Annotated in this window: 61 protein-coding genes, 2 tRNA genes and 1 riboswitch (1 of these 64 only partly in view); of the genes, 40 read left to right on the forward strand and 23 right to left on the reverse strand. The window is 70.0% G+C overall.

All coding sequences use genetic code 11. The features are described 5' to 3' along the window. The first annotated feature begins 231 nt into the window (after positions 1-231). Both DDF62_RS00015 and DDF62_RS00020 read left to right on the forward strand, forming a co-directional pair. A complete protein-coding gene (locus DDF62_RS00015) occupies positions 232-1128 on the forward strand; it encodes a TauD/TfdA dioxygenase family protein (protein WP_116487201.1) in 897 nt (298 codons plus the stop codon). Positions 1129-1213: 85 nt separating this feature from the next. Continuing rightward, positions 1214-2548, forward strand: coding sequence for an LLM class flavin-dependent oxidoreductase (locus DDF62_RS00020; RefSeq protein WP_116487202.1), 1335 nt, complete (start codon positions 1214-1216; stop codon positions 2546-2548). A gap of 1 nt (position 2549) precedes the next feature. On the opposite strand, the gene DDF62_RS00025 is transcribed toward DDF62_RS00020, so the two are convergent. Further along, complete coding sequence (locus DDF62_RS00025) at positions 2550-3149, reverse strand: CopG family ribbon-helix-helix protein (protein WP_116487203.1); 600 nt, start codon at positions 3147-3149, stop codon at positions 2550-2552. Positions 3150-3460: 311 nt separating this feature from the next. Between DDF62_RS00025 and DDF62_RS00030 the strand changes: the two genes are divergently transcribed. From DDF62_RS00030 to gspN, 14 genes are all read left to right on the forward strand, one after another. After that, positions 3461-4897 (forward strand): hypothetical protein, encoded by a 1437-nt coding sequence (locus DDF62_RS00030; RefSeq protein WP_244286649.1) that lies wholly within the window; start codon positions 3461-3463, stop codon positions 4895-4897. Then, positions 4852-7626, forward strand: a complete 2775-nt coding sequence (locus DDF62_RS00035) for a TonB-dependent receptor domain-containing protein (RefSeq protein WP_244286650.1) — start codon at positions 4852-4854, stop codon at positions 7624-7626. Before DDF62_RS00030 ends, DDF62_RS00035 begins: the two co-directional genes overlap by 46 nt. A 159-nt stretch (positions 7627-7785) precedes the next feature. Continuing rightward, positions 7786-8169, forward strand: coding sequence for a type II secretion system protein N (locus DDF62_RS00040; RefSeq protein WP_244286651.1), 384 nt, complete (start codon positions 7786-7788; stop codon positions 8167-8169). Next, on the forward strand, positions 8166-10199 hold the full coding sequence (gene gspD / locus DDF62_RS00045) for a type II secretion system secretin GspD (protein WP_116487206.1): 2034 nt from the start codon (positions 8166-8168) through the stop codon (positions 10197-10199). Before DDF62_RS00040 ends, gspD begins: the two co-directional genes overlap by 4 nt. Further along, a complete protein-coding gene (gene gspE, locus DDF62_RS00050) occupies positions 10196-11656 on the forward strand; it encodes a type II secretion system ATPase GspE (protein WP_116487207.1) in 1461 nt (486 codons plus the stop codon). The genes gspD and gspE overlap by 4 nt, the downstream gene beginning before the upstream one ends. Further along, a complete protein-coding gene (gene gspF, locus DDF62_RS00055) occupies positions 11643-12854 on the forward strand; it encodes a type II secretion system inner membrane protein GspF (protein WP_116487208.1) in 1212 nt (403 codons plus the stop codon). The genes gspE and gspF overlap by 14 nt, the downstream gene beginning before the upstream one ends. 12 nt (positions 12855-12866) lie before the next feature. Beyond that, positions 12867-13316 carry a type II secretion system major pseudopilin GspG gene (gene gspG, locus DDF62_RS00060; protein ID WP_101716211.1) on the forward strand — a complete coding sequence of 150 codons (450 nt, stop codon included), beginning with the start codon at positions 12867-12869 and terminating at the stop codon, positions 13314-13316. After that, positions 13300-13776 (forward strand): GspH/FimT family pseudopilin, encoded by a 477-nt coding sequence (locus tag DDF62_RS00065; protein ID WP_116487209.1) that lies wholly within the window; start codon positions 13300-13302, stop codon positions 13774-13776. Before gspG ends, DDF62_RS00065 begins: the two co-directional genes overlap by 17 nt. Continuing rightward, positions 13709-14128 carry a type II secretion system minor pseudopilin GspI gene (gspI, locus tag DDF62_RS00070; protein ID WP_244286652.1) on the forward strand — a complete coding sequence of 140 codons (420 nt, stop codon included), beginning with the start codon at positions 13709-13711 and terminating at the stop codon, positions 14126-14128. Before DDF62_RS00065 ends, gspI begins: the two co-directional genes overlap by 68 nt. Then, positions 14125-14715: a type II secretion system minor pseudopilin GspJ gene (gene gspJ / locus DDF62_RS00075; protein WP_116487211.1), complete on the forward strand. Its 591-nt coding sequence runs from the start codon at positions 14125-14127 to the stop codon at positions 14713-14715. The genes gspI and gspJ overlap by 4 nt, the downstream gene beginning before the upstream one ends. Further along, the gene (gene gspK / locus DDF62_RS00080; RefSeq protein ID WP_116487212.1) at positions 14712-15686 is read left to right on the forward strand and encodes a type II secretion system minor pseudopilin GspK; all 975 of its coding nucleotides are present in this window, start codon (positions 14712-14714) and stop codon (positions 15684-15686) included. The genes gspJ and gspK overlap by 4 nt, the downstream gene beginning before the upstream one ends. Further along, entirely contained in the window at positions 15683-16759 is a 1077-nt protein-coding gene (gspL, locus tag DDF62_RS00085) for a type II secretion system protein GspL (protein WP_244286653.1), read from the forward strand. The genes gspK and gspL overlap by 4 nt, the downstream gene beginning before the upstream one ends. Beyond that, positions 16756-17232, forward strand: a complete 477-nt coding sequence (locus DDF62_RS00090) for a type II secretion system protein M (RefSeq protein WP_116487213.1) — start codon at positions 16756-16758, stop codon at positions 17230-17232. The genes gspL and DDF62_RS00090 overlap by 4 nt, the downstream gene beginning before the upstream one ends. Beyond that, entirely contained in the window at positions 17229-17945 is a 717-nt protein-coding gene (gspN, locus tag DDF62_RS00095; RefSeq protein ID WP_165832130.1) for a type II secretion system protein N, read from the forward strand. The genes DDF62_RS00090 and gspN overlap by 4 nt, the downstream gene beginning before the upstream one ends. Here gspN and DDF62_RS00100 read toward each other — a convergent pair. The 3 genes from DDF62_RS00100 to gph form a co-directional block, all read right to left on the reverse strand. Further along, positions 17916-18680, reverse strand: coding sequence for a prepilin peptidase (locus DDF62_RS00100; protein WP_116487215.1), 765 nt, complete (start codon positions 18678-18680; stop codon positions 17916-17918). The genes gspN and DDF62_RS00100 overlap by 30 nt on opposite strands. Before the next feature lie 43 nt (positions 18681-18723). After that, a tRNA-Val gene (locus tag DDF62_RS00105) sits at positions 18724-18798 on the reverse strand. A 51-nt stretch (positions 18799-18849) separates the two neighbouring features. Then, complete coding sequence (gene gph, locus DDF62_RS00110) at positions 18850-19575, reverse strand: phosphoglycolate phosphatase (RefSeq protein WP_116487216.1); 726 nt, start codon at positions 19573-19575, stop codon at positions 18850-18852. Between the two features lie 65 nt (positions 19576-19640). Between gph and glmU the strand changes: the two genes are divergently transcribed. The 9 genes from glmU (at position 19641) to DDF62_RS00155 (ending at position 29651) form a co-directional block, all read left to right on the forward strand. Then, entirely contained in the window at positions 19641-21023 is a 1383-nt protein-coding gene (gene glmU / locus DDF62_RS00115; RefSeq protein ID WP_116487298.1) for a bifunctional UDP-N-acetylglucosamine diphosphorylase/glucosamine-1-phosphate N-acetyltransferase GlmU, read from the forward strand. Beyond that, on the forward strand, positions 21020-21700 hold the full coding sequence (gene rpiA / locus DDF62_RS00120; protein ID WP_116487217.1) for a ribose-5-phosphate isomerase RpiA: 681 nt from the start codon (positions 21020-21022) through the stop codon (positions 21698-21700). The genes glmU and rpiA overlap by 4 nt, the downstream gene beginning before the upstream one ends. 51 nt (positions 21701-21751) lie before the next feature. Then, positions 21752-23149: a glutathione-disulfide reductase gene (gor, locus tag DDF62_RS00125; protein WP_116487299.1), complete on the forward strand. Its 1398-nt coding sequence runs from the start codon at positions 21752-21754 to the stop codon at positions 23147-23149. Then, on the forward strand, positions 23146-24396 hold the full coding sequence (locus DDF62_RS00130) for an O-antigen ligase family protein (protein WP_133244860.1): 1251 nt from the start codon (positions 23146-23148) through the stop codon (positions 24394-24396). Before gor ends, DDF62_RS00130 begins: the two co-directional genes overlap by 4 nt. An 83-nt stretch (positions 24397-24479) precedes the next feature. Further along, complete coding sequence (locus DDF62_RS00135) at positions 24480-25859, forward strand: class II 3-deoxy-7-phosphoheptulonate synthase (protein ID WP_116487219.1); 1380 nt, start codon at positions 24480-24482, stop codon at positions 25857-25859. 212 nt (positions 25860-26071) lie between these two features. Continuing rightward, entirely contained in the window at positions 26072-27862 is a 1791-nt protein-coding gene (locus DDF62_RS00140) for a long-chain-acyl-CoA synthetase (protein ID WP_116487220.1), read from the forward strand. Between the two features lie 71 nt (positions 27863-27933). Next, positions 27934-28680 (forward strand): alpha/beta hydrolase, encoded by a 747-nt coding sequence (locus tag DDF62_RS00145; RefSeq protein ID WP_244286654.1) that lies wholly within the window; start codon positions 27934-27936, stop codon positions 28678-28680. A 147-nt stretch (positions 28681-28827) separates the two neighbouring features. Beyond that, on the forward strand, positions 28828-29184 hold the full coding sequence (gene panD, locus DDF62_RS00150) for an aspartate 1-decarboxylase (RefSeq protein WP_116487221.1): 357 nt from the start codon (positions 28828-28830) through the stop codon (positions 29182-29184). Further along, positions 29184-29651 (forward strand): hypothetical protein, encoded by a 468-nt coding sequence (locus DDF62_RS00155; RefSeq protein WP_116487222.1) that lies wholly within the window; start codon positions 29184-29186, stop codon positions 29649-29651. Before panD ends, DDF62_RS00155 begins: the two co-directional genes overlap by 1 nt. A 62-nt stretch (positions 29652-29713) precedes the next feature. Here DDF62_RS00155 and DDF62_RS00160 read toward each other — a convergent pair whose 3' ends face one another. Beyond that, positions 29714-30451, reverse strand: coding sequence for an SIMPL domain-containing protein (locus tag DDF62_RS00160; RefSeq protein WP_116487223.1), 738 nt, complete (start codon positions 30449-30451; stop codon positions 29714-29716). A 157-nt stretch (positions 30452-30608) separates the two neighbouring features. On the opposite strand from DDF62_RS00160, the gene DDF62_RS00165 reads away from it, so the two are divergent. Beyond that, a tRNA-Ile gene (locus tag DDF62_RS00165) sits at positions 30609-30684 on the forward strand. A gap of 6 nt (positions 30685-30690) precedes the next feature. On the opposite strand, the gene DDF62_RS00170 is transcribed toward DDF62_RS00165, so the two are convergent. Then, positions 30691-30885 carry a DUF3606 domain-containing protein gene (locus tag DDF62_RS00170; RefSeq protein ID WP_116487224.1) on the reverse strand — a complete coding sequence of 65 codons (195 nt, stop codon included), beginning with the start codon at positions 30883-30885 and terminating at the stop codon, positions 30691-30693. A gap of 534 nt (positions 30886-31419) precedes the next feature. Beyond that, positions 31420-31545: a hypothetical protein gene (locus DDF62_RS26435; RefSeq protein WP_276310639.1), complete on the reverse strand. Its 126-nt coding sequence runs from the start codon at positions 31543-31545 to the stop codon at positions 31420-31422. Between DDF62_RS26435 and DDF62_RS00175 the strand changes: the two genes are divergently transcribed. The 4 genes from DDF62_RS00175 to DDF62_RS00190 are packed head-to-tail and all read left to right on the forward strand — an operon-like array spanning position 31544 to position 36052. Further along, positions 31544-31996 (forward strand): Csu type fimbrial protein, encoded by a 453-nt coding sequence (locus DDF62_RS00175; RefSeq protein ID WP_243410587.1) that lies wholly within the window; start codon positions 31544-31546, stop codon positions 31994-31996. The two genes, DDF62_RS26435 and DDF62_RS00175, sit on opposite strands and share 2 nt — an antisense overlap. Position 31997: 1 nt before the next feature. Continuing rightward, a complete protein-coding gene (locus DDF62_RS00180) occupies positions 31998-32705 on the forward strand; it encodes a fimbrial biogenesis chaperone (protein ID WP_116487225.1) in 708 nt (235 codons plus the stop codon). Then, positions 32683-35082 carry a fimbria/pilus outer membrane usher protein gene (locus DDF62_RS00185; RefSeq protein ID WP_116487226.1) on the forward strand — a complete coding sequence of 800 codons (2400 nt, stop codon included), beginning with the start codon at positions 32683-32685 and terminating at the stop codon, positions 35080-35082. The genes DDF62_RS00180 and DDF62_RS00185 overlap by 23 nt, the downstream gene beginning before the upstream one ends. Continuing rightward, complete coding sequence (locus DDF62_RS00190) at positions 35057-36052, forward strand: Csu type fimbrial protein (protein ID WP_116487227.1); 996 nt, start codon at positions 35057-35059, stop codon at positions 36050-36052. Before DDF62_RS00185 ends, DDF62_RS00190 begins: the two co-directional genes overlap by 26 nt. Here DDF62_RS00190 and DDF62_RS00195 read toward each other — a convergent pair. From DDF62_RS00195 to DDF62_RS00240, 10 genes are read right to left on the reverse strand one after another with little or no spacing between them, the layout of a single operon-like run. Then, positions 36046-36549, reverse strand: a complete 504-nt coding sequence (locus tag DDF62_RS00195) for a tyrosine phosphatase family protein (protein ID WP_116487228.1) — start codon at positions 36547-36549, stop codon at positions 36046-36048. The genes DDF62_RS00190 and DDF62_RS00195 overlap by 7 nt on opposite strands. Further along, positions 36546-37304: an adenosylcobinamide-GDP ribazoletransferase gene (cobS, locus tag DDF62_RS00200; RefSeq protein ID WP_244286655.1), complete on the reverse strand. Its 759-nt coding sequence runs from the start codon at positions 37302-37304 to the stop codon at positions 36546-36548. The genes DDF62_RS00195 and cobS overlap by 4 nt, the downstream gene beginning before the upstream one ends. Further along, a complete protein-coding gene (cobT, locus tag DDF62_RS00205; RefSeq protein ID WP_208866793.1) occupies positions 37301-38326 on the reverse strand; it encodes a nicotinate-nucleotide--dimethylbenzimidazole phosphoribosyltransferase in 1026 nt (341 codons plus the stop codon). The genes cobS and cobT overlap by 4 nt, the downstream gene beginning before the upstream one ends. Then, positions 38323-39279 carry an adenosylcobinamide-phosphate synthase CbiB gene (gene cbiB, locus DDF62_RS00210; RefSeq protein WP_116487229.1) on the reverse strand — a complete coding sequence of 319 codons (957 nt, stop codon included), beginning with the start codon at positions 39277-39279 and terminating at the stop codon, positions 38323-38325. The genes cobT and cbiB overlap by 4 nt, the downstream gene beginning before the upstream one ends. Further along, positions 39272-40069, reverse strand: a complete 798-nt coding sequence (locus DDF62_RS00215) for an ABC transporter ATP-binding protein (protein ID WP_116487230.1) — start codon at positions 40067-40069, stop codon at positions 39272-39274. The genes cbiB and DDF62_RS00215 overlap by 8 nt, the downstream gene beginning before the upstream one ends. Beyond that, complete coding sequence (locus DDF62_RS00220; protein WP_116487231.1) at positions 40066-41052, reverse strand: FecCD family ABC transporter permease; 987 nt, start codon at positions 41050-41052, stop codon at positions 40066-40068. The genes DDF62_RS00215 and DDF62_RS00220 overlap by 4 nt, the downstream gene beginning before the upstream one ends. Next, positions 41049-41906: an ABC transporter substrate-binding protein gene (locus tag DDF62_RS00225; RefSeq protein WP_165832132.1), complete on the reverse strand. Its 858-nt coding sequence runs from the start codon at positions 41904-41906 to the stop codon at positions 41049-41051. Before DDF62_RS00225 ends, DDF62_RS00220 begins: the two co-directional genes overlap by 4 nt. Further along, positions 41903-42505 carry a cob(I)yrinic acid a,c-diamide adenosyltransferase gene (gene cobO, locus DDF62_RS00230; protein ID WP_116487232.1) on the reverse strand — a complete coding sequence of 201 codons (603 nt, stop codon included), beginning with the start codon at positions 42503-42505 and terminating at the stop codon, positions 41903-41905. Before cobO ends, DDF62_RS00225 begins: the two co-directional genes overlap by 4 nt. Continuing rightward, positions 42502-43488 (reverse strand): threonine-phosphate decarboxylase CobD, encoded by a 987-nt coding sequence (cobD, locus tag DDF62_RS00235; RefSeq protein ID WP_116487233.1) that lies wholly within the window; start codon positions 43486-43488, stop codon positions 42502-42504. The genes cobO and cobD overlap by 4 nt, the downstream gene beginning before the upstream one ends. After that, the gene (locus DDF62_RS00240; RefSeq protein WP_116487234.1) at positions 43488-45398 is read right to left on the reverse strand and encodes a TonB-dependent receptor plug domain-containing protein; all 1911 of its coding nucleotides are present in this window, start codon (positions 45396-45398) and stop codon (positions 43488-43490) included. Before DDF62_RS00240 ends, cobD begins: the two co-directional genes overlap by 1 nt. Before the next feature lie 108 nt (positions 45399-45506). After that, positions 45507-45707, reverse strand: a riboswitch (cobalamin riboswitch). Positions 45708-45747: 40 nt separating this feature from the next. Between DDF62_RS00240 and cobU the strand changes: the two genes are divergently transcribed. Both cobU and DDF62_RS00250 read left to right on the forward strand, forming a co-directional pair. Beyond that, positions 45748-46263, forward strand: a complete 516-nt coding sequence (gene cobU, locus DDF62_RS00245; RefSeq protein ID WP_116487235.1) for a bifunctional adenosylcobinamide kinase/adenosylcobinamide-phosphate guanylyltransferase — start codon at positions 45748-45750, stop codon at positions 46261-46263. Between the two features lie 120 nt (positions 46264-46383). Beyond that, entirely contained in the window at positions 46384-46740 is a 357-nt protein-coding gene (locus tag DDF62_RS00250) for a response regulator transcription factor (RefSeq protein ID WP_116487236.1), read from the forward strand. Here DDF62_RS00250 and DDF62_RS25440 read toward each other — a convergent pair. From DDF62_RS25440 to DDF62_RS00265, 4 genes are read right to left on the reverse strand one after another with little or no spacing between them, the layout of a single operon-like run. Beyond that, the gene (locus DDF62_RS25440; protein WP_165832134.1) at positions 46725-46865 is read right to left on the reverse strand and encodes a hypothetical protein; all 141 of its coding nucleotides are present in this window, start codon (positions 46863-46865) and stop codon (positions 46725-46727) included. The two genes, DDF62_RS00250 and DDF62_RS25440, sit on opposite strands and share 16 nt — an antisense overlap. Positions 46866-46924: 59 nt before the next feature. Next, entirely contained in the window at positions 46925-47575 is a 651-nt protein-coding gene (locus tag DDF62_RS00255) for a DUF1190 domain-containing protein (RefSeq protein WP_116487237.1), read from the reverse strand. Positions 47576-47583: 8 nt separating this feature from the next. Beyond that, positions 47584-47997 (reverse strand): DUF350 domain-containing protein, encoded by a 414-nt coding sequence (locus tag DDF62_RS00260; RefSeq protein WP_116487238.1) that lies wholly within the window; start codon positions 47995-47997, stop codon positions 47584-47586. Between the two features lie 25 nt (positions 47998-48022). Continuing rightward, positions 48023-48661, reverse strand: a complete 639-nt coding sequence (locus tag DDF62_RS00265) for a DUF2491 family protein (protein WP_101716180.1) — start codon at positions 48659-48661, stop codon at positions 48023-48025. A gap of 145 nt (positions 48662-48806) precedes the next feature. Between DDF62_RS00265 and DDF62_RS00270 the strand changes: the two genes are divergently transcribed. Genes DDF62_RS00270 through DDF62_RS00290 form a run of 6 tightly spaced genes read left to right on the forward strand, consistent with a single transcriptional unit; the run spans position 48807 to position 52064 of the window. Beyond that, on the forward strand, positions 48807-49247 hold the full coding sequence (locus DDF62_RS00270) for a YjfI family protein (RefSeq protein WP_116487239.1): 441 nt from the start codon (positions 48807-48809) through the stop codon (positions 49245-49247). Positions 49248-49277: 30 nt separating this feature from the next. Beyond that, entirely contained in the window at positions 49278-50012 is a 735-nt protein-coding gene (locus tag DDF62_RS00275; RefSeq protein ID WP_109102186.1) for a PspA/IM30 family protein, read from the forward strand. Positions 50013-50021: 9 nt separating this feature from the next. Then, positions 50022-51182, forward strand: coding sequence for a glutathionylspermidine synthase family protein (locus tag DDF62_RS00280; RefSeq protein WP_116487240.1), 1161 nt, complete (start codon positions 50022-50024; stop codon positions 51180-51182). 47 nt (positions 51183-51229) lie between these two features. Continuing rightward, on the forward strand, positions 51230-51715 hold the full coding sequence (locus DDF62_RS00285) for a hypothetical protein (RefSeq protein ID WP_116487241.1): 486 nt from the start codon (positions 51230-51232) through the stop codon (positions 51713-51715). Then, a complete protein-coding gene (locus tag DDF62_RS25445; RefSeq protein WP_165832135.1) occupies positions 51712-51882 on the forward strand; it encodes a hypothetical protein in 171 nt (56 codons plus the stop codon). The genes DDF62_RS00285 and DDF62_RS25445 overlap by 4 nt, the downstream gene beginning before the upstream one ends. Continuing rightward, positions 51882-52064 carry a DUF3606 domain-containing protein gene (locus DDF62_RS00290; protein ID WP_101716176.1) on the forward strand — a complete coding sequence of 61 codons (183 nt, stop codon included), beginning with the start codon at positions 51882-51884 and terminating at the stop codon, positions 52062-52064. The genes DDF62_RS25445 and DDF62_RS00290 overlap by 1 nt, the downstream gene beginning before the upstream one ends. A gap of 10 nt (positions 52065-52074) precedes the next feature. Here DDF62_RS00290 and DDF62_RS00295 read toward each other — a convergent pair whose 3' ends face one another. Next, positions 52075-52662: a hypothetical protein gene (locus DDF62_RS00295; protein WP_116487242.1), complete on the reverse strand. Its 588-nt coding sequence runs from the start codon at positions 52660-52662 to the stop codon at positions 52075-52077. Further along, positions 52659-53183 (reverse strand): RNA polymerase sigma factor, encoded by a 525-nt coding sequence (locus DDF62_RS00300; RefSeq protein ID WP_341871553.1) that lies wholly within the window; start codon positions 53181-53183, stop codon positions 52659-52661. Before DDF62_RS00300 ends, DDF62_RS00295 begins: the two co-directional genes overlap by 4 nt. A gap of 74 nt (positions 53184-53257) precedes the next feature. On the opposite strand from DDF62_RS00300, the gene DDF62_RS00305 reads away from it, so the two are divergent. Together DDF62_RS00305 and ppdK are read left to right on the forward strand one after the other, a co-directional pair. Next, positions 53258-53554 carry a hypothetical protein gene (locus tag DDF62_RS00305; RefSeq protein WP_116487244.1) on the forward strand — a complete coding sequence of 99 codons (297 nt, stop codon included), beginning with the start codon at positions 53258-53260 and terminating at the stop codon, positions 53552-53554. A gap of 308 nt (positions 53555-53862) precedes the next feature. Further along, a protein-coding gene (gene ppdK, locus DDF62_RS00310; protein WP_116487245.1) for a pyruvate, phosphate dikinase crosses the window boundary here: on the forward strand, positions 53863-53940 show its 5' end (the start). 2607 nt of this gene lie beyond the right edge of the window; only the first 78 of its 2685 coding nucleotides appear in the window; the start codon lies at positions 53863-53865; the stop codon falls past the right edge of the window.

The following is a 53940-nucleotide window of genomic DNA, read 5'->3' on the forward strand; positions in this document are numbered from 1 at the left end:
GGGGAAGTACCTGATGAGACAGCGACCGCACCAAACCCAGCAATCCCTTCCCCCTCAGTCGGCGGAGTTTATCCTCGGGCCGGCCTTTGGCCGGACCCGGGGGCGACAGCTTCCCCTTCAGGGGGAGCGTCTGGGCTCTGCCTAAGCCCCCGCACTTGAGCCCATTCAATTCCCATGCCTACAGTAGGATAACGTCGTTCTCGAAGCGGCGACGCCCCCGGGAGGACGCCAATGAACGCCTTGACCCCGATCTCAGCGGGCGACGCGCCCGACTATGCCGGCCTGACGGTCACGCCCGCCGGCCCGGTGCTGGGCGCCGAGATCTCCGGGCTCGACCTGACGAAACCGCTTGAACCCGAGATCGTCGCGGCCATCCGCGCGGCGTTGCTGCGCCACAAGGTGGTGTTCTTCCGCGACCAGGACATCAGCCACGAGGACCATGTCCGCTTCGGCCGCTATTTCGGCGACCTGGAGGGCCATCCGGTCACCGCCCACGTGCCGGGCTATCCCGAGATCCTGCACATCGAGGCCGCCGACGGCATGAAGCTGCGCGAGGCCATCGTCCCGATCGTGCGGGCGGCCAACAAGTGGCACACCGACGTCACCTTCCGTCCCGCGCCGTCGATGGGCGGGGTGCTGCGCGCCCGCACCTTGCCGCCGTCGGGCGGCGACACCCTGTTCGCCGACACCGCCGCCATCTATGCCGACCTGCCGCAGGCCCTGAAGGACAAGCTGGCGGGCCTTACGGCCGAGCACGACATTCTGCAGAGCTACGGCTACCGCATCGACGAGGCCAAGCGGCAGGAACTGCGGGCGGCCTATCCGCCCCAGGCCCATCCGGTGGTGCGCACCCACCCCGAAACCGGGCAGCCGCACCTTTTCGTCAACAAGGTCTTCACGACGCGGATCCTGGGCCTGCCCGAGGACGAGGCCGCCGGCTTGCTTGCCGAACTGCTCGACCGGGTGAAGGCGCCCGAATACCAGGTCCGCTTCCGCTGGAGCCCCAACGCCATCGTCTTCTGGGACAACCGCGCCACCCAGCACTACGCGGTGCTCGACTACTGGCCGGTGGAGCGCGTCGTCGAGCGGGTGACGATCAAGGGCGATGCGCCTTATTTCCGAGCCTGATCAGGGGCTTGAGACCATCTCGTTGGATCGCGGGCAGGGGGCTTCGTAAGCAGGCTCCTTCACTTTCAGCCAACGGAACGGCCCGATGTCCCAGCCTCGCCAACTCAAGCTCGGCTTCATCCTGCACGGGGTCGGCCCCGGCTGGGGCGACTGGCGCCATCGCGACGCCCATCCCGGCGCCAGCACAGACTTCTCGTTCTACAAGCGCCAGGCCCAGGTCGCCGAAGCCGGCAAGTTCGACTTCCTGTTCGTCGCCGACAGCGTCTACATCACCGAGAAATCGAGCCCGCACTATCTCAACCGCTTCGAGCCGCTGACCATCCTGTCGGCCCTGGCCGGCGCCACCAGCAACATCGGCCTCGTGGGCACCCTGACGGTCAGCTACAGCGAGCCGTTCAACGTCGCCCGCCAGTTCTCCTCGCTGGACCACATCAGCGGCGGCCGCGCCGGCTGGAACGTCGTCACCTCGTGGCTCGAAGGCAGCGCCGCCAACTACAGCCGCGAGAAGCACTACGCCCACGACGTCCGCTACCGCCTGGCCGGCGAATATCTCGACGTCGTCCAGGGGCTTTGGGACAGCTGGGAGGACGACGCCCTGACCTTCGACAAGGCCGGCGGCCAGTTCTTCGATCCTGACAAGCTGCATACGCTGGACCACAAGGGCGAGTTCTTCTCGGTGAAGGGGCCGCTGAACATCAGCCGCTCGCCCCAGGGCCAGCCGGTGATCTTCCAGGCGGGCGCGTCCGAGGATGGCAAGGCCTTCGCCGCCCGGCGCGCCGACGCGATCTTCGTCTCGCACGAGGATCTCGACGCCGCCCAGGCCTACTACAAGGACATCAAGGCCCGCGCCGCCGGCTTCGGCCGCGACGCCGACCAGTTGCAGGTCCTGCCCGCCGCCCGGCCGGTGGTCGGCCGCACCGCCGAGGAGGCCGAGGCCCTCTACAAGGAGCTGACCGAACTGGTGTCGCTCGACAACGCCCTGTCGATGCTGGCGCGGCCGTTCAACGAGTACGACTTCTCCCAGCACGATCCCGACGGCCCGTTCCCGCTGGAGGCGGCCGCGTTCGGGGCCAATTCCAACCAGAGCTCGGTCAACCGCATCGTCGCCGCCGTGAAGGCCGAGAACCTGACCCTGCGCGAGACGGCCCTGCGCTTCGCCACCCCGCGCGGCCACTTCGTCGGCGCGCCGGAAGCGGTGGCCGACAGTCTGCAAGCCTGGTTCGACGGCCGCGCCGCCGATGGCTTCGTGCTGTTCGAAAGCCTGCCGGGCCAGCTGGAAGCCTTCGTCGAGCTGGTCGTGCCGATCCTGCAGGCGAGGGGGATCTATCGCACCGACTACGAGGGGACGACCTTCCGCGAGAACCTGGGCCTCGACTTCCCGGTCAATCGCTACGCCGGGGCGCTGGCCGCCGCCGAATAGGCTAGAGCGACGCCTCCGCCGCCGACGCGGCGGGGGCGATGCGCCGATCCTCGGTCGGGCGAGGCTCGGCGGGCTTGCCGCTCCAGTAGTGGTCGTTACCGCGGAAAGCGCCTTCGATGGCGCGCAGGCCGCGTTCGACCTGGGCCGACAGGTGGCCGATCAGGCTCTGGTGCTTCTCGACGACCGCCAGGTCGCGTGGGGCGCGCTGGATGGCGCTGGCGTAGCGGTGAAGGCTGGACTTCATCTCGCGCATCTCGCGGGCGATCCGCGCGATCCGGTCCCTGTCGACCTGGCCGAAATGGCGGGTGCCGTGCAGCCGGTTGCGGGCGCAGGCCACGAGCCACTGGCCGCGCGTCATGCCGGTGACCTGGCATTCCTCGTCGAGGCGCAGCCGGTCGTCCCTGGTCAGCAGCACCGCCACAGAGCTGGTCTGGGCCTGGCTGACCGGTTCGGGCGTCGGTCGCGGCGGCGCGCTGGCCCCCTCCGACAGGCATTGCGAGACGAGGGCCCGCAGGGCCGCCGAACGTCCGCCGCGCGTTTCGGCGTAGGCATCGAATTGTTCGGCGAGTTCATCGGGTAACTGGAAGCCGAAATGCGTCATCGGTCTGCCGCTTCAAGGTCAGGCGTCGCGATGATTTCCGCTTCGCGCAGATGTCTGAAGAAGAGCGCATGGTTCGCTCTATTTTAGACATAAGACCAATTTCTGGATTCTGATCATTACGGCTTTGTATCAAATTATTGCTCAGAAAATGTGTCACAAAACTTTGGGCTAACTGTCTTCGCGGCTCTGTAGCCCGCCGATCCAGGGCGGGAAGGGCGAGGCTTTTCCATTGGTGGGGACCGGGGGTCTCCGCCGCCCTGTTTGCGGCTGCCCAATGGAGAACCGTCATGAACCGCGTTGGAAACGTTAGCTTGATCGCGCTCGCGCTGAGCGCCTCCCTGGCGCTTGCGGGCTGCGGCGGCGCCGACGGCGTCGCGTCTCCGGGTGAAGGCGGCTTCGGCAACGGCGGCGGCACGAACCCGACCAATCCGACCACCCCGCCTCCGGGCACGCCGGCCGCCGACTGCCCGACCGGCTTCGCCAATGTCGGCACCGTAGCCAACGGCACGCTGCGCAACTGCCAGCTGCCGCAACTGATCACCGGCAACCTCGTCGTGCCGCTGCGCGCCGGCACCGTCTATTCGGTCAGCGGCCGTGTCGACGTCGGCCAGGACCAGGGCGGCGACCCCAACGCGCCGATCGCCGGCCGCGCCAAGGGCGTGATCACCGTCGAAGCCGGCGTGAAGGTCTTCGGCTCGGCCGGTCTCGACTACATCGTCGTCAACCGCGGCTCGCAGATCTTCGCCGAGGGCACGGCCACCAACCCGATCGTCTTCACCAGCAAGCAGAGCATCGAAGGCCAGACGGGCGTCGACTCGATCGGCCAGTGGGGCGGTCTCGTCATTCTCGGCCGCGCGCCGATCAGCAACTGCTCGGGCGCCGGCGCCACGCCGGGCACGGCCGGCTGCGAAGCCCAGGTCGAAGGCACCAACGCCTTCTACGGCGGCAGCGGCCTGCAGGATAACAGCGGCGTCATGCGCTATCTGCGCGTCCAGCACTCGGGCTTCGTCATCGTCGCCAACAACGAGCTGAACGGCATCACCCTGGCCGGCGTCGGCTCGGGCACCACCTTCGACCATATCCAGGTGCACAACAGCAGCGACGACGGCATCGAGTTCTTCGGCGGCAACGTCAACGGCAAGTACCTGGTCCTGACCGGCAACGACGACGACAGCATCGACACCGACACCGGCTACAACGGCGCCTTGCAGTTCGGCATCATCGTCCAGCGCGCCAACGGCGGTAACCGCGCCTTCGAAACCAGCAGCGCCGGCACCGCGCCGCGCTCGAACCCCAAGTTCGCCAACTGGACCGTCATCGGTCGCGGCGGCTCGGGCAACGACCTGCTGGTGGCCAACACCTCGACCAACAACGTGTGGGTCAACTCGGTCGTGCAGATGACCGCCAGCACCGCCGGCTGCGTCGACATCGACGACGCCACCACCCAGGTCGCCTTCCACTCGGTGGCCCTGGCCTGCGCCACGCCGTTCACCAACGACACCAACGTCGACGCCACCGCCGTGGCGGCGCTGTTCAACGCCGGCACCAACAACACGTCGAGCCACACCTCGACGCTGACGGGCACCTTCATCAACGGCGCCAACGAGGCGGCCCGCACGCCCTACGCCAACATCACCAGCCTCAGCAGCTTCCTCGTGAACCCCGGCTACATCGGGGCGGTCAAGGACGGCAACGACACCTGGTGGCAGGGCTGGACCTGCGGCCTGACCAGCGGCTCGACCTGCTGATCCGGTTGGGGGCGGCCGTGCGCCGCCCCCGCTTCCCGACGCCCGACAATTCCAAGGTTCCTCCGATGAACATGCTGTTCCGGCCCCTGAGCGGCCTCCTGCTCGCGACGTCGGCGCTGGTCGCGCCGCAGATCGCCATGGCGCAGACGACCCCCGCCGCCCAGCCGCAGCCGGGCGCAGCCGAAACCCCCGCGCCGCGCCAGTTCGCGGCGCTCGATCCCGAAGACGCGCCCGTCGCCGTCGAGGAAGTCCTGGTCCTGGGACGCAACATCCCCGAGCCGATGCGCACGACCTCGGAAGTCGCCAGCTTCCTGACGCAAGAAGACCTCAAGCGCGCCGGCGACGGCACCGCCGCCGAAGCCCTGACGCGGGTCAGCGGTCTCAGCCTGGTGTCGGGCCGCTTCGTCTATGTGCGCGGCCTTGGCGAGCGCTATTCTTCGGCCCTGCTGAACGGCTCGCCGCTGCCCAGCCCCGAGCCGCTGCAGCGCGTCGTGCCGCTCGACCTCTTCCCCTCGGCCATCCTGGCCGGCGCCACGGTGCAGAAGAGCTTCTCGCCGAACTATCCGGGCGAGTTCGGCGGCGGCGTCATCGACCTGCAGACCGTGGCCATTCCCGACGAGGCCTTCTTCGAGGTCGAGATCGGCGGCGGCGGCAACACCGAGACCACGCTGAACAAGGGCCTGACCTACTACGGCTCGGACACCGACTTCCTCGGCTACGACGACGGCACGCGCAAGAAGCCGCCGGAACTGCGCGAGGCGCTGGCCACGGGCAAGCGCATCAATTCCAGCAACTTCACGAGCGCTCAACTGGTCCGCATCGGTTCCAGCCTGGTCAATGCGCCGCTGAACCTGATCCAGACCAAGAACAAGATCCCCGGCAACTTCTCGGCCGACGTCAGCGCCGGCCGCTCGTTCGAGCTTCCTTCGGGCGCGCGCCTGGGCGTCGTCGCCATCGGCGGCTTCGAGAACAGCTGGCGCTCGCGCGAAGGGATCCAGCAGCAGGGTCTCGAGCAGAACGGCGTGCTGGAGCCGCGCACCAGCTACAACTTCAACAACACCAGCAACAACGTCACCGTGAACGGCCTGGTGGGCCTGGGCCTGGAGTGGGGCGACCACCAGGTGCGCTGGACCAACCTCTACGTCCACAACACCACCAAGTCGGCCCGCCAGCGCGCCGGCGAGGACTACGCCGCCGGCCAGGAAGTGCTCGACTCCTACACCGAGTGGTTCGAGCGGAACCTCTACGACACCCAGCTTTCGGGCAAGCACGAGTTCGGCGCCTGGAACTTCGATTGGCGCGGCTCCTACGCCAAGTCCGAGCGCGACGCGCCGTACGAGAAGTTCATCCGCTACCGCCTGGAAAACGGCGTCTACTACCACTCCGCCTCGCAGGAGCAGAACTCGACGAGCTTCAGCACGCTCGACGACACCATGGCCAGCGCCGGCTTCGACGTCGGCTACACCCTGCCGCTGAGCAGCGGTCGCGACGCCAAGTTCAGCGGCGGCTACGCCTATCTGGACAACGAGCGGGACGCCGAACGCCGCGACTTCCGCTACCAGGGCGGCGCCATCCCGCTGGCCATCCAGCGCGAGCGGGTCGACTTCCTGCTGTCGGACTACAACCTGGCCCAGGGCTACCTGACCTTCACCGAGATCACCGGTGGCGACGGCGCGGCGGCCTACGAGGCCGGCCTCAAGGTTCACGCCGGTTACGTGCAGGTGGATGCGGAGTTCCTGCCGCGACTGCGCACCTCCTTCGGCCTGCGGGTCGAGGACGCCGAACAGACCGTCCAGGTCGTCGACCTGTTCGGCGGGGCCGCGGCCACGCCGACCGCGCTGGAAGAGACCTACGTCCTGCCGGCCGCGACGCTGACCTACAACTTCGCCGAGGACATGCAGCTGCGTCTGGGGGCCTCGAAGACCATCGCTCGTCCGCAGTTCCGTGAGCTGGCGCCGCAGCAATACTTCGACCCCGACACCGACCGCCTGTTCATCGGCAACCCGTACCTCACCGACACCGAGCTCCTGAACCTGGACGCCCGCGTCGAGTGGTACTTCGCCGCCAACCAGTACCTGTCGGGCGGCCTGTTCTACAAAGACCTGGATCGTCCGGTGGAGTCGGTGGTCAGCGAGCAGGGCTCGACGATCGTCCAGACCTACGTCAATGCGCCGAAGGCCTCGCTCTACGGCTTCGAGCTGGACTTCAAGAAGCTGTTCGACAGCCCGTTCGAAGGCGCGTTCTTTGGCAGCAAGCGCTGGCTGGTGGGCGCCAACTACACCTTCTCGGACTCGCAGGTGAAGGTGGGCGAGGACGACCTCGTCTACCCGCTGGCCGGGGCCGGCGCGCCGCGCCGCGCGCTCGACTACGTCAAGGACGGCAGCCAGCTTCAGGGCCTCTCCAAGCACCTGGCCAACATCCAGTTCGGCTGGGAGGACGAGGAGAACCGCTCGCAGGCGACGATCCTGGCCACCTATGTCAGCAAGCGGATCTCGGCCCGCGGCCGGCCCGACCAGCCCGACCTCGTGCAGGAACCGGGCGTGACGGTCGACTTCACCTACCGCAAGGCCTTCGACGTCCGGGACCGCGAGCTGGAGTTCACCTTCAAGGCTCGCAACCTGCTCGGCGAAGACTTCGAGGAGTACCAGGTGCTGGGCGGCGGCCGGGTGGACGCCAACACCTACGACCTGGGCCAGACCTTCTCGGTTTCGCTCTCCACGCGGTTCTAGGTCTCCGAAAGACCAACCGCGGCCGATCGACGGCGCTCTTCGCCCTGGCGGGCGGGGAGCGCTCGTCGCCGTTGAACCACCAAGCCGATCCTGATGCTCTCAAAGCTGACCGAAACAATCCGGACCCATGGGGCGCGAGCGTTCGTCGCGCTCGAGCTCATGGTGCTGCTCGTCCTGGCGACACAGATCGCGCGACTGGTCTGGATCGTCGCCGCGCCGCCGCCGCCAGTGGCGGTCAGGGCCGCGCCGGTTCAGAGAGCGGTCGATCCCGGGATCCTCGCCACCTTCGACGCCTTCGGCTCAGCCGGGGCGTCTTCGCGCGTCGGGGGAGCGGTCAGCGTCGAGGGCTTCCGGCTGTTTGGCGTGCGCCAGACCGACGGAGGCGGTTCGGCGATCATCGCTGGCCCGGACGGCGTCCAGAAGTCCTACGCCGTGGGCGAGAGCATCGCCGACGGCGTCACCCTCGCGTCCGTCGCCGCCGACCATGTCGAACTCTCGCGGGCCGGCGCCCGCATGACCCTCTCGTTTCCGGAACGTCCATGACCAAGGCCCCCACGCTGCGCATCCTGGCCGCGGCCGCCTCGATCGCGCTGGCCCTGCCGTCGGCCGCGCCCGCGCTCGCCCAGACCCAGGTGCTGAACGTCCAGGACGCCGACATCCGCGCCTTCATCCAGGACGTGGCCAAGACGACCAACACCACCTTCGTCATCGATCCGCGGGTCAAGGGCACGGTGTCGGTGACCAGCAACGGGCCGCTGGACCGCCGCGAGCTGTTCGAGCTGTTCCTGGCCACGCTGCGGGCCAACAACCTGGTCGCCACCCCGGCCGGCGGCGGGGTCTACCGCATCGAGCCGTCCGAGAACGCCGCCCGCCAGCCGAGCGCGGCCGGGGGGCAGTTCGCCACCGAGGTGTTCCGTCTACGGACTCTCGACCCCGCCACGGCGGCCGACATGCTGAAACCCCTGGTGGGACCGCAGGGCCAGGTCGTGGCCAACGCCCGGGGCGGGGCGGTGGTGGTGGCCGACTACGCCGACAACGTCCGGCGCATCCGGGCGCTGCTGGCCCAGGTCGACCAGGACCGCGCCGCCGTCCACACCGTCACCCTGACCAACAGCTCGGCGCGCGAGATCGCCCAGGTGATCAACGACCTGATCGCCGGGCCCGGCGCCGACGGCAAGGCGGGCAGGGGCGCGGTCACCGTCGTGGCCGTCGAGAGCAGCAACTCGGTGCTGCTGCGCGGCGATCCCGACGCCGTCCAGAAGCTCTTGCCGCTGATCGCCGACCTCGATCGCCGCGCCGAGTCCAGCGACGACGTCCGCGTCGTCTTCCTGCGCCACGCAAACGCCGAGCAGATGCTGCCGGTGCTGCAACAGCTGGTGGGCCAGTCGCCTTCGGCCGTCATGCCGAGCGCCGGCCGCCCGGCCGGCGGCGCGGCGGGATCGGTCAACGCGACCCCCGCCGCGACCTCCGCCGTCGCGGCTGCTCCGGGCAGCGCCCGGGCCAATGTCGCCCGCTATCCCGGCGCCAACGCCCTGATCATCAACGCCCCGCCGGAGCTCCAGCGCACGCTCTCCGAGGTGATCCGCCAGCTCGACGTGCGCCGCGAGCAGGTGCTGGTCGAGGCCATCGTCGTCGAGGTCTCCGACGACGCCGCCAAGCAGTTGGGCGTGCAGCTGCTGCTGGGCGGAACGAACGGAACCATTCCGTTCATGGCCACCAACTTCACCAACGCCTCGCCGAGCCTCCTGCCGCTGGCCGGGGCGATCGCGGCGGGCGATCCGAGGGACGGCGAGTCCGAGGCCGTGACCTCCATGCGGCAGGCGGGGATCAACTCGCTGCTCAACGCCTCGGGCATCACCGGCGGCGTGGCCGGGCGCAGCGGCGACGTGCTGTTCGGCGCGATCATCAATGCGGTCAAGAAGGACAGCGGCTCCAACCTGCTGTCGACGCCGTCGATCATGACGCTCGACAACGAGGAGGCTCGTATCCTGGTCGGCCAGGAAGTGCCGATCACCACCGGCGAGGTGCTGGGCGACGCCAACTCCAACCCGTTCCGCACCATCCAGCGCCAGAACGTCGGCGTGCAGCTGGAGGTCAAGCCGCAGATCAACGCCGGCGGCGGCATCACCCTGTTCCTGCGCCAGGAAGTCTCGGCCGTGGCCGGTCCGGTCAGCGTCGGCTCCAGCGAACTGGTCATCAACAAGCGCGAGATCGAGACCACGGCCCTCGTGGACGACGGCGACATCGTCGTGCTGGGCGGCCTGCTGGACCAGACCGAGACCTCGTCGGTGCAGAAGGTGCCCGGCCTGGGCAATCTGCCGGGGATCGGGGGCCTGTTCCGCAGCACCGCCCGCGAGCGCGGCAAGACCAACCTGATGGTCTTCATCCGCCCTCGGATCATCAAGACGGTCGACGACGCCCGCGCCGTCACCGGCCCGCGCCTGGATCGCATGCGCCGCGAGAGCGCCCTGACCACTCCCGAGGGCGACAGCTCGCTCGACGCCGTGATCCGCGACTTCCAGCGCACCTCGCCCGCGGCCCCGCCGGCTCCGCCCCAGGCCCAGCCGCAATGACCGCGCTCGACTACGGCTTCGCAAAGCGCCATGGCCTCGTTCTGCTGTCGCTGGACGGCGAGGCGACGATCGGCCTGCGCGAGGGCTTCGATCCCCTGGCCCTGATCGAGGCGCGGCGGGCGCTTGGCGTCCCCCTGAAGTTGCAGCCTTTGGCCACCGCCGCCTTCGACCGCAAGTTCTCCGAGGTCTATGCCGGCGCGGGCCTGGCCTCGGCTTCGGGCGACGACTTCGACGGTTCGCTGGGTCATCTGCTGGAGGACATGCCCACCGCCGCCGACCTGCTGGATCCGCAGGACGACGCCCCGGTGATCCGCCTGATCAACGGCCTGATCGCCGAGGCCGTGCGCTCGGGCGCCTCCGACATCCACGTCGAGCCCTACGAGCAGGCGCTGGTCGTGCGCCTGCGGGTCGACGGCGTGCTGCGCGAGATCCTCAGCCTGTCGCCGCGCATCGCCGCCATGCTGGTCTCGCGGGTCAAGGTGATGGCCAAGCTGGACATCGCCGAAAAGCGCATTCCCCAGGACGGGCGCATCTCTCTGGCCCTGGGCGGCAAGAGCCTGGACGTCCGCGTCTCGACCCTGCCGGCCCGCATGGGCGAGCGGGTGGTGATGCGGATCCTCGACAAGGAGCAGGCGGGCCTGGGCCTTGCCGATCTCGGCATGTCGCCCCGCATGCTGGCGGCGCTGGAGACGGCGCTGCGCGAGCCCAACGGCATCGTGCTGGTCACCGGTCCCACCGGCTCGGGCAAGACCACCACGCTCTATGCCGGGCTTGGCCTTCTGAACGACAAGAGCCGCAACATCCTGACCATCGAGGACCCTGTCGAGTACGCCGTCCACGGCGTCGGCCAGACCCAGGTCAACACCAAGGTCGGCATGACCTTCGCCGCGGGCCTGCGCGCCATCCTGCGCCAGGATCCGGACGTGGTGATGGTGGGCGAGATCCGCGACGCCGAGACCGCTCAGATCGCCGTCCAGGCCAGCCTGACCGGCCATCTGGTGCTGTCGACCGTGCACACCAACGACGCCGCCGGGGCCGTGGTCCGCCTGCGCGACATGGGCGTCGAGCCGTTCCTGCTGGCCTCGACCATGCGCCTGATCATCGCCCAGCGGCTGGTGCGCCGGCTTTGCCGCTCGTGCTCGGTGGAGGAGCCCGCCGATGCGGCGGCCGCCGCCCTGGTCGACCTTCCCGCCGGAACGCCGCTGCGCCGTCCCGTCGGTTGCGCCGAGTGCGGCCACACCGGTTTCCAGGGCCGTATCGGCGTCTACGAGGCCTTGCGCGTCGACGACGCCGTGCGGCGCCTGATCGGCCAGAACGCCGCCGAGGACGAGATCGCCGCCGCCGGCGTCGAGGTCGCCCTGAAGGACGAGGCCCGCCGCTACGTGCTGGAGGGCCTGACCACGGTCGAGGAGGTGCTGCGCATCACCGGGGCGGGAGCGCGCGATGGCGAGCTTTGACTACGTCGCCCTCGACCTCGCCGGCGCCACGCGCTCGGGCCGCATCAAGGCCGCCGACGAGGGCGACGCCCGCACGCAGCTGGAGCGCCGCCGCCTGGCGCCGGTGAAGGTTTCGCCCCATGCTCCCGTCGCGGCCAAGAGCGGGCAGGGGATGTTCGGCGACCGCCTGGGCGGGCGCGACCGCTCGCTGTTCACGCGCCAGCTGGCCACCCTGGTCGCCGTTTCGACCCTGGAAGAGGCCCTGCGCACCATCGCGCTTCAGGCCGACCGGCCCAAGCTCAAGCGCGTGGTCGAGCAGGTTCACGCCGCCGTGCTGGAAGGCTATCGCCTGTCCGACGCGCTGGCCCGGCCGGCCGGAGCCTTTCCGCCGCTTTATCGCGCCATGGTCGCCGCCGGCGAGGCCTCGGGCGCGCTGCCGACCATCCTCGACCGCTTGGCCGATCTCCTGGACCAGCAGCAGAAGGTCGCCGCCAAGATCACCACGGCGCTCGTTTATCCGGCCGTGCTGGCCGGCGTCGCTTGCCTGGTCGTCACCGTGCTGATGGTCTTCGTCATTCCCAAGGTCGTCGAGCAGTTCGACAGCATGGGCCAGACCCTGCCGCTCCTGACCCGCATCATCATCGGCCTGTCCGACTTCCTCCAGCACTTCGGCTGGCTGCTTGTCCTCGTGACCGCGGGCCTGGCCTTCACCCACTGGCGGGCCCTGCGCAACCCGGCCTTCAAGCTGCGCGCCGACAGCTTCTTTCTGAGCTTGCCGTTCGTCGGCCAGCTGATCCGCAACGTCCACGCCGCGCGGCTGGCCCGCACGCTTGCGACCATGATCGCCAGCGGCCTGCCGATGCTGGAGGGCCTGATCCTCACGGCCGGCACGGTCCGCAACGCCGCCCTGCGCGGCGGCATGGACGCCATGATCGCCGGCATCCGCGAGGGCGGTTCGCTGTCGACCGCCATGCGCCGCACCGGCGTCTTCCCGCCGGTGCTGGTCTACATGACCGCCAGCGGCGAGAGCAGCGGCCGTGTCGACGCCATGCTGACCCGCGCCGCCGAGTATCTCGAACGTGAGTTCGACACCTTCACGGCCACCCTTCTGAGCCTGCTGGAACCGGCGATCATCGTCGTGCTCGGCGGCGTGGTGGCGACCATCGTCCTCTCGATCCTGCTGCCCATCCTGCAGATCAACACCCTGGCCATGAACTAGGAGGCCAAGACCATGCGCGCCCCTGACAAGACCCGCCGCCGCCGCGCCCGCGAAGCCGGCTTCACCCTCGTGGAGATGATGGTCGTCATCGTCATTCTGGGTCTTCTGGCCACCGTCGTGGCCATCAACGTCCTGCCCAGCCAGGACAAGGCCATGAAGGAAAAGGCCCGCGCCGACGTGGCGGTGCTGGAGCAGGCGCTGGAGGGCTACCGCCTCGACACCTTCGCCTTCCCGCGCACCGAGGACGGCCTTGCGGCCCTGGTGACGCCGCCGGCCAGCCTGGCCCAGCCTGACCGCTATCGCGAGGGCGGCTATGTGCGCCGCCTGCCCAAGGACCCTTGGGGCAACGACTACCAGTACCGCTCGCCGGGTCAGCACGGGGCGATCGACGTCTTCTCGTTCGGCGCCGACGGCCGCGAAGGCGGCGAGGGCAAGGACGCCGACATTGGCAACTGGGGCTGACATCCCGCGCAAGGCCGGCCGGCGAGGAGGCTTCACCCTCGTCGAGCTCATGATCGTGCTGGTGATCATGGGCCTGCTGGCCAGCGCCGTCGTCCTGGCCCTGCCGGACGGCCGGCCCGCCCTGCCGCAGGAGGCCGAGCGCTTCGCCGCTGCCCTGCTTCGGGCGCGAGACGAGGCCGTGTTCCGGGGCGGTCAGGTGCGGGTCGTGGCGTCCGATGGCGAGTATCGGTTCGAGCGCCGCGACGGGCGCGACTGGCGCCCGCTGGACGAGGCCCCGTTCCGCGCCCGCGCCTTCGAGGCGGGCACTCAGGTCACCGTCGCGCCGCAGGCCGTGGTGGTGTTCGATCCCACGGGCCTGGCCAACCCCACCGAGTTCACCTTCACGCGCGGCAATGCGCGCCGCACCATCGTCGTCGACCTGGCAGGGAACGTCTCGCTCGATGCCCCGCGCCCGTTCTGAAGCCGGCTTCACCCTGATCGAGCTGCTGGTCGCCCTGGCGATCTTCAGCCTGGCGGTGCTGGCCCTGCTGAACCTGGCGGGCGAGAACACCCGCGCCGGCGGCCGGCTCTCCGACCGCGTGCTGGCCGAGGTGGTGCTCGACAACCGTGCGGTAGAGGCCATGGCCAGCCCCGCGCCGCTGGCCATCGGGCGCAGCAGCGGCGTCGAGACGGCCGGCGGACGCCCATGGGCCTGGACCCGCCAGGTCAGCCGCACCGCCGATCCCGCTATCGTCCGCGTCGACATCGCCGTGGCCGCGCCCCGCTCTCGCGCGCCGCTGGTCCAGGCCTCGCTGTTTCGGGGCGCGCGATGAAGGGTTTCACCCTGGTCGAGATGCTGGTGGCGGTGCTGATCTTCGCCCTGATCAGCGCGGCGGGCGTGGCCGTGATGGGCTCGACCCTGGCCAACCAGAGCGCCGTGCGGGTGACAGTCGACCGCCACGCCGAACTGCAACGGGCCCGCGCCATCCTCAAGGCCGACCTGTCCCAGGCCGCCGCCCGCCGTACGCGCGGCGAGGATGGGCGGCCGGTGATCACCGCCTTCGCCGGCGGCGACCCGTGGGGCGGCGGCGGACCGCTGCTGGCCTTCGTCCGGCGCGGCTGGGAGAACCCCGACGGAGATCCGCGCGCCTCGCTGCAATATGTTGAGTACGCGCTGGTCGAGGGCCGTCTTGAGCGGCGCGCCCGTCCAGCGCTGGATGGCGCGCGTCTCGGCCCGCCGCAGGTCCTGCTGACCGACGTCGCCGGCATCCAGCCGGCCTTCCTCTTCAACGCCGCCTGGACGCCGACCTGGAAGGGCAATCCGCAGAGCGACATCCCGACCGCCGTGCGCCTGGACATGACGCTGGCCGACCTGGGGCGTGTCGACCAGCTGTTCCTCACCTCGGGGGAAGGGCGATGAAGCGCAGGCGCGAGGAAGGCGCGGCCCTGCTGACCGTGCTGCTGATGGTCGCCGTCATCGGCGTCATCGCCGTCGGCGTGCTGGAGGATATCCGTTTCGGCCTGCGCCGGTCGTTCAACGCCCAGGTCGCCGGCCAGGCGCGCTGGTACGCTCTTGGCGGCGAGCAGATGGCCCGTTCCCGCATCGACCAGCTTCTGGCCCGCGACGCCGGCAAGACATCGCTGGAAGGTGACTGGAACGGTCGCGCCGTGGAGTTCCCGATCGAGGGCGGCCTGATCCAGGCCCGCGTCGCCGACGCCACCGGCTGCCTCAACCTCAACAGCGTGGTCGAGGCCAATCAGGGCGAGCCGTTCCGCCGCCGCGAACTGGGCGTGCGCCAGCTGTCCAGCCTCGTGACGCTGTTGGGCATGCCCAACGGTCCCGACCTGGCCGAAAGCCTGGCGCAGTGGATCGACAGCAACGACGTCGGGCCGGCCGGGCTGGAGGACGACGGCTACGCCTCGGCCAGGACGCCCCATCGCACGGCCGGCGCGCCCCTGGCCGAGGTCAGCGAACTGCGCGCCGTGCGAGGCTTCGACGCCAAGGTCTACGCCCTGCTGCGTCCATACGTCTGCGCGCTGCCGACCACCGACCTGTCGCCGATCAACGTCAATACGCTGCCCCAGGAGCGGGCCGTCCTGCTGTCTGCGATCACCCTCGGCGCGGTGTCGCCCGAGAACGCCCGCCAGGCCATCGCCGCGCGTCCGGCCGGCGGTTGGTCGGACCTGGAGGCGTTCTGGGGGCAGCAGGCCCTGGCGGGCGCGGCGCCGGTCGACGGCGTCCGCGACCAGATCCGCTTCCGCACCCGCTACTTCTCGCTCGAAAGCCGCGTCGGCCTGGCCGGCGGCGAAACCTTCATGACCTCGCTTTTCGAAGCCGGCCCGACGAGCCGCGTCCGTCTCGTCGCCCGGCGCTGGACCCTGGAAGAATGACCCGTCTGCTGCTTCTCCCCGAAAGGCCCGACGAGGCCGCCGAGATCGTCGAGCCCGGCGCCCACGGTCCGGTGCGCCGCAAGCTGCTGCCCAGCGAGCAGGGCGGCGGCGAGGCCCTGCTCGTGCTGCCCGGCGCCGAGGCCGTCGCCCGCTGGCTCGACCTGCCCGGCGGCAGTCCCGCCCAGGCGCGGGCGGCGGCGGCGTTCCAGATCGGCGAGGTCGTGGCGTCCGGGGCCGAGGGGCTGCATCTGGCGGTGGGCGGGCGCGACGCGGAGGGGCGCGCCCTGGTCGTCTGGCTCGATCGCGAGGTGCTTCGTTCGGGCCTGGAGGCGGCCAGTGCGCGGGGGGTGAAGGTCACTGGCGCCGTGCCCGACTACCTGCTTCTGCCGGACGACGCCGAGGGCCGCACGGTGCTGGCCTCGTTCGGCGAGCGGTTGGGCGTGCGGGGCCAAGGGTTGGCGTTCGGCGTCGAGCCGGAACTGGCCTCGGCGGTCATCGGCGACCGGCCGCACCGCTACATCCCGGCGTCCGAGCTGGACGCCTGGCTTCTGGCGACCGCGGAGCGACCGCCCGTGGACCTGCTGCAAGGGCGGTTCGCGCCGCGTCGGGATGGGCCGGTTCTGCGCTGGCGGCGGCTGGCCGTGCTCGTTGCGGTGATCGCGATCTCGCCGCTCGTCCTGCCGCTCGCCCAGATCGTCAGGGACGGCCTGGAGGCGCGCGCGATCGAGCGGCGCAATGCGGCTCTTGCGGTTCAACTTGTCCCGCAATCGGCGCGCTACGGCGATCCGGCCCGGTACGCCATCAGCCGGTTGCAGGCGGAACGTCGGCAGGGTTTTGGCGAGCTTTCCGCCGGCTACCTTTCCGCCGTGCGCGCGGTGCCGGGCATGCGGCTGGACACCCTGGTCCACGGCCAGGATGGCGCGATCCGCTCGTCGGTCTCCTACGCCAACTATTCCGACATGGACCAGCTGCGTGAAGCGCTGAAGGCCGGCGGATTCGATGTCACCGAACAGGGCACGGTCACCGAAGGCCAGCGCGTCACCAGCGACCTGATCGTGCGGAGCAAGCCATGAGCCGGATCCTCGAAAGCGCGCGCCAGGCGTGGGACGGCCGCACGCCGCGCGAGCGCGTGATGCTGGGCGTCATGGCCGCCGCCATCCTGGGCGTCGGCGGCTTCTACGGCGTGGTCGCGCCCCTCCAGCGCGCGAGCGACGACGCCCGCCAGGACCTGCGGGAGGCCCGCGAGCAGTCCGCCGCGCTGAAGCTGGCCTCGGGCCGCGCCGCGCGGTCCAAGCCCGACTCCCGTCCGGTCGCGGCGATCGTCGAGGCCGGCGCCGCAAGCCTGGGCGTGCCGATCGCCCGCAAGCGTCAGGAGGGCGACGGCGCCTTCACCGTCTGGATCACCGCCGTCGACGCCCGTGTCCTGCTGCCATGGGTCGCCGCGCTGGAGCGCGAAGCCCGCCTGGGGGTTACCGGATTCACGGCCTCGCGCCTCGACAACGGCCTCGTCGAGGCCGAGGTCAGCTTCGCCAGGACCGCCCGATGAAGACCTGGATCATGATGGCCGTGCTGACCGGGATCACCGCCGCGGCGGTCGCCGCCCTGGCTCCCGTGACGCTGCTGACCGACCGACTGGCCGATGGAGAGGCGTTGCGGGCGACCCGGGCGTCGGGAACGGTCTGGCGCGGTCGGGTGGACCTGGCGACAGCCCAGGGCCGCCGGCTGGGAGCCTACGATGTCGGGCTCTCGCCGCTGGCGCTGCTGGGCGGCGACGTGCGGCTGCGGGCTAGGGACGCGGCGGCCGATCGGGCCTTCGTCCTGCGCGCGGGGCGAGACAAGGGCGTCGAGGCCCTGAGCGGTCCGATCCTGCTGAGTGCGGATGCCCTGCCCGGGCGGATCGAGGTCCGCGACGTGGCCGCGGTTTTCCGTGATGGACGCTGCCGACAGGCCGGCGGCCGAATTCGATTCCGCGCCGCTCAGGATTCATTGCTCGGCGGCGCGACATTGGCCGGGGCGCCGGCCTGCGTGGGCGGCGACTGGGTCGCGCGGCTGACGCCGACCGCCGGAGGCGGTGCGGCGATTGTCTTGCGGGCCGACGGGGCGGGTCGCCTTCAGGCCGAGATCACGGTGGCCACGGCCGATCCCGTGGTTGTTCAGGCCGCGCTGGAGCGGGGGTTCGTCAAGGACGCCGCCGGCGTCCGACGCATCATCGCAACGCGGCTTGCCCCGTCAGCCGACAAAGCCGTGAAGCGGTCCTAGCAGCCAGGTCAGCCAGGCGCCGATGGCCAGGAAGACGCCGAACGGCAGCCGCTGGTCCATCGTCACCCGGCGGCGAAGGATCAGCTGCGCCAGGGCGACGCTGATTCCGGCCAGGCCCGCCCAGACCAGCACCGAGGGCAGGGCGCTCCAGCCGGTCCAGGCGCCGATCGCGCCCAGCAGGCGCGGGTCGCCGCCGCCCAGGCCCTGGCGCCCGCGCACCCGCTCGTAGATCCAGGCCAGCAGCCACAGCGACGTAAAGCCGACGGCCGCGCCCAGCACCGGCGTCCACGCCGGTTCTCGCAGCACCAGGATCGAGACCGCGAATCCCACCGCGCCCAGCGGCAGGGTCAACATGTCGGGCAGCCAGAAATGCTCGCCGTCGATCACCGCCAGCAGCAGCAGCCACCAGCCGAAGATCGCCGTCGCCAGCGCCAAGGGGCCGGCGAACGCCAGCGCGCTCCAGGCGCCGATCAGCAGGCACGCCAGCTCCAGCAAGAGGTAGCGACGGGGAATCGCCGCGTCGCAGCCGCGGCAGCGTCCGCGCAGGGCGGCGAAGCTGAGGATGGGAACGAGGTCCAGCGGACCCAGCTTGCGGCCGCAGCCGTCGCAGGCCGAGCGCGACGCCGCCCAGGGCCGCTCGGCGGGCAGGCGCAGGGTCAGCAGGCCGATGAAGCTGCCCACGAATGGGCCCAGCACGATCGCCGCCAGCGTCCAGAAGATCTCGGAAACCTGCATGGCCGCCGACCTTCCGTACGAGATGTCCGAAGAAGGGAAGGAGTGGTGGATGCTGCAGGGATTGAACCTGCGACCCCCTCGGTGTGAACGAGGTGCTCTCCCGCTGAGCTAAGCATCCGCCGTGTGGGCTAGGCCTTCCGAAGAAGTCCCCGCCGCGAGAGGAAGGGGGCTATAGACCGCTCTTTTCCGCGCCGCAAGAGGCCAAAAGCGAGATTGCGGCCTCCGGGACCTCGGAAAAGCGATCTATCAACAGATCTCCGCCGAGCGTCTCGACCGGGGCCTCGGTATAGCCGAACGAGACCAGCAGCGCGGGAACCCCGGCGGCCTTGGCGCTGAGGACGTCGTTGATGCTGTCGCCGACCATGACCGCGCGGGCCGGATCGCCGCCGACGGCGGCGATGGCCGCCAGCACGTGGCGCGGGTCGGGCTTGGGGGCGGGGGCGTCGTCGGCCCCGACCACGGCGTCGAAGAATCGGGTCAGGTCCACGGCGTCCAGCAGGGCCACAGACAGGTGGGTAAGCTTGTTGGTGCAGACCACCAGGCGCGCGCCGGCGGCCTTCAGATCCGCGAGCACCTCGACCACGCCCTCGAACGGCGCGCTCTCATGGGCGATGCGGCCCAGATAGATGGCGATGAAGCGCTCGACCAGCCTGGGCGCCCGTTCGGCGTCCAGCGGCGCGCCGGCGGCTGCGAAGCCGCGCTCCAGCAGCGCCTTGGCACCGCGTCCGACCATCTTGCGCACATCGTCGAAGGGCAGGGCGGGCAGGCCCTCCTCGGCGAGGATGGTGTTCAGCGCCCCGACCAGGTCCGGCGCGGTGTCGACCAGCGTGCCGTCCAGGTCGAAGGCGATCGTCGTATCCCGAAGGACGGTTTCGTGGGCGTGCGGAAGAGACATGTCCTGGCCTTTCGGCTAAAGGCGCGGCTAATGCAACTTTGGTTCGCTTCGGAGTCGCGCCGATCATGACGCAGATCGCCACCGCTCATCACTCGGGCCGTCCCCGCGCCGCCGTGATCCTGGCCGCGGGCCAGGGCACGCGCATGAAGTCGCCGACGCCCAAGGTGCTGCACAGGGTCGGCGGGCGCGCCATGCTCGACCACGCCATCGACGCCGCGCAGGCTCTGGGCTGCACGCGCATAGTCGTGGTCGTCGGCGCCCATAGTCCCCAGGTCGGCGAGCATGCGCGCAAGCGCCTGGGTCCCGACGCCACCGTCGTGCAGGACCCGCCGCTGGGCACCGGCCATGCCGTGCTGGCCGCGAAGGAGGCCCTGGCCGACTTCGACGGCGACGTGGTCGTGACCTATGCCGACTGCCCGCTGCTGACCGCGCCGGTGATCGCGCCGCTGTTCGACCTGCGGGCCGCCGGCGCCGATGTCGCGGTTCTGGGCTTCGAGGCCGCCGATCCGGGCGCCTATGGCCGCCTGGTGCTGGCTCCGGGCCATGTGCTGCTGCGCATCGTCGAGGCCAAGGACGCCGAGCCGGCCGTCCTGGCGCTCAAGCACTGCAATTCGGGCGTCCTGGCCGCCGATCGCGCCCAGCTGTTCGACCTGCTGGCCGCCGTCGGCAACGACAACGCCAAGGGCGAATACTATCTGACCGACATCGTCGGCATCGCCCATGATCGCAAGCTGGCCACCCGCGCCACCTTCGCCCCGGAAGCCGCGGTGCAGGGCGTCAACTCCCAGGCCGAGCTGGCCGCCGCCGAGGCCGTCTGGCAGGCCGGCCGCCGCGCCGCCCTGATGACCGAGGGCGTGACCATGCCCGCGCCCGAGACCGTCCACCTGTCGTGGGACACTCAGGTCGCCGCCGGCGTCACCGTCGAGCCGTTCGTGGTGTTCGGCGCGGGCGTCAGCATCGCCGCCGGCGCGGTGATCAGGGCCTTCAGCCATCTGGAAGGCGCATCGATCGGCGAGGGCGCCCTGATCGGTCCCTATGCTCGCCTGCGTCCGGGGGCCGAGATCGGTCCCGAAGCCCACATCGGCAACTTCGTCGAGGTCAAGAAGGTCAAGGTCGGCGCCGGCGCCAAGGCCAACCACCTGAGCTACCTCGGCGACGGCAGCGTGGGCCCCAAGGCCAACATCGGCGCGGGCACGATCTTCTGCAACTATGACGGCTTCGAGAAGTTCGAGACCCATGTCGGCGCGGGCGCCTTCATCGGCTCGAACTCGTCCCTGGTCGCGCCCGTGCGCATCGGCGAGGGGGCGATGACCGGTTCGGGCACGGTGGTCACCGCCGATGTCCCCGCCGGCGATCTGGCGCTCAGCCGTACGCCGCAGACCCTCAAGACCGGGTGGGCGGCCAAGTTCCGCGCCCTGAAACAGGCCAAGAAGGACAAGAAGGCATGAGCGCCGACGCACAGAAGAAGGCTTCGGGCGAAGCCGCCGCCCTGCTGGTGGAGCCGGGCATGGTCGTGGGCCTGGGCACCGGCTCGACCGCCGCCTGGTTCGTCAAGGCCCTGGCCGCCCGCAAGCTCGACGTCCGTGGCGTGCCGACCTCGGAAGCGACCGCCAGCCTGGCCCGTGAGCTCGGCATTCCCCTGGCGACGCTGGACGACGTCATGTCGATCGACCTCACTGTCGACGGCGCCGACGAGATCGGCCCGGGCCTTTCCCTGATCAAGGGCGGCGGCGCGGCGCTGCTGCGCGAGAAGCTGGTCTGGGAGGCGTCCAAGCGCTGCGTGGTCATCGCCGACGCCGCAAAGCACGTAGAGGTGCTGGGCAAGTTCCCGCTGCCGATCGAGGTGGTGCGCTTTGGTCACCCCCATACCGGGCGTCGTCTGGCCGACATCGCCGCCGACTTCGACCTGCCGCCGCCGCGCCTGCGCATGGCCGATCGGGGCATTGTCGTCACCGACGGCGGCAACGTGATCTACGACATGGCTTCGGGCGCGATCGCCGAGCCGGCGGCGCTGGCCGCGGCGCTGAAGGCCGTCACCGGCGTGGTCGACCACGGCCTGTTCCTCGACCTGGCCGACGAGGCCCTGATCGGGACCGACGAAGGGGTGGTCAAGCTTCTGCCTTGATCCCATATCCCGATCCCGTCGCTGTAAATTCGTTCTGATCCGGAGCCGATGATGGCTGAGTACGACTTCGACCTCTTCGTCATCGGCGCCGGTTCGGGCGGCGTGCGCGCCGCGCGGCTGGCGGCCCTGTCGGGCGCCAAGGTCGCCGTGGCCGAGGAGTACCGGGTCGGCGGCACCTGCGTTGTGCGCGGCTGCGTGCCCAAGAAGTTCATGGTCTACGCCAGCGAGGTCTCCAGCCAGCTGAAGACCGCCAAGGGCTACGGCTGGACGATCGGCGACGCCAGCTTCGACTGGAAGACCTTCCTGCACGACAAGGACGTCGAGATCGCGCGCCTGTCGGGCATCTACGTCACCAACCTGCGCAAGGCCGGCGCCCACCTGCTTCACGGCAAGGCCCGCATCATCGACGCCCATACCGTCGAGGTGCTGCCCAAGGAGGGCTCAGAGGGCGACGCCGGCCGCTACACCGCCAAGCGCATCCTGGTGGCCACCGGCGGCCGTCCGGTTCGTCCGGAGTTCGAGGGGGCCGAGCATGGCGTCACCTCGGACGAGGCCTTCCACCTGCCGACCCTGCCCAAGAGCGTGCTGGTGGTCGGCGGCGGCTACATCGCCGTGGAGTTCGCGGGCATCTATGCCGGCCTCGGCGTCGAGACCACGCTCTGCTACCGCGGCTCCAACATCCTGCGCGGCTTCGACGACGACGTCCGCGCCCATCTCGCCGACGAGATGGAGAAGCGCGGGATCAAGGTGGTGCTGGGCTGCTCGCACAAGTCGATCGAGAAGACCGAAAGCGGCCTCGTCAGCACCTTCAACAACAACCTGACCTTCGAGAGCGACGTGGTGCTGTTCGCCACCGGCCGCGACCCCTACGTCGAGGGCCTCGGCCTCGAGAACGCCGGGGTGAAGCTGGACGACAAGGGCGCGATCGCCGTCGACGCGCACTCGAAGACCAATGTCGACAGCATCTGGGCCGTCGGCGACGTCACCGATCGCATCAACCTGACGCCGGTGGCCATCCGGGAAGGCGCGGCCTTCGCCCAGACCGAGTTCTACGGCAACCCGACCGCCTTCGATCACGACCTGGTCGCATCGGCGGTGTTCTCGCAGCCGCCGATCGGCGCGGTTGGCATGAGCGAGGCCGAGGCCCGCCACGCCTTCGGCAAGGTCGACGTCTATCGCGCCGTCTTCCGCCCGATGAAGCTGACCTTCTACGGCGGCCAGGAGCGCTGCCTGATGAAGCTGGTCGTCCGCCAGGACAACGAGCAGGTTGTCGGCGTCCACGTGGTCGGCCCCGACGCGCCTGAGATCATCCAGATGGCCGCTATCGCCGTGAAGATGGGCGTGACCAAGCCGCAGTGGGATTCCACCTGCGCGGTGCACCCGACCCTGGCCGAAGAACTGGTGACCATGCGCGAAAAGTACGTCCCGGCCGAGGTTGGCGGCGTATGACGACCAAAGCCGCAGGTTCCGAGAAGAAGGGCACGCCCTGGCTCACAGGGGTCATGGTCTTCGTCTTCGTGATGACCCCGCTGCTGGGCTATCTCGCGCAGCTGGGTTTCGCACCGCTGATGGCGCTGGCCGGCCTTCTGGTTCTGCCGGCCATGGGACGTCCCCGGGCGCCGGCCGCGCCGACCCTGATCCTGCTGCTGCTCGCGATCTGGGCGGCTTTCAGCATGACGTGGAGCCCCGCGGCGCCGCCTCCCGGCAGCCTCAAGGACTATGGCGACGTCGAGAAGGTGACGGCCGTGAAGCTGTTCCTGCAGCTGGCTCTTTACGGCGCGGCGGCCGCGGCGGCCCTGCGTCTCTCGGCGCGCGGGGCCGATCGTGTCGCCACGGTGATGGGGTTCGGCGTGCTGGCCCTGGCCGTCTTCGTCGGCGTCGACGCGCTGACCGGCGCCGCGATGTTCCAGAAGTTCCGGGTGCTGAGCGGTGATCCGATCCGTCCCGACCTGGCCAAGGTGAAGATCTCCATCGGCTGCTACGTGATGGCCGTGATGTTCTGGCCCGCGGCGGCCGCGCTCGCCCGACGGGGCAAGCAGGCGGCGGTCGTGCTGCTGCTGGCCGGCGTGCTGACCGCTTCGGTCCTGGCGAGCGCCGACTCCTGCCTGGTCGCCCTGGCGGCGGGGGGCGTGGTCTGGCTGCTGGTCAAGGGGCTGGGCAAGGCCGGGGGGCGCCTCCTGACCCTGGCGATCGCCATCCCGTTCATGGTCGCTCCGATCGCGGTGCTCTGGGCGATCCAGACCGGGTTCTGGGGATGGCTCCACGGACTGGTCCCGCCGTCCTGGGACGCGCGGCTCAACATCTGGGCCTTCGCCGCCGACCATATCCAGGATCACCCGTTCCGAGGCTGGGGCCTGGACGCCAGCCGGACCTTCGGCGACGCCATCCCTCTGCACACCCACAACGCCCAGCTCCAGCTCTGGCTCGAGCTCGGCGCGGTGGGCGCGGCCCTGGCCGGCGCCTTCTTCTGCTGGTTGGCCCACGGGGTCACCCGCGCGGCCGAGACCGACCGCGGCGGAGCGGCGATGAGCGGCGCGGCCCTGACCAGCTATCTGGTCGTCGGCGCGCTCAGCTTCGGCGTCTGGCAGGAGTGGTGGATCGCCGTCGGCGCCCTGGCCGTCGTCGCCTGCGCCTCGGTTCGGTTGTCGAGCGGCGAATACAGTAGCGAGTTGGTCGAAATTTCCCCGAACGGCTAGAATATGGTCGTTCTCCGCACGATTTTTGCTTTTGTCCCAAGGGTGCGCTATGAGCGCTCCCTTTTAGAACCTTCGAGAAGATCATGACCGCCCGGTGGACCCCCGCGACCTGGAGAGCCAAACCCGCCAAGCACGTGCCGACCGATTATCCGGACGCGGCCGCTGTCGAGCGTGTTGAACAGACCCTCCGTCAGATGCCGCCGCTGGTCTTCGCCGGCGAGGCGCGCCGCCTGAAGAGCCTGCTGGGCGACGTGGCCGAAGGTCGGGCGTTCCTGCTGCAGGGCGGCGACTGCGCCGAGAGCTTCAAGGAATTCCACGCCGACAACATCCGCGACACCTTCCGCCTGATCCTGCAGATGGCGGTGGTGCTGACCTTCGCTGGCGGCAAGCCGGTGGTGAAGGTGGGCCGCATCGCCGGCCAGTTCGCCAAGCCGCGTTCGGAGCCGATCGAGACGATCGGCGAGACCACCCTGCCGTCCTACCGCGGCGACATCATCAACGGCATGGATTTCAACGAGGCCGAGCGCGTTCCGGACCCCGATCGCCTGCTCAAGGCCTACGGCCAGTCGGCGGCGACCCTGAACCTGCTGCGGGCCTTCGCCAGTGGCGGCTATGCCGACCTCTACAACATCCACCGCTGGACCCTGGGCTTCGTCGGCGACAGCCCGCAGGGCGCGCGCTACCGCGAACTGTCGGAAAAGATCTCCGAGGCCCTGACCTTCATGTCGGCCGTCGGCGTCACGCCCGACACCCAGCCCGACCTGAAGCGCGTGGAGTTCTTCACCAGCCACGAGGCCCTGCTGCTGGGCTTCGAGGAAGCCATGACCCGCGTCGATAGCACCTCGGGCGACTGGTACGACACCAGCGCCCACCTGCTGTGGATCGGCGAGCGCACCCGCCAGCTGGACGGCGCCCACATCGAGTTCATGCGCGGCGTGAAGAACCCGATCGGCCTCAAGTGCGGCCCGACCATGGAGGGCGACGACCTTCTGCGCCTGATCGACGTGCTCAACCCCAACAACGAGCCGGGCCGCTTGACGCTGTACGGCCGTTTCGGCTCCGACAAGATCGCCGACCGCCTGCCGCGCCTGATGAAGGCCACCAAGGCCGACGGCCGTTCGGTGGTCTGGGCCACCGATCCTATGCACGGCAACACGCTGAAGGCCTCGACCGGCTACAAGACCCGTCCGTTCGACCGCATCCTCTCCGAAGTGAAGAGCTTCGTGGAAGTGGCCCATTCGGAAGGCGTCCACCCGGGCGGCGTGCACCTGGAGATGACCGGCCAGAACGTCACCGAATGCCTGGGAGGCGCCCGCGCGGTGTCGGAGACCGATCTGGCCGACCGCTACCATACCCACTGCGACCCGCGCCTGAACGGCGAGCAGGCCCTGGAGCTGGCCTTCCTGGTGGCCGAGAAGCTGAAGTCTGCGCGCGATCACCAGCGCAAGGTCGCCAACGGCTGACTGCCAGGCTGACCTTAGGGTCAACCTCGGATTCGAGACGAAAGGGGCCCCGTGGATCATTTCCGCGGGGCCCTTTCAATAGTGCCCTTACGGCATGCGAAAAGATTTGTCGCAATTGCGAGGTTGCTTTTCGCAGATGCACACTCAAGACCTTCCAACGACTTGACCGCTAGCCCGGCGCTCTCCAATGGTTGTTTGAAGGGAGTGAATTTATGCGTCTGCAGGCCAAGTTGAAGCGCGAGTGGCGGTTCCTGAAGGGGCTGACCCGCACCCTCAAGCGTGTGAAATCCATCGCGCCCGACAGCGACAACCTGATCTGCGACGATCTGGAAGCGGCGGTCGACAAGTGGCGGAACAATCCGGCCATCACGTTCGAAGGCAAGACGATCACCTATGCCGAGCTGGACGCGATCGCGAACCGCTACGCGCACTGGGCCAAGGGCCAGGGGATCACCCGCGGCCAGACCGTCGCCCTCTTCATGCCCAACCGGATCGAGTACCTGGCCATCTGGTACGGCCTTTCGAAGGTCGGCGTCGCCACGGCTCTGATAAATAACCAACTGACGGGCGCCGCGCTGGCGCACTGCCTCAACATCTCCCAGGCGCTGCACTGCATCGTCGACACCGAGACCTCGCCCTGCTTCGAGGACGTCAAGGAGCAGCTGGGCCGCCACATCCAGCAGTGGGTGCTGGGTCCGGTGCATGGCGACCAGCGCGACCTGGTCAACGCCCTGAAGAGCTGCAGCCAGCTGCGCCCCGACCGCCTGACCGCCCGCGACGGCCTGGTGGCCAAGGACACCGCCCTCTACATCTTCACCAGCGGCACCACGGGCCTGCCCAAGGCCGCGCGCATCACCCACATGCGCGCCCAGCTCTACATGCGCGGCTTCGCCGGCTCGACCGACTCCCGCGCCAGCGACCGCATCTACGTGACCCTGCCGCTCTATCACGCCACCGGCGGCCTCTGCGCCATGGGGGCGGGCCTGCTGAACGGCGGCAGCATCGTGCTGCGCAAGAAGTTCTCGGCCACCCACTTCTGGAGCGACGTGGTCACCGAGAACTGCACCATGTTCGTCTATATCGGCGAGCTGTGCCGCTATCTGGCCAACCAGCCCGAGAACGAGTTCGAGCGCGCACACAAGCTGCGCCTGATCTTCGGCAACGGCCTGCGTCCCGACGTCTGGGACGACATGCTCGACCGCTTCAAGGTGGGCGGGGTGCTTGAGTTCTACGGCGCCACCGAAGGCAACGTGTCGCTGTTCAACTTCGACGGCCGCCGCGGCGCGATCGGCCGGGTGCCGGGCTACCTGAAGAAGAAGTTCAACATCCGCATCGTCAAGTTCGACGTCGAGACCGAGACGCCGGTGCGCTCCGCCAACGGCTGCTGCATCGAGGTCAAGCCCGGCGAGATCGGCGAGTGCATCGGCCATATCGCCAGCGACGCGCGCTCCAACTTCACCGGCTACGCCGACAAGGCCGCCACCGAGAAGAAGGTGCTGCACGACGTCTTCGAAAAGGGCGACGCCTGGTTCCGCACCGGCGACCTGATGCGCCAGGACAGCGACGGCTACATCTACTTCGTCGACCGGATCGGCGACACCTTCCGCTGGAAGGGCGAGAACGTCGCCACCAGCGAGGTGTCCGAACGCCTCGCCGGCTTCCCGGGCGTCAAGGAGATCAACGTCTACGGCGTGCCGGTGGGCGATCTCGACGGCAAGGCCGGCATGGCCTCGCTGGTCGTCGGTCCCGAGTTCGAGATCGACAACCTGGCCGAATACGTCGACCGCGAGATGCCCGCCTACGCCCGTCCCGTGTTCGTGCGCCTGCAGCCCGAGATCGAGACCACCGGCACCTTCAAGTATCGCAAGATCGACCTGGTGAAGGAGGGCTTCGACCCGGCCGTCATCAAGGATCCGCTGTATTTCCGCGAGCCCGGCAAGGGCTATGTGAAGGTCACCAAGGCGGTCCACACCAAGATCCTGGCCGGCGGGTTCAAGCTCTGAGCCTGTCGGAAGCCTGGTCGCCGCTGGCGATCTTCGCGACCCTGACGCCCAAGGACCCCGCGCGCCGCCCGGTGCGCGGGGTTTCCTATGGCGACCACCCGCGCCAGCGGCTCGATGTCCATGTGCCGGCGAGCGGGGCAGGGGACTGGCCGGTGCTGGTGTTCTTCTACGGCGGGGCCTGGAACTCGGGTCGCCGGAAGGACTACGGCTGGGCCGCGCGCGCCCTGGCCGCCCAGGGTTTCGTCGTCGTCACGCCCGACTATCGACTTTATCCCGAGGTCCGCTATCCGGCCTTCCTTGAGGACGCGGCGCTGGCCGTCCGCTGGACGCTCGAACACGCGCCGCGCCTGGGCGGCGACCCGGGCCGGCTGTCGCTGGCCGGACATTCGGCCGGGGCCTACATCGCCGCCATGCTGGCCCTGGACCCGTCGCACCTGGCGGCTGCCGAGGTTCCGTCCGGCGTGGTGAAGGCCTTCGCCGGCCTGTCGGGGCCATACGCCTTCCTGCCGCTGGACGGCGAGATCACTACCCGCACCTTCGGGCACGTCGACGACCTGCCGGCCACCCAGCCGATCGGTTTCGCCCGCGCCGGCGCGCCGGCCGCCTTCCTGGCCACGGGAGAAGGGGACACGACCGTGCGACCGCGCAACACTCGCAAGCTGGCCAAGGCCCTGCGCGAGGCGGGCGCGGTCGTCGAGGAGCAGGTCTATCCCAGTCTCGACCACGCCGCTCCGCTGCTGGCGCTGTCGCGGCCGTTCCGTCGCAAGGCGCCGGTCCTGGCCCAGATGACGGGGTTCCTGAAGGCCAAGGCGGGCTGATCCCCACGCGACCATCCACCGCGCCTTGCTGCGCTGCGATTGAACCTGCGTCCCATCCTGTCTATATGGCCCTGACTGAACGCGGGTCATGTGTGTGGCGACCTCGCGAAATCCCAGTGTTTCAACGAGATAAGAAGGGGCGTCGCCATGCTTCTGACCATGATGAAGGCCAAGCTGCACCGCGCCACGGTGACCCAGGCCGACCTCGACTACGAAGGTTCGATCGCCATCGACCGCGACCTGCTGGACGCCTCGGGCATCCTGCCCAACGAACAGGTCGACGTGCTCAACATCACCACCGGCGCGCGCTTCACCACCTACGCCATCGAGGCCCCGCGCGGCTCGAAGGTGATCGGCGTCAACGGCGCCGCCGCCCGCCTGGTGCAGAAGAACGACACCGTCATCGTCGTCACCTACTGCCAGATGCCGGCCGAGGAGGCGCGCAACTACGCCCCGACCGTCGTGCTGCTCGACGAGGGCAACATCATCAAGCAGGCCGCCTGATGCGGCCCGGCGCCGTCCCGGCTTTCGTCCTGGTCGGCGCCCTGGCGCTGGCCGGCTGCGGCGGCCCCAAGCTGCCCAAGGGCGTGGACGAGGACGCCCTGACCCAGGCCGTGGGTCGGGCCATCGGCTCGCCCTCGACCTGCGTGCTGATCGCCGAGCCCGGCGGCAAGGTCCTGTGGACGGGCGGGGGCTATATCTCCTGCGCCCGCAACCTGCCGACCTGCGAGGGCAAGACCTCGACGGCCCAGGACGTGCTGAAGGCCAACCTGGCCGGCGAGGCCAGGTTCATCAGCTGCGACAGCAGCCCGACCAACCGCGTGGGCTGGGCCATGGGCCCGGTGCCGGCCGGCAAGGGCCGTGAAGCTTCCGGCCTGCGCTACCTCGCGGTCATGGAGGGCGAGCGCGCCCTGCCGGGCATCGAGATCCAGGACCGCGTCGAACGCGCCTTCGTCCGCGCCGGATTCTGACGAAAGAAAACCTCGCTCCCGGTTGGGAGCGAGGTTTCCGGTTTCAGGACTGAGCCTGGCCGTTACTGCTGCGCCTCGTAGGTGGCGCTGACCTCGACCCGCACCTTCAGTTCGCCGCCCGAGATCGCCGTGGAATCGGCCATCTCGCGCTTGGCCATGGCGAACATCGGCACGGGCTGGGGCGAGGGGGTGTAGCCGCCGGCCTCGTTCAGGCTGACCAGGCGCACCACCTTGTAGCCGGTGGCCCGGGCATAGAGGTCGGACTTGGCCTTCAGGGCCGCGACGGCCTTGATGCGGGCCTCGTCCTCGGCCTTCTGCGGGTTCTGCAGGCCAAAGCTGATGCCGCTGACGGTGTTGGCGCCGGCCGAGGCGGCCGCGTCCACCGTCTGGCCCAGCTTGGACAGGTCGCGCGCCAGGATCGTCACCTGGTTGCTGGCCTGGTAGCCGGTCAGGCGCGGCGGCTGGTTCTGCTCGTAGACGTACTGCGGATTGACGTTGAGGTTCGAGGTCTGGATGTCGCGCTCGGCGACGCCGGCCTTCTTCAGCGCCGCGATCACCTTGTTCATCGCCGTCCCGTTGGCCGACAGGGCCGCGGCGGCGCTGGCGCCTTCGGTCTGCACGCCCAGGGTGATGGTGGCCATGTCGGGCGCGATGGCGGTTTCGCCCGAGGCCGACAGGTTGAAGGTGGTGGCGCGGAAGGCCGCGTCATTGCCCTGGGCGGCCGCGGGGACGGCCGACAGGGCCAGGATAGCGGCGCCGGCGGCGGCCAGGGCCGGAACGGTCGAGCGGATGCGGATCATGGTTCTTGTTCTCCTGCGCGCGGGGACCCAACAGTGCGTCGACCCGCGATTGGTTCCCCTGTCGCAAACTCAACCTGAACCGCACCTTTAAGCCGCGTGCAGCCCATGCTAATCGACCGGTCCTCGCCCGCGCCGACTCTCGTCCCGCGCGGCATGGGGGCCTGTAGCTCAATGGTTAGAGCCGACCGCTCATAACGGTCTGGTTGGGGGTTCGAGTCCCTCCAGGCCTACCAGCCCCCTCAGCTGTTGCTGCCTAGATACCTGCGCACTTCCTCCACCGACGCGCCGGCGTGTTCGCAGGCGGTGTGGAGCTGTTCCTCGCTGACGCCCAGGGTCTCGGTCCAGTAGCGGACCGAGCGGGGCTCCCGCAGGTCGATGGACTTGTCGTCGTCCTCGGCGGGCAGGGCGGCTGGGACGGATCGGACGTGGGGCATGGCGGCCTCCTTTGGAGGAGGAAGCCGCAAAGCGCCGCCGCGTTCCACGCGGGCGCCGCATGCGGCCGCCGCCTCGCCTGTCGGGGTGGCGGCGAGACGGCGGCCGGGCGGCCTCAAGATACTGGGGAGGAGGGCCGCGCCATTCGAGAGGCGGTGCGGTGGAGTGCCGATCGAACGTCGTTATCCTGTCCGTTCAGCGCCCGCCAAGCTTGGAGAATGGCGGCCGGATTTGTCGAAACCCGGCCCATCGACGTCGAAATCGCGAGCATCGGGGCGGGTTTCGGGGTCTTGACCGCTGCGACAAAACGTCCCTGCGACAGGTGTCCCAGGCGTTTGGCTTCGCTACTTTCACCCATGTCAGTCGTTCGCGACATAACATTGTTCAAAAATCAGCGTTTCCCTTACCGCTCAACCAAAGCACGTCCCGAAAATTGACGTTTCTCCACTTCCGGGGGAGGTGGATTCGCCAACTCTCCACCTGAGAGAGCGCAACTTCCGCGACCGGCTGTCGCAGCTACCCCTAATGCTCGTTAATCACTCGGCAACGGCGAGCGCAGCAAGTCTTACGCGAGTGAGATCCTGTTCGAATTTCCAGAAGGGGCGGCCGGACATGAAAAAAATAGCGACTTCAGTTTTCGTCGTAGGAACGATGGCGTTCATGGCGATTTCTGGTTCGGCGACTGCTGCGACGGCGTCGAGTTCTTTTCAGGTCAACCTGACCATTCAAGGCGAGTGCAAGGTGCAGTCGGCCTCGAATGTTGACTTCGGCTCGCGCGGGGTCATCGACGCCAACATCGACACCACCAGCACCATTGGCGTCCAGTGCACCAATTCCACGCCCTATACGGTCGCCCTGAGCGCCGGGGCGGGCACCGGGGCGACTGTCGGCGCGCGCAAGATGACCAGCGCCGCCAATGACACGGTCGGCTACGCCCTCTACCGAGACGCGAGCCGCACCCAGGTCTGGGGTGTGACCCAGAATGTCGACACCCAAGCCGGCACCGGTAACGGCGCCGTGCAGTCCTACACCGCCTACGGCCGTGTCTCGGCCCAGACGACGCCGGCCCAGGGCGCCTACAGCGACCTGGTGGCGGTGACGATCACCTACTGAGATGCGCCCGGTCGTCCTCCTGGCCGGTCTGGCCCTGGCCGCGCTCGGCGGCGCTCAAGCGACCGCCGCGTCGCTGCGCGTCAGCCCCGTGAGCCTGGACCTGCCCGCGGGCCAGAACGCGACGACCCTGACGCTGCAGAACGACGACGCCGCCCCGCTGAACGTCCAGATCCGGGTGTTCCGCTGGTCCCAGGCCAATGGGCGCGACGTGCTGACCCCCGCCACGAGCGTGGTCGCCAGCCCGCCGATCGCCAAGGTCGAGCCCGGCGCCAGCCGCACGGTCCGCGTCGTGCGCCTGGACGGCCGTCCGCCGGAGGGCGAGGAGTCCTACCGCCTGATCGTCGACGAACTGCCGCCGCCGCTCAGCGAGTCCGGCCGGCAGGTGACCCTGCTGATGCGCCACTCCATTCCGCTGTTCTTCGGGTCCGGCCGCGAGCGGCCTCGGATCGAATGGCGGCTGCAACCGTCTGGTGACGGCGGCGCGGCCCTGGTCGGCCGCAACACCGGCGCCCGCCGCCTGCGTCTGGCCAATCTGAAGATCGGCGACGCCTCCGGAGCGGTCCTTGCCGAACGCAAGGGCCTGGTGGGCTATGTTCTGCCTGGAGCGGAAGTCTCCTGGCCCGCGGGGGCCTTCCAGCCCGCCGCCGGGGTTCGGCTGATCGCCGACACCGATACCGGGCCGATCGATGCGACGCTCAAGAGCGACTGAGGCGGCCCTCCTGAGCGCCGTCTTCGCCGCCTACGGGGCCTGCGCCCTGGCCCAGGACCTGCCGCTCCCCGATCTCAAGGCTGTCGCGACCCTGCGCGAGGACCTGCAACTCGAAGTCTGGATCAACGGGCGCAACACCGGCCTCGTGGCCGCCGTGGAGCGCGAGGCCGACGGCCGCCTGCGGATGCGGGCCGGCGAGATGCGCGCGGTGGGCCTGGCCGCCTCCGGCATGGGCATGGTGGAACTGGCCGCGATCCCGGGGCTGTCGGCCGTCTATGACGATCCGGGCCAGCGTCTGGTGGTCACAGCCGATATCGACCAGCTGGCGATCCAGCGCTTCGACCTGTCGGTTCGCCGCGAGGCCGCCGGCGCGCCGCGCCAGGACCTGGGCGCGGTGCTCAACTACATCGTCTCGGCCGACGCGGGCCAGGTCGACGCCGACGACGCCCTGGGCGTGGACGCCGTCGGGCTGGCGCTCGACGGCCGGGTCTTCGGCCGGTTCGGCGCCGTGGCCAGCAGCGTCTCGGCCAGCCACGTCGGCGACGAGACCCGCATCGTGCGCCTCGACACCACCTGGTCCTGGTATGATCCCAAGCGGATGCTGGGCCTGCGTGGCGGCGACTACATCAACGGCGGCTTCGCCTGGACGCGGCCCATTCGCATGGCCGGCGTCCAGATCCGTCGCGACTTCGCCACCCGGCCCGACATCGTCACCATGCCGTCGCCGCGCCTGGCCGCCACGGCCGCCGCGCCGTCGACGCTCGAGCTCTATGTCAACGACAGCCGCATCCTCAGCCGGCCTGTCGGGGCCGGGCCCATCCGCATCGACGGCCTGCCGTCGGCCCAGGGCTACAGCAACGTGCGCCTGGTGCTCAACGACGCCGCCGGCCGCCAGGTGGCGGTGGACGCGCCGTTCTTCGCCACGCCTCTGCTGCTGCGCAAGGGTCTGGCCGACTTCTCGGCCGAGGCCGGGTTCGCCCGCCGCGGCTTTGGCGTGGAGTCGGCCGACTACGCCGCATCGCCGATCGTTTCGGCCAGCCTGCGCTATGGCGTGCTGGACGCCCTCACGCTTGAGGGACACTTCGAGGCCGGCGCGGGCCTGGTGCAGGGCGGGGGCGGGGCGACGGCGCAGTTTGGCGGGCTGGGCGTGGTTTCGGCCTCGGTCGCCGCCAGCCGTGTCGACGACCGTAGCGGCGCCCTGGCGGCCGTGGTCTTCGACAGCCGGTTCGCGGGCTTCTACATCTCGGGCGTGAGCATGAGGGCCTCGGACGGCTACCGCGACCTGGCGGCCGTCACCTCGCGGCCGTCCTTCTATCGCAACTGGCGGATGGCCGGCGACGAGCCGCCGCGCGCCATCGACCAGGTCACGGTCTCGACGCCGCTTCGTCTGGCGCGGCTGATGCGAAGCGGCGACGTTCCGGTGGTCAGCGCCTCCTACAGCGGCCAGACGCCGGCCTCGGGGCCGCGCCGCCAGGTCTGGAGCGGCTCGCTGCGCCATACCCTGGCAGATCGGGTCACGGCCTATGTGACCGCCTATGCCAGCCGTGGGGAGCGGCGCGACACCGGCGCGTTCCTGGGCATCTCCATTCCGCTGGGGTCCACCGGCTCGGCCACCGTCGGGGCCCAGAGCCAGGGCGGCGACACCGTCGCCTTCGTCGAGGCCAGCCGCGCCGAGACCCAGGTCGAGGGCAGCTACGGTTGGCGCGGCCGGATCGAGCAGGGCGCGCGGCAGGGCGCGGAGCTCCAAGGCGCCTATCGCGGTCGCAGCGCCCGCGTCTCTGGCGCGGTGCAGTACGCCGACGGCGCCGCCCGCGGCCAGGTGCAGGTCGAGGGCGCGGTGGCGTGGCTGGGCGGCGTGAGCGCGGCGACCAACCGGCTGGAAGGCGCCTTCGCCCTGGTCGAGGTCGGTGCGCCCGACGTGCCGGTGCTCTACCAGAACCAGAGGGTCGGCCGCAGCGATCGCAACGGCAGGCTGCTGGTGCGCAATCTGGAGGCCTTCGAGGTCAATCGCCTGGTGATCGACAGCCAGGACCTGCCGCTGGAACTGGAGGCCGCCGAGACCGAACGCGCCGTCACCCCGATGGCCGGCGGCGGCGCGATCGTTCGCTTCGGCGTGGGCAAGAGCCCGCCGGCGGTGCTGCTGACCCTGCACCGGCCTGACGGCAGCTTCGTGCCGCCGGGCGCCGAGGTGATCCGCCCCGGCGTGTCCGAGCGCGCCATCGTCGGCTACGATGGCCAGACCTTCCTGACGGGCGTCATCGCGGACGGCGATCTGCGCGTCGTCGTCGAGGACGGCAACGAGTGCGTCGCGCGTCTGGTCCTGGGCGCGGCCGCCAGCGAGGGAGGCCGGCATGTCGTCGACGCCGTCTGCCGCTAGGCTCTGGCGCCTGCGCCTCCTGGCGCTGGCCGGCCTGCTCGTCGCGGCCCTGGCCTGGTTCGGGGCGCCGTCCAAGGCCCAGGCCGCCGCCAGTTGCAACGCCTCGATCTCCAGCGTCAATCTCGGCTCGACCCTCAGCCCGCTGACGGCCGGCAATGTCGACGCCACGGCCACGCTCAACTTCAGCTGCACCGGCCTGACGCCGCTGCTGCCGGTTTCACTGTGCCCCAATCTCGACGCGGGATCGGGCGGCAGCAACGGTTCTGGCCAGCGCTACATGGTCGGACCTGGCGGGGCGACCGTGCCGTTCCAGATCTACCAGGACAACGGCCGCACCCAGCCCTGGGGCTCGTCGGTGCTGCTGGTGTTCGGCACGGTGCCGACCATCACCGCCAATCCCGGCACGGGCAGTTCGATCAACGTCAACCAGACGGTCTATCTGCGGCTGTCGACCAGCACCACGACCCTGCCTGGCGCCTATACCACCAGCTTCACCGGCCAGACCTTCTTCTGGGGGCTGAACCTCCTGTCGTGCGCGGGGGTCACCGTCGGCTCGACCCTGACGCCGGCGACCTTCACCTTCAGCGCCACCCTGATCGCCGACTGCACGATCACGACCGGCAACCTCAGCTTCGGCAATGTCGGCGTGCTCAGCGCCAACAAGGACGCCCAGACCGGCATGTCGGTGACCTGCACCAAGGACACGCCCTACGCCATCGGCCTCGACAACGGCCAGCAGGGAACCTCGGCCACCGCCCGTCGGATGAAGGCCGCCAGCCAGTACGTCACCTACGGCATCTACAAGGACGAGGCGCGGGGATCGCCCTGGGGGACCGGGGCGGGACTTACGGTCGGCGGCAGCGGCACCGGCGGCGCCCAGCCGCTGACCCTCTATGGCCGCGTCCCCGCCCAGACCACGCCGTCGCCCGCGACCTATGGCGACCAGGTGATCGCGACGGTCACCTACTGACGAAGATCCCAGGCGAAGGCCTCGCCTTCGAAGGCTTCCGCGCCGCGTCCGATGGACTGGATGGCGGCGACCATGCGTCCCTCGCGGCCAAGCGCCGCGTCGGCCAGGGCCACCATCAGCGGATTGGGCGTAGCGGAGGGCGATAGGTACCGCAGCGCCCCCGCCAGTTCGCCCTCGTCGCGCTCCGGCGCCAGGCGACAGGCCAGGATGAACGCCGCCGCCGTCGAGCGGCTGACCCCGGCGTAGCAGTGCAGCAGCAGGGGCCGTGCGCGGTCCCAGGCGTCGGCGAAGGCCAGCAGGTCCGCGATCATGGCCGCGCTCGGCGCGATCAGGCCTTCGCGCGGTTCGGCGATGTCGTGGAAGGCCAGGTGCAGGCGCTCGACGTCGGCGATCTCCGGCGCCTGGGCGGTCGGCGACAGCAGGCTGACCACATGCGAGGGGGTGTGCGCGTCCAGGTGCGCAGCAAGGCCGCTCAGGGGGCAGACGGCCAGGATCACGCCAGCACGGCCGCCAGGCCCAGCAAGGCGCCCAGCTCGGCGACCTGCTCGATCGCGCCCAGCACGTCGCCGACATAGCCGCCGATCAGCCGACGGGCCAACAGGGCCATGGCGAGCGCGAAGGCGGCGGCGAGGCCGATCGCGGCCAGTGCGCCCAGCGGCGGCGCCAGCAGCAGCGGCCACAGGCCCAGGATCGCGGCCACCAGCACCTCGGCCGGCTTCACGCCGTCGGGCGCGGGCTTGTACTTGGCGTCGGCGCGATCGCTGACATGGGGCAGGGCGGCCATGGTCGCCACCGCCGCCACGCGCCCGACGCCGTGCGCGGCCAGCAGGGCCAGCGCCGCGCTCAGCGGCGTCAGCGTCGCCAGGGTCGCGGCCTTGGCGCCCAGCACGACGACCAGGGCCAGCACGCCGTAGGTCCCGACGCGGCTGTCCTTCATGATCTCCAGGCGACGCTCGAGGGTCTGGCCGCCACCCAGGCCGTCGGCGGTGTCGGCCAGGCCGTCCTCGTGGAAGCCGCCGGTCAGCAGCAGGCCGGCGCCCAGGGCCAGCAGGGCTGGAACCCAGCCGTTCCAGACCTGGCTCGCCGCCAGCAGGGCGAGCGCGCAGACGCCGCCGACCAGCAGGCCGACCAGCGGGAAGTAGCGCGCCGAGCGGGTGATCCAGTCGGGCTCGAAGCCGCGCAGGGGCGGGGTCGGCAGGCGGGTCAGGAACTGCGCCGCGCAAAGCAATAGCTGGACCTGACGGCCGATCATCCCAGCACGTCGGCCAGGTCGGCCACCTGCGTCAGCAGGTTGGCGGCCGCCGCCACCAACGGGGCGGCCAGCACCGCGCCGGTGCCTTCGCCCAGCCTCAGGCCAAGGTCGAGCAGGGGCTCGGCGCCGAGCGCCGCCAGCATCGCCGCGTGGCCCTTCTCGGCCGAACCGTGGGCGAAGACGCAGTAGTCGAGGGCCTCTGGGGCCAGGCGCACGGCCGCCAGGGCCGCGGCGGTGGCGATGAAGCCGTCGATCAGCACCGGACGCCGCCGCGCGGCCGCGCCCAGCACCGCGCCGGCCATCATGGCGATCTCGCAGCCGCCGAACTCCGCCAGCACCGAGAACGGGTCCTCGGCGTCGCTGCGGGCGGCGGCGCGGGCGATGGCGGCGGCCTTGCGCGCCAGCCCGTCGGCGTCGTGGCCCGTGCCCTGGCCGATGCAGGCGTCCAGCGGGGCGGGGGCCAGGCGATGCATGACGAGGGCGGCGGCCGAACTGTTGCCGATGCCCATCTCGCCGATGGCCAGCACGTCGGCTTCGTCCAGGGCGCGGCCGGCGATCTCGATCCCGCGCGTCAGGGCCAGATGCGTTTCCTGGCGCGTCAGGGCCGCCTCGCGGGCGGCGTTGCGGGCGCCCAGGCGCACCTTGGCGTCGATCAGGTCCGGATGCGCCGCCAGCTCGGCGGCGACGCCGGCGTCGACCACCTTGACCGACACGCCGGTCGCCTTGGCGAAGGCGTTGACGCTGGAGCGGCCCGACAGGAACAGGCCGACCATGGCGACGGTCACGCTGGACGGATAGCTGGCGACGCCTTCCTCGGTCAGGCCATGGTCGCCGGCGAACACCAGCAGCGCCGTACGGTCGGCCAGGGGCGCCAGGTCGTTCGCGATCAGGCCCAGGCGCACGGCCAGGTCTTCGATCCGTCCCAGAGAGCCCGGCGGCTTGGCCTTGCCGTCCAGCTTGGCGCGCAGCCGGGGCTCAAGCGCGTGGTCGACGGCCGCGATGGACGGGGGCGTGAAGGTCATTGGGTCAGTCTCCAGCCGCCCAGGCACAGCAGGGTGACCAGCAGCCACAGCAAGGCGCAGGCCCGGCGGTAGATCCGCAGGCCCCGGCGCAGGTCAGTCAGGTCGGGCGCGCGGCCGTCGCCGAAGCTTGGGCGCTGGGAGGTCTGGCCGTCGTAGCGGGCCGGACCGCCCAGCTTGACGCCCAGCGCGCCGGCCATGGCCGCCTCGGGCCAGCCGGCGTTGGGCGAGGCGTGCTTCCTGGCGTCGCGGCGCATGGTCGCCCAGCCCTTCCAGCCGGCCGCCACGCAGATCAGGCCGCCGGCCAGGCGCGCGGGAACCCAGTTCATCACGTCGTCGGTCTTGGCCGCCGCCCAGCCGAACGATCGCCAGCGCGGCTCCATGTGTCCGATCTGGCTGTCGGCGGTGTTCACCGCCTTGTAGGCGAAGAGGCCGGGCAGGCCAAACAGGGTCAGCCACGAGGCCGGGGCTACGACCCCGTCGTTGAAGCTCTCGGCCAGGCTCTCCAGCGCCGCGGCGGTCACGCCGTGCAGATCAAGGTCGTCGACGTCGCGCCCGACGATCTTGCTCACCGCCTCGCGGGCGGCGGGCAGGTCGCCGCCTTCCAGCGGGTCGAGCACGGCCATCACGTGCTGGTGCAGGCTGCGCTGGGCCAGGCCCAGCGTCGCCAGCAGCGCGACGGCCAGCGTCGCCAACAGGCCGCTGTCGAAGGCCGCCTCCAGGATGCTGCCGACCAGGATCGCGGCCCCGACCAGGATCGCCACGGTGACGACGCCCAGTTCCTTGCGGCGGACCTCGCTGCGCTCGGGCCGGTTCCACCGCCGCTCCATCGCCTCGATCGCCTTGCCGATCCAGGTGACCGGATGCGGCATGGCCTTGTGCAGGCCTTGCGGATAGCCGACCAGGGCCTCGATCAGCAGGGCCAGCGGAGGCGCGAGCAGCAGGGGTTCAGCCATGGCGTCCCACGAGTTCGATCAGCGGGCCCGACTGGCCCTCGACCACTCTTGCCGTGACTCCATAGGCGCGGGCCAGCACGTCCGGCGTTAGCGCCTCGCGCGGCGGACCGTCGGCGATCAGTCGCCCGTCCACCAGCACCAGCACCCGGTCGGCCAGCCGCGCGGCGATGGCCAGGTCGTGCAGGGTCATGACCACGCCCTGGCCGGCCTGGGCGGCGAAGCCGCGCATCAGGTCCACGGCGTCCAGCTGGTGGCCGGGATCCAGGCCCGCCAGCGGCTCGTCGGCCAGCAGCCAGCTCGGTTCGCCAGCCAGCACGCGGGCGAACAGCGCCCGGCCGCGCTCGCCGCCCGAAAGGCTTTTGACCTCGCGAAGGGCGAGCTCCTCCAGGTCGGTGTGCTTGAGCGCCCGGGCCACGGCCAGGCGGTCGGCTTCGGACAGGCCCCGCATGCCGCTGTGGGGCGTGCGGCCAAGGCCGACCAGGGTCTCGACGTCGACGGCCCAGGCCACTTCCGGAGTCTGCGGCAGGAAGCCGATCTTGCGGGCGCGCTCGCGGTGCGACAGGGCGGCCAGCGGCGCGCCCTCCAGGCTGACGCTGCCGGCGTCGGGCTTGCGCAGGCCCGCCAGGCACGCGAGCAGGGTCGACTTGCCCGCGCCGTTGGGGCCGACCACGGCGGTGACCTCGCCGGCCCGGAACTCGGCGCTGACGCCGTGCAGCACGGCGCGGCCGCCCAGCGAAACGGTCAGGTTGTCGGCGGAAAGCGTCGCGCCGGAGATGGGGGGGGCGGTCATGCGAGCCTCCGGCGCATGGAAATCAGGAGGGCCAGGAAGAACGGCCCGCCAACGGCGGCGGTGGCCACGCCCAGCCGCATCTCCGCCGCCGATGGCGTCAGCCGCACGACGATGTCGGCCGCCAGCACCAGGGCCGAGCCGGCCAGCGCCGAGGGGATGAGCAGGGCGCCCGGCCGGTGTCCGACCAGCGGGCGCACCAGGTGTGGAGCGATCAGGCCGACGAAGCCGATCAGTCCCGTCACCGCCACGCTGGCGCCCGAGGCTATCCCGACGCCCACGGCCAGGATCACCCGCACGGCCGACAGGTTGACCCCCAGCGCCACGGCCCCGGTCTCGCCCAGGGTCAGGGCGTCCAGCGACTTGCGCAGGGTCAGCAGGATGGCCAGGCCCACGACGATCAGCGGCACGGCCAGCCGCACCTCCTCGACGCTGCGGTCGGCCAGCGATCCGAGCAGCCAGCTGATGATCTCCTGCGCCGCCCAGGGATTGGGGGCCAGCGACAGGGCAAGGGCGACGCCGGCGCTGGCCACGGTGTTGAGGATCACGCCGGCCAGCAGGAAGGTCACCGTGCCGCCGGTGGTCCCGGCCAGGGCCAGCATCAGCACGACGCCCAGGCCCGCGCCCAGGATCGCGCAGGCCGGCAGCAGCCAGGTCGCGGTGAAGGCCAGGCCCAGATAAAGGCTCATCACCGCGCCCAGCGCGGCCATGGACGACACGCCCAGCACGCCCGGATCGGCCAGCGGGTTGCGGGTGTAGCCCTGCATCGCCGCGCCCGACAGGCCCAGCGCCGCGCCAATGGCCACGGCCAGCACGGTTCGCGGCAGGCGAAGCTCGAAGATGATCGCCCAGCGCGGATCGGCGCGGTCGACCCAGGCGCTCCACGGCGCCCAGACCCGGCCGCTCATCAGCGACAGGCCGAACAGGACGGCTATGGCCAGCAGGAGGCCGCCGATCAGCAGCCAGGAACGGCGGGAATGGCTCATGTGCGGGCTTTCAGCACTTGGCGGCGAGCGGCCGCCAGAGTGGCGGCGGTGTCGATCAGGGTGGGGCCGCCGCAATAGAGCAGCCGTTCGGGGAAGGTGGCGCGGGTCATGCGATGGCTCACGCTGGCGAGGGCGGGGTGGCCGAGCATGCGCTCGGCCCAGGTCGGGGCGTCGGGCCGCGCCTGGCCGGCCAGCAGCACCTGCGGCGGATCGGCCAGCAGGCGTTCCAGCGAGACATTGCCCCACTTCTTCAGGCCATAGCGGCTGGCGACGTTCACGAAACCGGCGCGCTTCATCATCTCGTCGACCAGCGTGCCTTCGCCGGCCGCGAAGCCGTTGGGCTGGAACACCAGCGCCTCCAGGGGCCTGGCGCCTGGCGGCGGGGCCGAGGCGGCCAGAGCCCGGTCGATGCGGGCGATCAGCGCCTCGCCGCGTTCCGGGTGACCGGCGGCGTCGGCGATGCGGCGGATGTCGGCCTGGTTCTCGGCCCAGCTGTTGGGCACCTTGAAGAGCTCGGCCCGCACGCCCAGCCGCTTCAGCGCCGCCCGCGTGGCGGGCGAGGAGTGGGCGGCGCTCAGCACCACGTCGGGCCGCAGCGCGATCACCTCTTCGGCGCTCTCGTAGGTGATCGGATAGCTCTTGGCGCGCTCGGCTATGCTCGACTGCTGCGGGTCGCGGGCATAGTGGCTCAGCGCCGCGATCTGGTCGCGGTCGGCCACCTCGACCAGCACGCCGTCGAGGCACGGGTTCAGCGAGACGAGGCGCGGCTTGCGCGCCGCCGCCCGCGACGAGCCCGCCCCGAGCCCGACCGCCAGGCCCGCGCCCAGCGCCGTGCGACGGCTCAGCGGCGTCAAAACTCGACCCCGCGCTGGGCCTTGAAGCCCTGTTCGAAGGGATGCTTGACCAGGGTCATCTCGGTGACCAGGTCGGCGATCTCCAGAAGCTGCGGCTTGGCGTTGCGGCCGGTCAGGCAGACGTGCTTGTCGTTGGGGCGGGCCTTCAGCACTTCCACCACCTCGTCGATGTCGAGATAGTCGTAGCGCAGGGCGATGTTGATCTCGTCCAGCAGCACGAAGTCCAGCGTCGGATCGGCGATCATCGCCTTGGACTCTTCCCAGGCGGCCTTTGCGGCGGCGATGTCGCGCTCGCGGTCCTGGGTGTCCCAGGTGAAGCCTTCGCCCATCACGCGATAGCGCACCTGGTCGGGAAAGCGGCTGAAGAACAGGCGCTCGCCGGTCTTCCACTTGCCCTTGATGAACTGCACCACGCCCACCTGCATGCCCCAGCCCAGCGAGCGGGCGACCATGCCGAAGCCGGCCGAGGACTTGCCCTTGCCGTCGCCCGTGTGCACCAGCAGCAGACCCTTCTCGAGCGTCTTGGATTTCATCAGCTCTTCGCGCTCGGCCTTCAGGGCGCGCATGGCCTCGGCGTGCTGGGTGTTCTCGTCGGTCATCGCGAAGTCTCCAGGGCGGCGGCCAGGCGCGCCCAGTCGGCGTCGAATCCGGGCAGGCCGAAGCGTAGCAGGCCGGCGTCGTGGTCGAAGGGGCGGGTGAGGATGCCGGCGCGCGCCAGGGCCTCGAAACGGGCCGGGGCGTCGGCGACGCGCGCCAGGCGGAACAGGCTGGTTCCGCCGACGACCTCGAAGCCCGAGGCGGCCAGCAGAGCGTCCAGCCGCGCGGCGTCGTCGGCCAGGCTGGCGCGGGTGGCGTCGGCCCAGGCGGTGTCGGGATAGGCGGCCAGGCCCGCCGCCATGGCGGGCGCGGATAGGGGCCATTCGCCCAGGGTGTCGCGCAGGCGGCGCGCCAGGGCCGGGCGGGCGACGACGAAGCCCAGCCGAAGGCCGGCCAGGCCGTAGAACTTGCCGAACGAGCGCAGCACCACCAGCCGCTCGTGGCCGGGCGCGCCGGCGAAGCGCGCCACCGACAGCGACGGCTCGCACTCGACGAAGGCCTCGTCGACCACCGCGCCGCGCTGGCCCAGCGCCAGCACCGCCTCGGGCGCCAGGCTGCGGCCGTCGGGATTGTTGGGGTTCACCACCACGCAGACGTCGGCCTGGGCCGGATCGGCGACCAGTTCGGAGCCGACGCGCCGCCAGGCGTGGGCGTGGCTGGAATAGGTGGGCAGGGGCAGGCTTACCCGCCCGCGCGGCAGGATCTTGGGCAGCAGCCGGATCGCGGTCTCGCTGCCGGGCAGGGCGACGACCCGGCTCGGGTCGTCGACGCCGAAAGCCCGCGCGGCCACGGCTTCCAGCTTCAGCAGATCGGCCGGATCGGGCAGGCGGCCCCAGTCCTCGAAGGCCTGGGGCGGAACCGGATAGGGTCGGGGATTGATCCCCGTCGACAGGTCGAGCCACGGCGCGGGCGCGTTGGGAAAACGCGCCCGCGCCGCCGCCAGGCGGCCGCCGTGTCCGGAAAGGGACGCCGGCGAGCCGCTCATCAGAACTTCGCCCGAACGCCGGCGAAGAAGCCGCGGCCCACCGAGCCGTAGCGGTAGATGGTCTGGTATTCCTTGTCGAAGAGGTTCTCGACGCGGCCGAACACCTCGAACTGCTCATTGACCGGATAGGCCGCGCGCAGGTCGAACAGGGCGTAGCTCTTCAGGCGGCGGGCGTTGGTGGCGTTGTCGTAGCTCTCGCCCACGTACTGCACCGACACGCCCGTGGTCAGGCCGCTCTTCCAGTCGTAGTCGGCGTTCAGGTTTGCCGTCTCGCTCGGGCGGCGCGGCAGGCGCTTGCCGTTGTTGGTCGCCGAGCGGTTGATGGCGTCCATGTTGGTGTAGTTGGCGCTCACCTGCAGGGCCGACGTCACCTCGATCGTGGCTTCCAGCTCGACGCCGCTGGTCTCGGTCTTGGCGAAGTTGGCGTAGCCGCCGTAGTTCGGCGGGTTGTTGTTCGAGACGAAGTCGATCTGGTTGGTGATGTCGCGGTGGAACCAGGTCACGCCGGCGCGCACGCGGCCGTCCAGCACGCTGTGCTCGACGCCCAGGTCGACGCTCTCGGACTCTTCCGGCTTCAGGTTGCGATCGCCGTAGATGCTGTAGAGCTGGTACAGCGACGGGGCCTTGAAGCCTTCGCCGTAGTTGGCGCGGAACACGGTCACGCCGTCATTGGGCGAATAGGTGGCGCCGGCCTGGTAGACGGTGGCGTCGCCGAAGGCCGAGTGGTCTTCCTGGCGCACGCCGCCGGTCAGGGTCAGGCCCGCGACCGGCTTGGCCTGCAGCTGCAGGTACAGGCTGTCGGTGCTGGCCGCGTGACGGTCGGGCGTCGGGTTCGGGGCGAAGGTCGAGGGCGAGGCGGTGCGGAACCACGAGCGCTCGGTCTCGGCGCCGAAGGTGGCGCGCAGGGCGTCGTTGATCGTCCAGGTGCCCTGGTATTCGAAGCGGCTGTTGGTGCCGCGCGCGTCGAAGGTCTTCGGCACGGTCGAACTGGGATCGAAGTTGTCGCGATCGGTCTGGGTGTAGCCGTAGCCGAGGCGGTTCTTCAGGGCGCCGTCGAAGGCGCTCAGGCGCACGCCGGCGTAGGAGACCAGCTCCTTGGTCTTGCCGTATTCGGGGCTGTCGGCGAAGGCGAACAGCGGGGCCGGGAAGCCGTCGAACTCGTTCTTGGCCGCGGCGTACGAGGCGCGCAGGTCGACAGCGGCCCAGTCGGTGACGTTCAGGTCCAGGCGGCTGCTGATCGCGGCGTTGCGATAGCCGTCCTTCTCCTTGCCGCCGTACGACTTGCCGAAGGCCGAGACGCCGTCGGTGGTGTAGTAGGCGCCGGCCAGGCGGAAGCCGCCCCAGTCGCCGCCGGTGCTGACGGCGGCATGGCCGTAGGCGGTGTCGCGCGAGCCGGCCTCGGCCGACACGGTGGCGCCCAGCGGGCCGGTCGGCACGGCGGTGATCATGTTGACCACGCCGCCGATGGCCTGGCTGCCCCACAGGGTCGACTGCGAGCCGCGCAGCACTTCGATGCGGTTGATGTTGCCGGCCAGCAGGGTGGCGAAGTTGTAGCCGCCGCCCGTTGAGGACGGATCGTTCAGCTTGACGCCGTCGATCAGCACCACGGTCTGGTCGGTCTCGGCGCCGCGGATGCGCAGCTGGGTCGAGCCGCCGACGCCGCCGTTGCGGGTGACGGTCACGCCCGCGGTGCGCGACAGCAGGTCGGAAACCACCACGGCCTGGGCCTTCTTCAGCGCTTCGGCGTCGATCACCGTCATGCTGGTCGAGACTTCCGACAGGTTCTCGGGACCGCGGCTGGCGGTGACCACCACCTGGTCGACCGCCGCGGCGTCATCGGCCATGGCGTAGGCGGGCAGGGCGAGGGCGGGAACTGCGGCCGCGAGGGCCAGCAGGGAAACAAGGCGCATGTCGTTCCTCCGTGCGCGACAAGAAGGAGCGTGCTCCACGAGGAACACGCCCGGACCAACGTCGTCATGCGGGGAAGAACCCGATCGTACGGCGCACCCCGGCCGGACGAAAAACGACAACGACAGGCAGGTCTCCTGGCTCGCGGGTCATCGTTGCTGCGCATCGCCTTCCCAGGTCTCTTCCGAAGAACAGTCCCAGTGGCATGTGACGCGCGAACTCGCCGCTTACAGTTGCGGGGGCAGCCCGGGTTTCACACCCGAGTTCCCTTTTCATCCTCTTTGGGAGGAACCTGTCGCGCTGGCTGCACTATATGGTGCGCCGCACACCGTCAATCTGGAGGCCAAAGCGTTGTCAGTCACCCTGGTCCTGGGCGGGGCCCGTTCGGGCAAGAGCGCGTTCGCGCAGGGCGCCGCCGAGATCGTCGCCGAGGCGGGCCGCGCCACGCCGGTGATGATCGTCACCGCCCAGGCCTTCGACGCCGAGATGGAGGACCGCATCGCGCGCCACCGGATCGACCGGGGCGACGCCTGGACCACGCTCGAGGCGCCCATGGACCTGGTCGCGGCCCTGCGCGGCCTGCCGCCTGGGGCCGTGGCGGTGGTCGATTGCCTCACCCTCTGGCTGACCAACCTGATGCTGGCCGAGTGCGACCTTTCGTCCGCCGCCGCCGATCTGGTCGCGGCGGTCGCCGATTTCGACGGTGAACTGTGGCTGGTGTCGAACGAGGTCGGCTGGGGCGTCGTGCCCGACAACGCCTTGGCCCGCCGGTTCCGCGACGAGGCCGGCCGCCTGCACCAGGCCCTGGCCCGGGCCGCCGACGCCGTCCATCTGGTCGCGGCCGGGCTAAGCCTGCGGATGAAGTGAGTCGCGCGACTCAGTCGATGGTTGCTCAACTTCGGGAAATGCGACGATTGCGCACGCTGACACCGGGCGTCCCAGCATGGTTAAGACCTGTTCACACATTCGACAGGGCTGGGGCTGGCCATGCGACGGATCCTTATCGCGGAAGACGACATTCTCCTCGGCGGCGTCTACGAGATGCTGCTGCAGGACGCGGGCTTCGAAGTCCTGTGGAGCCGTGACGGCCGCGAGGCCCTGGACGCCTTCGACGCCTTCGCGCCCGATCTGCTGATCACCGACAATTCGATGCCGCGCATGACGGGGGCCGAACTGATCCGCGCGGTGGAAGACCGCGACGTGCCGGTGCTGATGGTGTCGGCCAGCGACCCGCGCGTGCTGAAGGTCGAGCCCGACATGTGGCTGGAAAAGCCGATCTCGCCGGCGCGGTTGCTGACAGCCGTTCGTGCGTTGCAGCGAGGCGCGGTTCAGGCCGCGGCCTGAAGCCCCAGGGCGAGGATCGTCGCGAAGAATCCCAGGCCCACGGCCCAGGCGGCGCAGAACGCCAGGGTGGGATGGCGCTGCCACCAGCGCGGATGGGGGACGCCGGTGATGGTCTTGTCGGTCATGCGGTCGCCTCGCGTGGTCTTCGAAGATCCAACGCGAGACGACCGGCTTTCAGTTCCAATCAGCCGCCGAAGCCGCGCGAGCCGCCGCCGAAGCCGCCGCGCGAGATGACGCTGCTGCGGCTCTGCACCCGGGCCGGGGCCTCGTAGCGCGAAGGCGCGTCGAAGCTGTCCTGGCGCACCCGGCTGCGGCCCGAGAGGTAGTCGCGCGAGATCGGATAGCCCGAGCCGCTGTAGTAGGCGCCGTCGCGGTCGCGATACATCGGCGCGCCGCGATAGCCGCGGTTGTTCATCCCCTCCAGCGCCTGGCCGATGATGAAACCGGTCAGCAGCGGGGTGAAGAAACTGCCGCCGCCATTGGCCTGGCTGCGCGGCACGCACTGGTCGACGCCGTAGCGATCCTCGCAGCTTTTCTGGTCGGAGAACTTGGGCGCGTTCTCGGCGCTGGCCTTCTGGGCCTCGTCATAGGCCGTCTGGCACTGGTCGGCGGTGAAGTCGCCCGAGGCCTTGCACTCGTCCAGGCTGGCGAAGCTGGAGGCGTCGACCTTCTGGCCAGAGGCGGCGGCGGGCGGGTTGTCGCCCCATTGCGTGGCCGAGCCGGGATCGTCGCACGCCATCAGGGTGAAGGCCGAGCCGGCCATCAGGCCGGTCAGGGCGACGGCGCTCGAGCGCTTGCGGCGCTTGGGAGCGGGCAGGGGAGAAAGCGCGTTCATGTCCGGCCTCACGAGGTCATGCAGGCGGCGTTCAGCAGGCCGACGGCCAGCGAGATCGAGGCCAGGTAGACGCCGGCGGCGAGTTCGGCCTTTTCGATCCGGTCGATCAGGTCCTTGAGCACGGTGAAGCGCACCAGGGTGAAGGCGGCGATCTGGATGACGCCGGCCAGCAGGGCCCAGGCGGCGAACTCGAGCAGGCTGACGGTGTGGCTGAGGGCCGAAGCCAGCGGCAGCACATAGCCGACCACGGCGCCGCCCAGGGCGATGGCCGCGGCGACGTTGCCCTCGCGGATCAGCTTGGCTTCGTCATAGGGCGTCACCGCCTGATAGACGATCTTGAACACGACGGTGAACACGCCGGCGGCCACAAAGGCCACCAGGAAGGCCAGGGCGCTCTCGCCGAAGGCATGGACGTCGAACATTTCAGTTTTCCCCCTGTCAGGTGGCTTAGGCGCGGAATTCGCCGACTTCCAGCGGCACGCCGATCATGGTTTCGAACGAGACCTCGCGGTCCTCGGTCTCCATTTCTATGGCCAGCAGCAGTTCGCGGCCCTCGCCGGGCAGGTCGCGGGCGAACAGCATGCAGGTCTGGAAGATCTTGCGGTCGGGCACGCCGTCGCGGTCGTCGTGCAGCTCTTCCCAGAAGGTCACGGGCTCCTGGCTCTCGGCTTCGTCGCCGAACCAGAAGCGGTGGTACTCGGGCAGGCCGGCGGCGGCGAAGCTGCGGGCGCGCAGGCGCTTGCCCCAGGCGTCGCGGTCGGCGCGGCCGCTCGGATAGGCGCTGTCCCACGGCACGAAGATCGTCACGTCGGTCAGGCGCTGGCCGGCGCGGTCGTCCGACACGGCCTGAAACATCACGTGGTCGTCGGTGTAGAACCGGTGCACGAAGCCGCCGTCCTTCAGGTCCACAAGGCCCTGGGCGGTGATTTCCAGCGTGTCGCGGTCGAGCGGGAATTTCGTATCCGAGCCGAAACGCTTCCACGCCAGCGGGTCCAGCCACACGGTCCGGCCCAGGGTCACGTTGCGGATGGCGGGCAGGGCCGATTCCGGAGCAGGCTCCTTGCGGCCGAATAAGCGACTGAACATGGCGGGTCCCTGCAACACTGGTCCTTCATGTACGGCGCCAGCCTGCGCTGTAAAAGGGGCGCCGCTCGCTCTCGACGGCTGGCGTTCGGGCTCCCATCTTGTATGAACACGGCCAAGATGGCCCGTTGAAGAGGATCACGACCCGATGAGTCAGACGCCCTGGACTGTCCGTTCGCTGAAGGCGGCCCTGGACGAAGCGCCCGGACGCGGCGCCGACGAGATCACCGTCAGCATCCTGGAGGGCGCCGACGAGATCCTGCTGGCGACCATGCACTGGCATGGGGACCTGGAGATCTACATCAGCGTCAGCGACCAGCAGGTCGCCGCCTCGGCCCTGCTGTGGCCGGTCGACGAACAGGAAGACCGCCACGCGTTCAACGAGTTCCTGCTCAAGGCCCAGAAGCTGGTGCCGCTGTCGAACTTCGGCATCTGCGTCGTCGGCGGCCGCGACTACTACGAACTGTTCGGCGAGCTCTCGACCACCACCACGATCGAGGACATCCTGATCGAGTTGCGCACCCTGGCCGAGAACGCCATCGAAGTGGCTTCCGACCTGCGCACCTCGTTCTCGTCCGCCGCCGCCTGACCCAAACCTAGAATTTCCCGGAGCCTTCCGATGTCCATCTGGCGCAAGCTGTTCACCCTGGGTCGCGCCGGCGCCCACGAAGCCACGTCCGCCGTCGTCGACGCCAACGCCATCCGCATCCTCGACCAGGAGATTCGCGACGCCGACGCGGCCCAGGCCAAGGCGCGCGACAACCTCGCCACCCTGGTCGCCCGTCGCCGCATCCAGGAGAACGACGTCAAGAGCCTGCGCGAGCAGGTGGCGAAGTACGAAAACTCCGCCCGCGCCGCCGTCACCAAGGGCGACATGGATCTCGCCCGCCAAGTGGCCCAGCGCATCGCCGACATCGAGAGCGAGATCTCGCTGAAGGAGCCGCAGATCGGCTCGATGCGCGAGGCCGAGGACCAGCTGCACCAGGCCATCGCCGCCACCGACCGCCGCATCGACACGCTCAAGCGCGAGGTCGAGGTCGTGAAGGTCAACGAGTCCGTCCAGAAGGCGCAGGAAGCCGTCACCGCGCGCGGCGCGGGCGCCGGCGCTTCGCTGGGCTCGGCCGCCGACAGCCTGGCGCGGATCAAGGAACGCCAGATGGTCCGCGGCGAGAAGATCAAGGCCGCCGGCGAACTGGAAGACCGCCGCACCGGGGCTGATCTCGACGAGAAGCTGCGCGTGGCCGGCATCCTGCCGGGCCAGTCGTCGGCCGACGACATCCTGGCCCGCCTCGCGCCGCAGCCCGCCCCGCTGCAGATCGAGGACAAGGCCGCCGACGGTTCGAAGCCCGAATAAGGACCAAGCGTGCGTCGTCTTACCCTGACCCCTCGCGCCGACTGGCGCGAGAAGGCCGAGGCCGTCGGCTTCGTCTACCATCACACCGGCGGACAGGCCTATTGGGACGAGGGGACGGCGTACGCCTTCACCTTGCAGGAGGTCGAGGAGCACCTGGAGCCGGCCGCGGCCGAGCTCCACGACCTGTGCCTCGACCTCGTCGACGAGGCGGTCGCCAGCGAGGAGATCCTCGAAAAGCTGGCGATCCCGCGCGAGCACTGGGACTTCGTCGCCGCCTCCTGGCGCGCCAAGGAGCCCTCGCTCTACGGCCGCTTCGACTTCGGCTACGACGGCTCGGGCCCGCCCAAGCTCTACGAATACAACGCCGACACCCCCACCAGCCTGTTCGAGGCCGCCACCTTCCAGTGGCTGTGGCTGGAGGATCTGCTGGGCCAGGGCGCCCTGCCCGCCGGGACCGACCAGTTCAACAGCCTGTTCGAGGCGATGCGCGATCGCTTCAAGGTGCTGTTCCCGAACGGCGGCTTCGTGCACTTCGCCAGCGACGACGAGGCCGTCGAGGATCGCCAGACTGTGCGGTTCCTGGAAGATCTCGCCGCCCAGGCGGGCCTGGATCCCAAGTTCGTGGCCATGAACGCCATCGGCCTGAACGAAGAGGGCCAGTTCGTCGACACCGACGGCTACCTGCTGCAGGCGGCGTTCAAGCTCTATCCTTGGGAAGACATGCTGCGCGAGCCCTACGCGGCCAACCTGACCACGGCCAAGGTCCGCTGGCTGGAGCCGCCGTGGAAGGCGATCCTGTCCAACAAGGCGATCCTTCCGCTGCTGTGGGAGCGCCACAAGGGCCACCCGAATCTGCTGGAGGCCTATTTCGAGGGCGATCCGGCGGCCTCGGCGCTTGGCGCGAACTACGTGCGCAAGCCGCTGTTCTCGCGCGAGGGGGCCAATGTCGAGATCGTCGGCGCCAAGGCCGAGCCGGTGCTCGACCAGGGCTATGGCGCCGAGGGCGCGATCGTCCAGGCCTTCCATCCGCCGCCCAGCTTCGACGGCAAGCATCCGGTGATCGGCGCCTGGATCGTCGGGGCCGAGCCCGTCGGCATGGGCATCCGCGAGGACGACAGCCAGGTGACCAAGAACCTGGCGCGCTTCGTGCCGCACATCATCGAGGGGTGAGCTTCCCGTTTTCGCGGGGGTTTTACGGAGAGGGGGGAGGTCCGCCCATGAGTGACATCGCCGCCCCGCCTGTCACCGCCCCCCTGCATCGGGCGCGTTCGGTTCTGGCCGCGGTGGCGGTCCCGGTCGTGATCGCCCTGGCCTGGCTGATCGTCGAGCTTCGCCTCGCCAGCACCATCCCGACCCCCTATGTCGGGGCCGTGTGGTCGACGCTGTCGCTGAGTTCGGTGCTTGCCGTGGCGGCCTTCTCGCTGTGCATGCCGGCCCTGGCCAGGATGCTGTGGCGCCGGCGATGGATCGTGGCGCTGCTGCCGGTCGCGTTCATGGTCGCGATGTGGTTCGCGCTCGGCCTGACCAGCGCGTGGGGCGTCTTGCTGGAAATGGGACACGCGGCCGGCGTCAGTCGCGCCGCCGCCTTCGCCTATGCCGACGTCATGGCGATCGCGCTGTTCGTCGCGGCGATAGTCGCGGGCGCGGGCCTCTTGGCATGGCCTCGGCCTGACTTCCCGCCCGTGCTAGGCTCCCGCTCATGAGCGACTCCCACGAAGACGGCCCGCCCGGCGAAACGCCGATCCAGCGGGCCTTGCGCATCAAGCAGGCGGCGCTGGCCGCCAGGCCCAAGCCGCCGCGCGGCGGTCGCTTCCAACGTGAGCAGGCGTCGCGAAAGGCCGCCGGCTCCACCAAGCCGTGGAACAGCTGATGGCCGGATTGAAGGACAAGCGCGGCTTCATCGACAAGGACCGCCTCGATCTCTCCGAGCGCCAGGCCGTCGAATACTGGATGAAGCGCTGGGGCGTGACCCGCGAGCAGATCACGACCGCCCATCGCAAGGTCGGCCGCATGACCAAGGACATCGCCGCCGAGCTCGGCAAGAAGCGCTGAGCCTGACCGTCTAGCGTTCTTGCAACGCCGCCAGCGCCGCCTCGTGGGCGGCGATCCGCAGGCGGCAACGTCGGGCGTGCGCCGAATAGAGAACCAGGCACGCGGCCAGGAAGACGGCTCCGCCGGCCAGCAGCGGCCAGTCCGCGCGCCAGCGGCCCGAAAGCGTGCCCATCGCCGCCAGGAAGGCCGCGCCGGCGGCGCAGGTCCAGATCCCGGCCTGGGCCCAGCGCAGGCCTGTTCGCGCCTGGGCTAGCGCCGTGCTCACCACCGTCTGCGGCGTATCCAGCAGCAGGCCCGGATCCCCGCGCCGCGACCACAGGGTCATCGCGCCCGCGAACAGGGTGAACACCGCGCAGGCGATCGCCGCCGGCCAGGGCAGTTCGCGCGTGACGACGGCCCAGGCCACTAGGCCCAGCACCAGCGGCACGCCGGCCATCTCGGCGGCGAAGTTCAGCCGCGCCAGCCGGTCGCGGCGGCGCAGCGAGCGGATCTGGGCGGGATCGATCGCCGGCTCGGCGGCGGCCGGATCCGTCCAGGCCTGGGCCAGGGAGGTCCAGTCGTCTTCAGGGCCATTAGGCGGACCGTGCGGCGTGGTCATCGGCGATCCTCCGGATCGAGCGCCTCGCGCAGGGCGGCCTTGGCGCGGGTCAGGCGTATGGAGACTGCGTTGGCGTTCAGCCCCAGCATCGGGCCGATCTCGGCTGGGCTGAAGCCTTCCAGGGTCAGCAGGGCCGGCTGGCGCAGCGACAGGGGCAGGGCGCGCACGGCGCGGGCCAGCCGCTCCTGCATGTGCCGCGCCTCGAAGCTCTCGTGCGGATCGGGCCCGCCCGACGGAGCGCTTTCATCCAGGGGCTGCCGGCGCGGCTCGGCCGCTTCCCGCGCCACGTGGGTGATCGCGCGGTTGTGGGCCACGCGGGCGATGAAGGCGCGCAGCGGCGCGTCGCCCCGATGGCGGGGCAGGGCGCGCCAGACGGCCAGCAGGATCTCCTGCCGCAGTTCGCGCCGGCGCTCGGGATCGGCCTCGTAGGCCGCCGCGATGCGCCCCAGCATCGCGCCGTGCTCGGCGAGAATGGCCTCGAATGCGTCGTCCCGTCCCAGAAGCGGTCTCCCCGAAAAAATCGCGTCTGGTCCGAAAGACTCGCAAGGTCGGCGAGACTTTCACGGCGTGCTCGACAAAAGACAGGAGGTTCGTCGTGACGCTCAAGGCCGAAATCGAAACCCTTCCCGCCGGCGACCGCGTCCTGCGGCGCGGCAAGGGGCTGCTCAAGGTGCTGGTGACCCTGCTGGCGATCTTCGCCTTCGCCGCCTGGATCGCCCTGGGCGTGGTCCTCTACGCCGACGCGGGGCGCGACCTGCGCCTGGCGGCGGCTCTGGCGGCGGCCGTTTCGACCGAGGCCCTGTTCTGGAGCGTCGCGGCGCTTCTGGGCGTCAGCGTGCTGGAAGCGCGCAAGGCGATCTGGCGCCGCATCACCGGTTTCCTCGCGCGATAGTCGCCAGGCGGACGGTTTCGCCAGTCCGGAACAAGCGTCGCCATTCTCCGTGTGACGACGTTTCGTGCCTATCAAGTGGCGTATGCTGTCAAACTACGATCAAGACAACGTTGTCATAGCAATGATTTGCTGAATTCTTGGCAAATCTGCGGGAACGCAACGCACATGTGGACGCGTTCTTGGCCAAAATGCTAGGGAGGCCACGGATATTGCACTGCGAGATTCAGATTTCGCGGGGCTGTTCCAAGGCGAGACGACCCCGATAGAGGGCGCGGCCTTTCTTCACTTTATCGCAGGGTGAACTCAAAATGCCGGTAGAGACGCTGACGAAGTCCCTTTGGGTCTATTCGTTCGGGGGAGGCGGCGCTGACGGCGACGCTTCCATG

The organism is Caulobacter radicis (genome assembly GCF_003094615.1).
Taxonomy (GTDB): domain Bacteria; phylum Pseudomonadota; class Alphaproteobacteria; order Caulobacterales; family Caulobacteraceae; genus Caulobacter; species Caulobacter radicis.

Bases quoted from the DNA above. Each gene is read 5' to 3' on its own strand.
- DDF62_RS25440 (WP_165832134.1), bottom strand. From the start codon at position 46,865: ATGACCGACAAGACCATCACCGGCGTCCCCCATCCGCGCTGGTGGCAG.
- DDF62_RS00135 (WP_116487219.1), top strand. From the start codon at position 24,480: ATGACCGCCCGGTGGACCCCCGCGACCTGGAGAGCCAAACCCGCCAAG.
- DDF62_RS00025 (WP_116487203.1), bottom strand. From the start codon at position 3,149: ATGACGCATTTCGGCTTCCAGTTACCCGATGAACTCGCCGAACAATTC.
- gspI (WP_244286652.1), top strand. From the start codon at position 13,709: ATGCGCGCCGCACCATCGTCGTCGACCTGGCAGGGAACGTCTCGCTCG.
- DDF62_RS00155 (WP_116487222.1), top strand. From the start codon at position 29,184: ATGCGGCCCGGCGCCGTCCCGGCTTTCGTCCTGGTCGGCGCCCTGGCG.
- panD (WP_116487221.1), top strand. From the start codon at position 28,828: ATGCTTCTGACCATGATGAAGGCCAAGCTGCACCGCGCCACGGTGACC.
- glmU (WP_116487298.1), top strand. From the start codon at position 19,641: ATGACGCAGATCGCCACCGCTCATCACTCGGGCCGTCCCCGCGCCGCC.
- DDF62_RS00290 (WP_101716176.1), top strand. From the start codon at position 51,882: ATGGCCGGATTGAAGGACAAGCGCGGCTTCATCGACAAGGACCGCCTC.
- DDF62_RS00295 (WP_116487242.1), bottom strand. From the start codon at position 52,662: ATGACCACGCCGCACGGTCCGCCTAATGGCCCTGAAGACGACTGGACC.
- DDF62_RS00265 (WP_101716180.1), bottom strand. From the start codon at position 48,661: ATGTTCAGTCGCTTATTCGGCCGCAAGGAGCCTGCTCCGGAATCGGCC.
- DDF62_RS00040 (WP_244286651.1), top strand. From the start codon at position 7,786: ATGGTGCTGCTCGTCCTGGCGACACAGATCGCGCGACTGGTCTGGATC.
- DDF62_RS00220 (WP_116487231.1), bottom strand. From the start codon at position 41,052: ATGAGCCATTCCCGCCGTTCCTGGCTGCTGATCGGCGGCCTCCTGCTG.
- gph (WP_116487216.1), bottom strand. From the start codon at position 19,575: ATGTCTCTTCCGCACGCCCACGAAACCGTCCTTCGGGATACGACGATC.
- DDF62_RS00015 (WP_116487201.1), top strand. From the start codon at position 232: ATGAACGCCTTGACCCCGATCTCAGCGGGCGACGCGCCCGACTATGCC.
- gspL (WP_244286653.1), top strand. From the start codon at position 15,683: ATGACCCGTCTGCTGCTTCTCCCCGAAAGGCCCGACGAGGCCGCCGAG.
- DDF62_RS00130 (WP_133244860.1), top strand. From the start codon at position 23,146: ATGACGACCAAAGCCGCAGGTTCCGAGAAGAAGGGCACGCCCTGGCTC.
- cobT (WP_208866793.1), bottom strand. From the start codon at position 38,326: ATGACCTTCACGCCCCCGTCCATCGCGGCCGTCGACCACGCGCTTGAG.
- gspF (WP_116487208.1), top strand. From the start codon at position 11,643: ATGGCGAGCTTTGACTACGTCGCCCTCGACCTCGCCGGCGCCACGCGC.
- DDF62_RS00240 (WP_116487234.1), bottom strand. From the start codon at position 45,398: ATGCGCCTTGTTTCCCTGCTGGCCCTCGCGGCCGCAGTTCCCGCCCTC.
- cobS (WP_244286655.1), bottom strand. From the start codon at position 37,304: ATGATCGGCCGTCAGGTCCAGCTATTGCTTTGCGCGGCGCAGTTCCTG.
- DDF62_RS00250 (WP_116487236.1), top strand. From the start codon at position 46,384: ATGCGACGGATCCTTATCGCGGAAGACGACATTCTCCTCGGCGGCGTC.
- DDF62_RS00180 (WP_116487225.1), top strand. From the start codon at position 31,998: ATGCGCCCGGTCGTCCTCCTGGCCGGTCTGGCCCTGGCCGCGCTCGGC.
- DDF62_RS00175 (WP_243410587.1), top strand. From the start codon at position 31,544: ATGGCGATTTCTGGTTCGGCGACTGCTGCGACGGCGTCGAGTTCTTTT.
- DDF62_RS25445 (WP_165832135.1), top strand. From the start codon at position 51,712: ATGAGCGACTCCCACGAAGACGGCCCGCCCGGCGAAACGCCGATCCAG.
- gor (WP_116487299.1), top strand. From the start codon at position 21,752: ATGGCTGAGTACGACTTCGACCTCTTCGTCATCGGCGCCGGTTCGGGC.
- gspN (WP_165832130.1), top strand. From the start codon at position 17,229: ATGAAGACCTGGATCATGATGGCCGTGCTGACCGGGATCACCGCCGCG.
- rpiA (WP_116487217.1), top strand. From the start codon at position 21,020: ATGAGCGCCGACGCACAGAAGAAGGCTTCGGGCGAAGCCGCCGCCCTG.
- gspD (WP_116487206.1), top strand. From the start codon at position 8,166: ATGACCAAGGCCCCCACGCTGCGCATCCTGGCCGCGGCCGCCTCGATC.
- DDF62_RS00140 (WP_116487220.1), top strand. From the start codon at position 26,072: ATGCGTCTGCAGGCCAAGTTGAAGCGCGAGTGGCGGTTCCTGAAGGGG.
- cobD (WP_116487233.1), bottom strand. From the start codon at position 43,488: ATGAGCGGCTCGCCGGCGTCCCTTTCCGGACACGGCGGCCGCCTGGCG.
- DDF62_RS00160 (WP_116487223.1), bottom strand. From the start codon at position 30,451: ATGATCCGCATCCGCTCGACCGTTCCGGCCCTGGCCGCCGCCGGCGCC.
- cbiB (WP_116487229.1), bottom strand. From the start codon at position 39,279: ATGGCTGAACCCCTGCTGCTCGCGCCTCCGCTGGCCCTGCTGATCGAG.
- DDF62_RS00285 (WP_116487241.1), top strand. From the start codon at position 51,230: ATGAGTGACATCGCCGCCCCGCCTGTCACCGCCCCCCTGCATCGGGCG.
- DDF62_RS26435 (WP_276310639.1), bottom strand. From the start codon at position 31,545: ATGAACGCCATCGTTCCTACGACGAAAACTGAAGTCGCTATTTTTTTC.
- cobO (WP_116487232.1), bottom strand. From the start codon at position 42,505: ATGACCGACGAGAACACCCAGCACGCCGAGGCCATGCGCGCCCTGAAG.
- gspG (WP_101716211.1), top strand. From the start codon at position 12,867: ATGCGCGCCCCTGACAAGACCCGCCGCCGCCGCGCCCGCGAAGCCGGC.
- DDF62_RS00260 (WP_116487238.1), bottom strand. From the start codon at position 47,997: ATGTTCGACGTCCATGCCTTCGGCGAGAGCGCCCTGGCCTTCCTGGTG.
- DDF62_RS00270 (WP_116487239.1), top strand. From the start codon at position 48,807: ATGAGTCAGACGCCCTGGACTGTCCGTTCGCTGAAGGCGGCCCTGGAC.
- DDF62_RS00090 (WP_116487213.1), top strand. From the start codon at position 16,756: ATGAGCCGGATCCTCGAAAGCGCGCGCCAGGCGTGGGACGGCCGCACG.
- DDF62_RS00275 (WP_109102186.1), top strand. From the start codon at position 49,278: ATGTCCATCTGGCGCAAGCTGTTCACCCTGGGTCGCGCCGGCGCCCAC.
- DDF62_RS00215 (WP_116487230.1), bottom strand. From the start codon at position 40,069: ATGACCGCCCCCCCCATCTCCGGCGCGACGCTTTCCGCCGACAACCTG.
- DDF62_RS00190 (WP_116487227.1), top strand. From the start codon at position 35,057: ATGTCGTCGACGCCGTCTGCCGCTAGGCTCTGGCGCCTGCGCCTCCTG.
- DDF62_RS00170 (WP_116487224.1), bottom strand. From the start codon at position 30,885: ATGCCCCACGTCCGATCCGTCCCAGCCGCCCTGCCCGCCGAGGACGAC.
- gspK (WP_116487212.1), top strand. From the start codon at position 14,712: ATGAAGCGCAGGCGCGAGGAAGGCGCGGCCCTGCTGACCGTGCTGCTG.
- DDF62_RS00255 (WP_116487237.1), bottom strand. From the start codon at position 47,575: ATGAACGCGCTTTCTCCCCTGCCCGCTCCCAAGCGCCGCAAGCGCTCG.
- DDF62_RS00100 (WP_116487215.1), bottom strand. From the start codon at position 18,680: ATGCAGGTTTCCGAGATCTTCTGGACGCTGGCGGCGATCGTGCTGGGC.
- gspJ (WP_116487211.1), top strand. From the start codon at position 14,125: ATGAAGGGTTTCACCCTGGTCGAGATGCTGGTGGCGGTGCTGATCTTC.
- DDF62_RS00185 (WP_116487226.1), top strand. From the start codon at position 32,683: ATGCGACGCTCAAGAGCGACTGAGGCGGCCCTCCTGAGCGCCGTCTTC.
- DDF62_RS00020 (WP_116487202.1), top strand. From the start codon at position 1,214: ATGTCCCAGCCTCGCCAACTCAAGCTCGGCTTCATCCTGCACGGGGTC.
- gspE (WP_116487207.1), top strand. From the start codon at position 10,196: ATGACCGCGCTCGACTACGGCTTCGCAAAGCGCCATGGCCTCGTTCTG.